The 55516-nt window shown below is 71.6% G+C and carries 53 protein-coding genes (2 of these 53 only partly in view); 30 read left to right on the plus strand and 23 right to left on the minus strand.

Annotated features, from left to right (window positions below; translation table 11 throughout):
• Positions 1–463, plus strand: partial view of a hypothetical protein gene (locus tag ACFVXE_RS12940; protein WP_389671202.1) — the 3' portion only. The gene continues 443 nt to the left of window position 1, outside the view; only the last 463 of its 906 coding nucleotides appear in the window; the start codon falls outside the window, past its left edge; the stop codon is at positions 461–463.
• A 204-nt stretch (positions 464–667) separates the two neighbouring features.
• Here the strand turns inward: ACFVXE_RS12940 and ACFVXE_RS12945 are convergent, their stop codons facing one another.
• Positions 668–1348, minus strand: coding sequence for a phosphotransferase (locus ACFVXE_RS12945; protein ID WP_389671203.1), 681 nt, complete (start codon positions 1346–1348; stop codon positions 668–670).
• Between the two features lie 317 nt (positions 1349–1665).
• On the opposite strand from ACFVXE_RS12945, the gene ACFVXE_RS12950 reads away from it, so the two are divergent.
• Positions 1666–1911, plus strand: coding sequence for a hypothetical protein (locus tag ACFVXE_RS12950; RefSeq protein WP_389671204.1), 246 nt, complete (start codon positions 1666–1668; stop codon positions 1909–1911).
• Between the two features lie 6 nt (positions 1912–1917).
• On the opposite strand, the gene ACFVXE_RS12955 is transcribed toward ACFVXE_RS12950, so the two are convergent.
• The 3 genes from ACFVXE_RS12955 to ACFVXE_RS12965 all read right to left on the minus strand — a co-directional run bounded on the left by ACFVXE_RS12955 (position 1918) and on the right by ACFVXE_RS12965 (position 6714).
• Positions 1918–3612: a bifunctional 3'-5' exonuclease/DNA polymerase gene (locus ACFVXE_RS12955; protein WP_389671205.1), complete on the minus strand. Its 1695-nt coding sequence runs from the start codon at positions 3610–3612 to the stop codon at positions 1918–1920.
• A 145-nt stretch (positions 3613–3757) separates the two neighbouring features.
• Positions 3758–5953, minus strand: coding sequence for an ABC transporter permease (locus ACFVXE_RS12960; RefSeq protein ID WP_389671206.1), 2196 nt, complete (start codon positions 5951–5953; stop codon positions 3758–3760).
• Positions 5947–6714, minus strand: a complete 768-nt coding sequence (locus ACFVXE_RS12965; protein WP_389671207.1) for an ABC transporter ATP-binding protein — start codon at positions 6712–6714, stop codon at positions 5947–5949. The genes ACFVXE_RS12960 and ACFVXE_RS12965 overlap by 7 nt, the downstream gene beginning before the upstream one ends.
• A gap of 106 nt (positions 6715–6820) precedes the next feature.
• Between ACFVXE_RS12965 and ACFVXE_RS12970 the strand changes: the two genes are divergently transcribed.
• On the plus strand, positions 6821–7981 hold the full coding sequence (locus ACFVXE_RS12970; protein ID WP_389671208.1) for a DUF2786 domain-containing protein: 1161 nt from the start codon (positions 6821–6823) through the stop codon (positions 7979–7981).
• Positions 7982–8097: 116 nt separating this feature from the next.
• Complete coding sequence (locus tag ACFVXE_RS12975) at positions 8098–10233, plus strand: FUSC family protein (RefSeq protein WP_389671209.1); 2136 nt, start codon at positions 8098–8100, stop codon at positions 10231–10233.
• Between the two features lie 20 nt (positions 10234–10253).
• Here the strand turns inward: ACFVXE_RS12975 and ACFVXE_RS12980 are convergent, their stop codons facing one another.
• On the minus strand, positions 10254–10736 hold the full coding sequence (locus ACFVXE_RS12980) for a hypothetical protein (RefSeq protein ID WP_389671210.1): 483 nt from the start codon (positions 10734–10736) through the stop codon (positions 10254–10256).
• Between the two features lie 265 nt (positions 10737–11001).
• Between ACFVXE_RS12980 and ACFVXE_RS12985 the strand changes: the two genes are divergently transcribed.
• Entirely contained in the window at positions 11002–11244 is a 243-nt protein-coding gene (locus tag ACFVXE_RS12985) for a DUF397 domain-containing protein (RefSeq protein ID WP_389671211.1), read from the plus strand.
• 52 nt (positions 11245–11296) lie between these two features.
• Here the strand turns inward: ACFVXE_RS12985 and ACFVXE_RS12990 are convergent, their stop codons facing one another.
• Positions 11297–11821: an ATP-binding protein gene (locus ACFVXE_RS12990; protein ID WP_389671212.1), complete on the minus strand. Its 525-nt coding sequence runs from the start codon at positions 11819–11821 to the stop codon at positions 11297–11299.
• A gap of 315 nt (positions 11822–12136) precedes the next feature.
• On the opposite strand from ACFVXE_RS12990, the gene ACFVXE_RS12995 reads away from it, so the two are divergent.
• The 4 genes from ACFVXE_RS12995 (at position 12137) to ACFVXE_RS13010 (ending at position 15824) form a co-directional block, all read left to right on the plus strand.
• Complete coding sequence (locus tag ACFVXE_RS12995) at positions 12137–13000, plus strand: helix-turn-helix domain-containing protein (RefSeq protein ID WP_389671213.1); 864 nt, start codon at positions 12137–12139, stop codon at positions 12998–13000.
• A gap of 54 nt (positions 13001–13054) precedes the next feature.
• Positions 13055–14512, plus strand: coding sequence for an aldehyde dehydrogenase family protein (locus ACFVXE_RS13000; protein ID WP_389671214.1), 1458 nt, complete (start codon positions 13055–13057; stop codon positions 14510–14512).
• Between the two features lie 102 nt (positions 14513–14614).
• Positions 14615–15166, plus strand: a complete 552-nt coding sequence (locus tag ACFVXE_RS13005) for a DinB family protein (RefSeq protein ID WP_389671215.1) — start codon at positions 14615–14617, stop codon at positions 15164–15166.
• A 16-nt stretch (positions 15167–15182) separates the two neighbouring features.
• On the plus strand, positions 15183–15824 hold the full coding sequence (locus ACFVXE_RS13010) for a PadR family transcriptional regulator (protein ID WP_389671216.1): 642 nt from the start codon (positions 15183–15185) through the stop codon (positions 15822–15824).
• 40 nt (positions 15825–15864) lie between these two features.
• Here ACFVXE_RS13010 and ACFVXE_RS13015 read toward each other — a convergent pair whose 3' ends face one another.
• The 3 genes from ACFVXE_RS13015 to ACFVXE_RS13025 all read right to left on the minus strand — a co-directional run bounded on the left by ACFVXE_RS13015 (position 15865) and on the right by ACFVXE_RS13025 (position 19324).
• A complete protein-coding gene (locus ACFVXE_RS13015) occupies positions 15865–17289 on the minus strand; it encodes a glutamate decarboxylase (RefSeq protein ID WP_389671217.1) in 1425 nt (474 codons plus the stop codon).
• A gap of 33 nt (positions 17290–17322) precedes the next feature.
• Positions 17323–17946, minus strand: coding sequence for an NAD(P)H:quinone oxidoreductase (gene wrbA / locus ACFVXE_RS13020; RefSeq protein ID WP_389671218.1), 624 nt, complete (start codon positions 17944–17946; stop codon positions 17323–17325).
• 103 nt (positions 17947–18049) lie between these two features.
• Entirely contained in the window at positions 18050–19324 is a 1275-nt protein-coding gene (locus ACFVXE_RS13025; RefSeq protein WP_389671219.1) for an ion channel protein, read from the minus strand.
• Positions 19325–19480: 156 nt separating this feature from the next.
• Here ACFVXE_RS13025 and ACFVXE_RS13030 point away from each other — a divergent pair, with 156 nt between their 5' ends.
• Positions 19481–20239: a MerR family transcriptional regulator gene (locus tag ACFVXE_RS13030; RefSeq protein ID WP_389671220.1), complete on the plus strand. Its 759-nt coding sequence runs from the start codon at positions 19481–19483 to the stop codon at positions 20237–20239.
• A 51-nt stretch (positions 20240–20290) separates the two neighbouring features.
• On the opposite strand, the gene ACFVXE_RS13035 is transcribed toward ACFVXE_RS13030, so the two are convergent.
• Positions 20291–20659, minus strand: coding sequence for a YbjQ family protein (locus ACFVXE_RS13035; RefSeq protein ID WP_389671221.1), 369 nt, complete (start codon positions 20657–20659; stop codon positions 20291–20293).
• Positions 20660–20804: 145 nt separating this feature from the next.
• On the opposite strand from ACFVXE_RS13035, the gene ACFVXE_RS13040 reads away from it, so the two are divergent.
• Complete coding sequence (locus ACFVXE_RS13040) at positions 20805–21518, plus strand: DedA family protein (RefSeq protein WP_389671222.1); 714 nt, start codon at positions 20805–20807, stop codon at positions 21516–21518.
• Positions 21519–21543: 25 nt separating this feature from the next.
• Here ACFVXE_RS13040 and ACFVXE_RS13045 read toward each other — a convergent pair whose 3' ends face one another.
• Positions 21544–23253 (minus strand): threonine/serine exporter ThrE family protein, encoded by a 1710-nt coding sequence (locus ACFVXE_RS13045; RefSeq protein WP_389671223.1) that lies wholly within the window; start codon positions 23251–23253, stop codon positions 21544–21546.
• A gap of 196 nt (positions 23254–23449) precedes the next feature.
• Positions 23450–23944: an inorganic diphosphatase gene (locus tag ACFVXE_RS13050; RefSeq protein WP_003968257.1), complete on the minus strand. Its 495-nt coding sequence runs from the start codon at positions 23942–23944 to the stop codon at positions 23450–23452.
• Positions 23945–24030: 86 nt separating this feature from the next.
• Between ACFVXE_RS13050 and dacB the strand changes: the two genes are divergently transcribed.
• From dacB to folE, 6 genes are all read left to right on the plus strand, one after another.
• Positions 24031–25533 carry a D-alanyl-D-alanine carboxypeptidase/D-alanyl-D-alanine-endopeptidase gene (dacB, locus tag ACFVXE_RS13055; RefSeq protein ID WP_389671224.1) on the plus strand — a complete coding sequence of 501 codons (1503 nt, stop codon included), beginning with the start codon at positions 24031–24033 and terminating at the stop codon, positions 25531–25533.
• 49 nt (positions 25534–25582) lie between these two features.
• Positions 25583–26716 carry a zinc-dependent metalloprotease gene (locus tag ACFVXE_RS13060; protein ID WP_389671225.1) on the plus strand — a complete coding sequence of 378 codons (1134 nt, stop codon included), beginning with the start codon at positions 25583–25585 and terminating at the stop codon, positions 26714–26716.
• A gap of 200 nt (positions 26717–26916) precedes the next feature.
• Entirely contained in the window at positions 26917–27981 is a 1065-nt protein-coding gene (gene tilS, locus ACFVXE_RS13065; RefSeq protein ID WP_389671226.1) for a tRNA lysidine(34) synthetase TilS, read from the plus strand.
• A gap of 99 nt (positions 27982–28080) precedes the next feature.
• Positions 28081–28620, plus strand: coding sequence for a hypoxanthine phosphoribosyltransferase (gene hpt, locus ACFVXE_RS13070; protein WP_389671285.1), 540 nt, complete (start codon positions 28081–28083; stop codon positions 28618–28620).
• Between the two features lie 217 nt (positions 28621–28837).
• The gene (ftsH, locus tag ACFVXE_RS13075; RefSeq protein ID WP_389671227.1) at positions 28838–30865 is read left to right on the plus strand and encodes an ATP-dependent zinc metalloprotease FtsH; all 2028 of its coding nucleotides are present in this window, start codon (positions 28838–28840) and stop codon (positions 30863–30865) included.
• Between the two features lie 146 nt (positions 30866–31011).
• Positions 31012–31617, plus strand: a complete 606-nt coding sequence (gene folE, locus ACFVXE_RS13080; protein ID WP_389671228.1) for a GTP cyclohydrolase I FolE — start codon at positions 31012–31014, stop codon at positions 31615–31617.
• A 73-nt stretch (positions 31618–31690) separates the two neighbouring features.
• Here folE and ACFVXE_RS13085 read toward each other — a convergent pair whose 3' ends face one another.
• The 6 genes from ACFVXE_RS13085 to ACFVXE_RS13110 form a co-directional block, all read right to left on the minus strand.
• Positions 31691–32173: a DUF3180 domain-containing protein gene (locus ACFVXE_RS13085; protein ID WP_389671229.1), complete on the minus strand. Its 483-nt coding sequence runs from the start codon at positions 32171–32173 to the stop codon at positions 31691–31693.
• Positions 32174–32253: 80 nt separating this feature from the next.
• A complete protein-coding gene (folK, locus tag ACFVXE_RS13090; RefSeq protein ID WP_389671230.1) occupies positions 32254–32865 on the minus strand; it encodes a 2-amino-4-hydroxy-6-hydroxymethyldihydropteridine diphosphokinase in 612 nt (203 codons plus the stop codon).
• Positions 32862–33221, minus strand: coding sequence for a dihydroneopterin aldolase (folB, locus tag ACFVXE_RS13095; protein WP_389671231.1), 360 nt, complete (start codon positions 33219–33221; stop codon positions 32862–32864). Before folB ends, folK begins: the two co-directional genes overlap by 4 nt.
• 262 nt (positions 33222–33483) lie before the next feature.
• Positions 33484–33957 (minus strand): nuclear transport factor 2 family protein, encoded by a 474-nt coding sequence (locus tag ACFVXE_RS13100; protein WP_389671232.1) that lies wholly within the window; start codon positions 33955–33957, stop codon positions 33484–33486.
• Complete coding sequence (gene folP / locus ACFVXE_RS13105) at positions 33954–34751, minus strand: dihydropteroate synthase (RefSeq protein ID WP_389671286.1); 798 nt, start codon at positions 34749–34751, stop codon at positions 33954–33956. The genes ACFVXE_RS13100 and folP overlap by 4 nt, the downstream gene beginning before the upstream one ends.
• 93 nt (positions 34752–34844) lie before the next feature.
• On the minus strand, positions 34845–36686 hold the full coding sequence (locus ACFVXE_RS13110; protein WP_389671233.1) for a phosphatidylglycerol lysyltransferase domain-containing protein: 1842 nt from the start codon (positions 36684–36686) through the stop codon (positions 34845–34847).
• Between the two features lie 141 nt (positions 36687–36827).
• Between ACFVXE_RS13110 and ACFVXE_RS13115 the strand changes: the two genes are divergently transcribed.
• Positions 36828–37949 carry an alpha/beta hydrolase gene (locus ACFVXE_RS13115; RefSeq protein ID WP_389671234.1) on the plus strand — a complete coding sequence of 374 codons (1122 nt, stop codon included), beginning with the start codon at positions 36828–36830 and terminating at the stop codon, positions 37947–37949.
• Positions 37950–38015: 66 nt separating this feature from the next.
• Here ACFVXE_RS13115 and ACFVXE_RS13120 read toward each other — a convergent pair whose 3' ends face one another.
• Entirely contained in the window at positions 38016–39197 is a 1182-nt protein-coding gene (locus ACFVXE_RS13120) for a betaine/proline/choline family ABC transporter ATP-binding protein (RefSeq protein WP_389671235.1), read from the minus strand.
• A gap of 127 nt (positions 39198–39324) precedes the next feature.
• Between ACFVXE_RS13120 and ACFVXE_RS13125 the strand changes: the two genes are divergently transcribed.
• From ACFVXE_RS13125 to ACFVXE_RS13140, 4 genes are all read left to right on the plus strand, one after another.
• A complete protein-coding gene (locus ACFVXE_RS13125; protein ID WP_389671236.1) occupies positions 39325–40038 on the plus strand; it encodes an ABC transporter permease in 714 nt (237 codons plus the stop codon).
• 3 nt (positions 40039–40041) lie between these two features.
• Positions 40042–40716 (plus strand): ABC transporter permease, encoded by a 675-nt coding sequence (locus ACFVXE_RS13130; protein WP_389671237.1) that lies wholly within the window; start codon positions 40042–40044, stop codon positions 40714–40716.
• Between the two features lie 57 nt (positions 40717–40773).
• The gene (locus tag ACFVXE_RS13135; RefSeq protein WP_389671238.1) at positions 40774–41748 is read left to right on the plus strand and encodes an ABC transporter substrate-binding protein; all 975 of its coding nucleotides are present in this window, start codon (positions 40774–40776) and stop codon (positions 41746–41748) included.
• Positions 41749–41853: 105 nt separating this feature from the next.
• Positions 41854–42858, plus strand: coding sequence for a hypothetical protein (locus tag ACFVXE_RS13140; RefSeq protein ID WP_389671239.1), 1005 nt, complete (start codon positions 41854–41856; stop codon positions 42856–42858).
• 65 nt (positions 42859–42923) lie between these two features.
• Here ACFVXE_RS13140 and ACFVXE_RS13145 read toward each other — a convergent pair whose 3' ends face one another.
• A complete protein-coding gene (locus ACFVXE_RS13145) occupies positions 42924–44066 on the minus strand; it encodes an NADH-quinone oxidoreductase subunit D (RefSeq protein WP_389671240.1) in 1143 nt (380 codons plus the stop codon).
• Positions 44067–44167: 101 nt separating this feature from the next.
• Complete coding sequence (locus tag ACFVXE_RS13150; protein WP_389671241.1) at positions 44168–45175, minus strand: SAM-dependent methyltransferase; 1008 nt, start codon at positions 45173–45175, stop codon at positions 44168–44170.
• A 96-nt stretch (positions 45176–45271) separates the two neighbouring features.
• Here ACFVXE_RS13150 and ACFVXE_RS13155 point away from each other — a divergent pair, with 96 nt between their 5' ends.
• Together ACFVXE_RS13155 and ACFVXE_RS13160 are read left to right on the plus strand one after the other, a co-directional pair.
• Positions 45272–46471, plus strand: coding sequence for a sensor histidine kinase (locus tag ACFVXE_RS13155; RefSeq protein ID WP_389671242.1), 1200 nt, complete (start codon positions 45272–45274; stop codon positions 46469–46471).
• A 65-nt stretch (positions 46472–46536) separates the two neighbouring features.
• On the plus strand, positions 46537–47214 hold the full coding sequence (locus ACFVXE_RS13160; protein WP_389671243.1) for a response regulator: 678 nt from the start codon (positions 46537–46539) through the stop codon (positions 47212–47214).
• A 70-nt stretch (positions 47215–47284) separates the two neighbouring features.
• Here ACFVXE_RS13160 and ACFVXE_RS13165 read toward each other — a convergent pair whose 3' ends face one another.
• Complete coding sequence (locus ACFVXE_RS13165; RefSeq protein ID WP_389671287.1) at positions 47285–48397, minus strand: DUF5937 family protein; 1113 nt, start codon at positions 48395–48397, stop codon at positions 47285–47287.
• Positions 48398–48501: 104 nt separating this feature from the next.
• On the opposite strand from ACFVXE_RS13165, the gene ACFVXE_RS13170 reads away from it, so the two are divergent.
• A complete protein-coding gene (locus ACFVXE_RS13170) occupies positions 48502–48738 on the plus strand; it encodes a hypothetical protein (RefSeq protein WP_389671244.1) in 237 nt (78 codons plus the stop codon).
• Positions 48739–48778: 40 nt separating this feature from the next.
• On the opposite strand, the gene ACFVXE_RS13175 is transcribed toward ACFVXE_RS13170, so the two are convergent.
• Positions 48779–50020 (minus strand): threonine aldolase family protein, encoded by a 1242-nt coding sequence (locus tag ACFVXE_RS13175; protein WP_389671245.1) that lies wholly within the window; start codon positions 50018–50020, stop codon positions 48779–48781.
• Positions 50021–50201: 181 nt separating this feature from the next.
• Between ACFVXE_RS13175 and ACFVXE_RS13180 the strand changes: the two genes are divergently transcribed.
• The 5 genes in view from ACFVXE_RS13180 to ACFVXE_RS13200 are tightly spaced (at most 2 nt apart) and all read left to right on the plus strand, a layout consistent with a single transcriptional unit that may run on beyond the window.
• A complete protein-coding gene (locus tag ACFVXE_RS13180) occupies positions 50202–51161 on the plus strand; it encodes a Rossmann-like and DUF2520 domain-containing protein (RefSeq protein WP_389671246.1) in 960 nt (319 codons plus the stop codon).
• Positions 51158–52171 carry a pantoate--beta-alanine ligase gene (panC, locus tag ACFVXE_RS13185; protein ID WP_389671247.1) on the plus strand — a complete coding sequence of 338 codons (1014 nt, stop codon included), beginning with the start codon at positions 51158–51160 and terminating at the stop codon, positions 52169–52171. Before ACFVXE_RS13180 ends, panC begins: the two co-directional genes overlap by 4 nt.
• The gene (locus tag ACFVXE_RS13190) at positions 52168–53913 is read left to right on the plus strand and encodes an L-aspartate oxidase (RefSeq protein ID WP_389671248.1); all 1746 of its coding nucleotides are present in this window, start codon (positions 52168–52170) and stop codon (positions 53911–53913) included. The genes panC and ACFVXE_RS13190 overlap by 4 nt, the downstream gene beginning before the upstream one ends.
• A 2-nt stretch (positions 53914–53915) precedes the next feature.
• The gene (gene nadC / locus ACFVXE_RS13195) at positions 53916–54959 is read left to right on the plus strand and encodes a carboxylating nicotinate-nucleotide diphosphorylase (RefSeq protein WP_389671249.1); all 1044 of its coding nucleotides are present in this window, start codon (positions 53916–53918) and stop codon (positions 54957–54959) included.
• A protein-coding gene (locus ACFVXE_RS13200; RefSeq protein ID WP_389671250.1) for a type III pantothenate kinase crosses the window boundary here: on the plus strand, positions 54959–55516 show its 5' portion. Its footprint extends 240 nt past the window's final position; only the first 558 of its 798 coding nucleotides appear in the window; the start codon lies at positions 54959–54961; its stop codon lies off the right edge, out of view. The genes nadC and ACFVXE_RS13200 overlap by 1 nt, the downstream gene beginning before the upstream one ends.

Below are 55516 nucleotides of genomic sequence, written 5' to 3' on the forward strand. Positions count from 1 at the left end.
GGTGGTGCTGTACCAGGTCAGTGCCGCTCACGCCGTCCGGCTCGACCTGCTCGTCCACGGCTGGAGCGTCCAGGCCGCGTACTTCAGCATCGGCCCGGTCACCCTCGCGTACGTCCTGCTGGGTGTCGCGGCCGGTGCGCTCACCGGCACCCGGCTGCGCCGCACGTTGCCGACCGTGATCGCCGCACCCGTACTGACCTGGCTGTCGGCCGCGCTGCTGGTGCGCTCGCGGGCGGTGCTGCTGCTCGACTTCCCCCTCTTCCCCAAGGTGGACGGTTTCCACCCGGGCGGGTTGCTGGGCCTCCAGTTCTACGACGCCCTGCCCCAGGACGTGTACCTCGTCAACTCCCTCGGCACCGGCGACTACTGGGGCTACCAGATCGCCTCCAGTGTGCTCGTGCTGGCACTCGCCGCGGTGTTCGCCCTGGCGGCCTTCCGTGTCCTGCGCCGCCGCACCGCGTAGACGACGGCGTGAGTGACGTGCCCGCCTTCCCGTCCCTGACGGGCATACCCGGTACGGATCGGGACCGGCGGTCCCGCCGCTGAACCGTCGTCGGTGCTTCCCCCGGCCGCCACGCGCCCGCGGCGGTCCGATGCTCCGGCGGTGCCGGTCCGAGCTGCCTCGGATCCACCCGAGCCGGACCGCTCGGTCTCCGGTCCGAGCGGCCTATCCGGCCAGTTCACCGATCAGTTCCACCGCGTCGGCGATGAGTTCGCGTTCGTCCGGCGTCAGGTTGGGGTCCGCCGCGCGGCGGACCCCGGCCTCGGTGAGTACGGCGTCCGGGATGCCGCCCTGGGCGGCGAGGTGGGGAAGCAGGGCGGCGAGCAGGGAGCGGGCGCCCGTCGCCGCCGGGGACGCGGGGTCGACCGCGACCTGAGCCAGGATCAACGACGACATGGCCCGGTCCAGGGCGGGCGGCCCCTCCGCGGCGGTCCGCCAGTCGATCACCACCGGGCCGGCGGGCGTCAGCATCACGTTGTCCGGGTGCAGGTCCAGGTGGAGGATGCGGTCTTCGGGGTCCGTGGAGAGCCGGGCGGGGATCGTGTGCAGGTCGCCGAGGAGGCTGGCGAGCATGGCGCCGCCCTCGTGCTCGGTGAGGGCGCCGCAGAGCAGCGACTCCAGCATCGTCCGGCCGCTCAGGCGTTGCAGAACCAGGTCGGAGGGGGTGGCGGCGGCCGGGCTGGGTCCGATGCGGGGTACCGGGTAGCCGAAGGCCGAGAGGTAGGACATCACGGCCAGCTCCGGTCTGGCGTCGCTGCTGTCGCGGTACCGGCGCAGGACCCACGCCTCGTCGATCGCGTACACATCGGCAGATCGTCCGGTGCCCAGCAGGTGGCCTATTCGCATGAGGGGAACCTACTGGTGAGTGGGGGTGTCGGGGGAGATCACCGACGCCTGTGACCTTCCCCCGGTACCGGGGACGCGGCAGGGCGGTCGCGGCGACGGTCACGGCACCGCGGCAACGGCCGGACGCGGCGCCGTTACGGGCGCGGCCCGGGGCGGCGACGTGCGGAACGGCGGGGGCAGCTGTGACCGGACCGGTCCTGGCGTTCACGGAGTAGCCTGAAAAGGCCGAGAATATTCCGTATGCCGGTTTCTCGATCGGTGTCGGTCCCGGCGATTTTGTTCTTCCGGGCCTGTGCATGCGAAGGGGGCCGCCGCTCATGGACATCCTGATAACCGTGGTGGTCGTCCTGGGGATGATCGCGGTGACGGCGTACGTCATCCATCTGCTCAACGGCCGCCACCGGCATCAGCACCTGCGTGCGGTGCACTACGACCACGGGCTGGCCGGCTTCGGCGGGGTCCGCGCCGGACGCGGTGCCGGAGTGGGGCGTGCGGTTCCGCCCGCGCAGACGGTTCAGGAGGGGGAGCCCGCGCCGGGTGCGGCCGAGAACCGTGGTGAGTGACCTCGCCTATTTGGCGTCGGAGTAGCGTTCCACGACCGCCGCCGTGAAGGGGAAGCACACCGGCGTCTCGCCGAAGACGGTCCGCCCCGCCAGGTCACCGGCCGCCCGGACGGCCCGGACGACGTCCTCCGCCTCCTCCTGGGGGCAGTGCACCATCACTTCGTCGTGCTGGAAGAAGACCAGTTCGGCCCGGAGCCCCGCGTCGGTCAGCGACTGGCGCAGCGCGGCGAGGAACAGCAGCGCCCAGTCGGCGGCGCTGCCCTGCACCACGAAGTTACGGGTGAAGCGGCCGCGCGCCCGGGAGTTCGATGAGGCGTAGCCAGGGGTGAACTCGGCGTCGCCGGACGGCTGCTCCTCGCTCTCCTGCGGAATGCCGGCCTCGTCCGCGTCCACCGCCCCGGCGGCCGGCGGGCTGGTCCTGCCCAGCCAGGTCCGTACGAGGCGGCCCTCCTCGCCGGCCTTCGCCGCGTCGTCGACATAGGCGATGGCGAGCGGGAAACGCCGTCGCAGCGCCGCCAGGTTCTTCAGGCCGTCGCCGGACGTCTGGCCGTAGATCGCGCCCAGCAGCGCGATCTTGGCGTGGTCGCGGTCCCCTTGGAACGCGCGGTCCGACAGGGCGGTGTAGAGGTCCCCGTCGTGGCCCGCGACCTCCATCAGGCCGCGGTCGCGGGAGATCGCGGCCAGGACCCTGGGTTCCATCTGGTCGGCGTCCGCGACGACCAGCCGCCAGCCCTCGTCGGCGATTACCGCCTGCCGTATCACCTTGGGGATCTGCAGCGCCCCGCCGCCGTTGGTCGTCCAGCGGCCGCTGACCGTGCCGCCCGGCTGGTACTCGGGCCGGAACCGGCCGTCGCGCACCCAGTCCTGGAGCCAGCTCCAGCCGTGTGCCGTCCAGATCCGGTACAGCTTCTTGTACTCGATCAGCGGCTCCACGGCCGGATGGTCGATCTCCTGAAGCTCCCAGCGGCGGGTCGACTTCACCTTGATCCCGGCCTGCGCGAAGGCCTTGACCACGTCGGCGGGCAGGTCCGGGCGGACCCGGCGGCCGAACGCGGCGGACACCGCGTCCGCCAGCTCGGCCAGTCTGCGGGGTTCGCCGCCGCCGGCGTACCGCTCGCCCAGCAGGTCGTGCAGGAGGTCCCGGTGGACATCGGCCCGCCAGGGCAGGCCCGACCGGTGCATCTCGGCGGCGATCAGCATGCCCGCCGATTCGGATGCCGTCAGCAGGCGCATCCTGTCGGGATGAAGGGCGGCGTCGTGGCGGCGGAGCTGCTCCCCGTACACCTGGAGAAGCGCCTCGAAAGGGATGTCCGTACCGGACCGCGGCTCGAAGAGGGACGACTGCGAGCCGGGCTCCGCGGCACGGGACGGGGGATCGGGGGGTACGGGAGCGTGGTGCAGACGGGCGTGGGCGGCCGCGGCGGAGCGGGGTTCGCCGAGCCGGCCCTCGTGCGCGAGGAGGAGGGACTCGGCCACCTCGATGTCGTAGCAGCGAGCGACCCGCAGGCCCGCGGCGAGCAGCCGGGGGTAGATCTCGGCGGTCGACCGCCAGACCCAGCGGGTGACGTCCGGGCGGGAGCGGACGGCCTCCACCAGGTCGGGTTCGCTCAGGACCGGGGCGGCGGGGAGACCGGCCGGGGTCAGCGGGGTGAGGCGGGCGCCGCCGGTCTCTGTGGCGGCCAGAGCCCAGCGTTCGGTCATGCGTTTGAGTCTGGCAGGTGGGACTGACAGCGGGGGCAGGCCACGCGGGCCTGCCCCCGCCGGGCCACGCGGGCCTGCCTCTGCCTTCCGGCGGTCTTTCACCCGCCCCCGAGCCCGCGCACGCTCATCGGGATGCCCATGGTGTTCAGCGGAAGCGGAAGCGGAAGCGGAAGCGGCTCGCGGGGAGTGGCGATCCATTCCGCCGTTGACCCTGCCGGACGGCTCGGGGCGTCAGCGCCGCCGCGACCGCGACCACCGCGCACACCCCGGTCGCGCCCACCACCACCGGCCACTCCACCGACACCGTCACCGGCGCGGACAACGCGGCCAGAGCGGCGCCGAGCCCGGCCAGGTTCACCGCGGTGACGCCCATGCCGAGCCCCGCACCCAGGGCCACCGCGAACAGCGCCTCCCCGGCGACCACCCCGAGCACCTGTGGACCGGTGGCGCCGGCCGCCCGCAGCGCCGCGAGTTCCGCGGACCGTACCGACCCGGCCATCAGCAAGGTGTTGGCGAGCGCGATCGCCGCGTAGACCAGGGCGATGCCCAGCACCACCATCAGACCGAACCGTGTCTGCGGGCTCGTGCGCGGGTGGGTGGCGGCCAGCCACTGCTGCGTCGACCGCACCGTGCCGCCGCTGTGGCGCAGTGCGGCGGCGACCGCCGTGCGGTCCGCGCCGGGAGCGAGGCGTACGTCGATCCGGTCCACCGGCGCCACCGGCACGTTCGCCGCCGTGACGTAGGCCCCGTTGTTCCCCGTTCCGACGGCCAGGACCGCCGCGATCCGCAGGGACACCGGGCGCCCGTCGCCGAGCCACACCCGTACCGTCGTGCCCACCGTGTGCTGCTCCCACTCCTCGTTCACGACGATCGAACGGTCGTCGAGATCACGGATGTCGCCGGCCACCACCGGCAGCCGCTCCACGGCCGCCAGCGCCGTCGCGTCGTCCACCGCCCGCGCCTGCGCCCTGATGAGAGCGGTGCCCTCCTCCCGTACGAAGACGGCGGTCGACGCGGACGCGGACAGCGTCGCCCCGGGCACCGGCCGCACCGTCAGGTCCTCGCCCGTCACGACCAGATCGGCCCGGGTGTGCTCGCGCGCCTCGGCCGCCCGCGCCTGCGACACCGTCCGCGCGGAGCCCGCCACCGAACCGGCCAACGCCACGACGATCAGTACGGGCGCGGCCACTGCGGCCGTGCGGCGCAGGGACGCCGCCGCGTTGGCCCGTACGAGCATTCCGGTCGCCCCGGGGAACCGGAGCCATCGGGTCGACGAACGCACCAGCAACGGCGCGAGCAGGGCCACGCCGGTGATCAGCGCCATCGGCTGCGTGATGTACGTCTTCCGCTTCAGCAGCCCGGACGGGTCTGTGACCAGCGACTTCGTCATCAGGAACATCGAGCCTGCAAGCAGCGCGAATCCCAGGGCCCGGCGTACGGGCGGCAGCACGCCCGCGTCGACGTCGGCCTCGCGCAGCGCCTCGGCCGGACCCGTCCTGCCTGCACGGCGGGAGGCCGCCCACACACCCGCGAGCGCCACGGCCGGGCCGGTCCAGAAGGCGGCGTACAGCGGCCAGGCCGCGGGACGGATGGCGAACCAGGGCGGGGCGACTTCGCCGTCGACCAGCAAACGGGCGAGATGCGGCGCCCCCCAGCCGCCCAGCGCGCACCCGGTCGCCGAGGCGAGCACGGCGACCACGGACGCCTCCGCCAGCAGCAGCCGTCGCAGCTGGCCGGGGGTGGCACCCGCCGTGCGCAGCAGGCCGAACTCCCTCCGGCGCAGCGCCACCGCGAAGGCGAACGTCGACGCGACGACGAGGACGGAGACGAACGCGGTGACGGCGCCCGCCGTGCCGAGCAGGGCGTTCACGCCCGTCAGCGCCTCGGTGTCCCGCTCGGTGGCGGGGTCGGCGCGGCGGCGTTCGTCGCCGGTGAGGACCTGGGCGCGGCCACCGACGACCCGGCGGACCTCGTCGGCGGGCGCGTCCACGCCCACGGCGTCCCCCGGGTCCGCTCCGGCTGCCGGTCTGCCGCGGGTCACCGGACCGAGCGCCTTCAGGTCGTGCAGGAGTTCGATATCCACAGGGTGTGGATGAGCGAGCGGCTCGGTGATCCGCACGGTGGACGGTCCGCGCCGCACCCGCACGGTCAGCGTGTCGTCGCCCATCACCACCACCGGTGAGGCGGCGAACCGCTGCGGTGCACGGTCCGGGGCGTCGAAGGTCGAGGCGAGGCCGAGCCCTGTCGCCGCGATCAGCCCCACGCCGAGCGCGAGCGCGACGAACATGCCGACGAGGGCGGTCCAGCGGGTCCGCAGTGCGGCGAGCGTGATGGTCAGCACGATGCCGCCCCCGCGTGCGCCGCGGACCCGGTACCCGTTCGCGCGGCGGTCATCCAGGCCGCGATCCGTTCCGCGGAGGGCCCGGTCAGGTCGTCCGCGATCCTCCCGTCGACCAGGAAGACCACCCGGTCCGCGCAGGCCGCCGCCACCGGATCGTGGGTGACCATCACCGTCGTCCGCCCTTCCCGGTCCACGAGTTCCCGCATCGTCCCCAGCACCTGCCGGCCGGTCGCGGTGTCCAGCGCACCGGTCGGTTCGTCGGCGAAGAGCACCGCGGGCCGGGTGATCAGTGCCCGTGCAAGGGCGACCCGTTGCTGCTGGCCACCGGAGAGTTCGGCGGGCCGGTGCTCCGCCCGGCCGGCCAGCCCGACCCGGGCGAGCGAAGCGTGTACCGCGGAACGGGACGGGCGGCGGCCCGCGAGCCGCAGCGGCAGCGCCACGTTCTGGGCGGCGGTCAGCGACGGAACGAGGTTGAACGACTGGAAGACGAAGCCGATCCGGTCCCGGCGCAGCAGGGTCAGCCGGCGCTCGCTCAGCCCGGTCAGCGCCACCCCGCCCACTTCGACCGTGCCGGAGGTCGGCCTGTCGAGCCCGGCCGCGCAGTGCAGGAGTGTCGATTTCCCGGAACCGGAGGGGCCCATCACGGCGGTGAAGGTGCCGGGACGGACGGTGAGGTCGACGCCGCCGAGGGCGTCCGTGTCACCGTACGAGCGCCGCACGGCACGCAGCCGCACGGCGTCGGTGTCAGGGGTCGGAGTCATGTCGTCGATCGAACCGCGCCGGGGTCCGCCGGGCACGACCACCAGAACCCGTCTCCGGGGTAGGGCCAGGCATACCCGGCCGTGCCGCTCTGCCTACCCTGACGTCATGGAACCGGTGATCGACCAGGCATTCGCGGCGGCCCTCTACTCGGACGGCGACGCCGGTCTCGATGCCGGTGCCTCCCTCCTCGCCGCCGATCCGGGCACCGACGCGGAACTGTTCCGGCGTGGCGAGGAATTCGTCCGCCGTGCCTGGGAACGCGGCTGGCAGCCCGCCGACGTCGTGCGCATCGTCCGCCGCGAGCTCGGCGAGAGCGCGGCCGGACTCGCCGCCGACCTGATCATTCCGGAGACCGGAAGGTACGAGCAGCTGCCGCCCCGCTGGCGGTCCCAGCTCGACGAGCTTCCCGCGCCGCCGCCCCGGAACCGTCCCGACCGCTTCTTGTACGCCTCGGCTCTCCTCGGTCTCTACCGGCTGCTGCTGCGGCTGCCCGCCATCGAACCGGTCGGCCCGCCGCCCGGCGCCGGCCACCGGCTCCACCTGCCGCCCGCGCACGACGAACCCCGGATGCTGACCCGGATCCGCGCCCTCCTCGCGAAGGCGGAGGCGACCGGGTTTCCGGAGGAGGCGGAGGCGCTCACCACCAAGGCGCAGGAGCTGATGGCCCGGCACTCCATCGACGAGGCCCTGCTCGCCGCCCGTACGCACAGCAAGGCGGCGCCGGGCGCCTGCCGGATCGGGGTCGATGCCCCGTACGAGACGGCGAAGGCGATCCTGCTCGACGCCGTCGCCTCCGCGAACCGCTGCCGCGCCGTGTGGAACAGCGACCTCGGCTTCTCGACGGTCGTCGGCTTCGAACCCGACCTGGAGGCCGTGGAGCTGCTCTACACCTCGCTGCTGGTCCAGGGCACGGCCGCGATGGCGAAGGCCGAGGCCGGCCAGCGGGCCGGCGGACGCAAGCGGACCAAGACGTTCCGTCAGTCCTTCCTGATGGCGTACGTCCATCGGCTGGGTGCGCGCCTGGCGTCCGACACCGCCCGGGTGACCGCGGCCTCGGCCTCGGACGGGGCGGCCGACAGCGATCTGCTCCCGGTCCTCGCGGCACGGGACGTGGCGGTGACGGACGCAGCGGACCGGATGTTCCCGGAGACCACCAGTACCCGGGTGCGCGGAGTGACGGACGGCGAGGGCTGGGCGCACGGCACGGCCGCCGCCGACCGGGCCCGGATGGGCGAGCGGCGGCCCGGCATCGACGGAAGCCGGTAGCCGGGCGCGGGACGGCGGCATGCCGGTGTGCGGGCGGCAGACGGGTGCGGACCGTCCCGTTCCGGGGCAATGTTCTGATACCTCCCCATGACGGGTATTCCGGTTAGGCTCCCACCATGAGCTGGCTCCGGGCGCTGAAGGAGACCGCCCGCTCGGGGCTGAAGATCGAGCGACGGCGCCTCGAACCTCTCATCGCGATCCGCGCCGCGGCCGGACTCGCCCTGGTCATCGGGGTGGCTCTCAGCGCGTTCGGGCCCGTGGTCGCCGCCAGCTCCGCGTTCGGCGCGTTCCAGGCCGCCATCGCCACCTTTCAGCGCAGCTGGCGTCCGCGGCCGGTCCTCGCCCTCGTCTCCGGCGCGAGCCTGGGGGTGTCGACGTTCCTCGGTTATCTCACCGGGACCGATCTCCCGCTGTTCCTGGCTCTGCTGGCGCTCTGGACGTTCCTGGCCGGCCTCGCCTGGGCGGCCGGGCCGACGGGCGGCATCATCGCGGCGTCCAACGTGGCGATCATGCTGGTCACGATCACCCTCCCCACCTCCGTCGCCCAGGCCGCCCTGCACGCCGCGATGATCGCGTTCGGCGGGGTGGTCCAGGCGGCACTGATCGTCCTCTTCCCGGTACGCAGATGGGGTGCCCAGCGCGACGCGCTCGCCGACGCGCTGGCCGCCGAGGCCGACTACGCGCGCAGGCTGCGCCACGACCCGGCCGCCGAGTTCGACCCGCTCCCGCTGATGACCGCCCGCAGCGCCGCCGCCGTCACTCCGCGTCAGGCCCGCCACCGCCCGGCCGAGCTCCACGGCTCCCGGGGCGTCGCCGAACGGATCAGACCGGTGCTCGCCCTGCTCGCGGACCCGGCGATGGGTGTCCCCGCCGAGGGCAAAGCGCGCGACCGGGTCCGCGAACTCCTCGCCGCGGCCGGATCCGTACTGGATGCGGCGGCCCGCGCGATCCGGCACGGCGACCCGGTGCGCCTCCCCCCTCCCGCCGTCGCGGCCCTGCGGACCCCCGACACCGGCGCGATCCTCACCGGGCCGCCGCGCCGGGCCGCGGACCGCCTCGCCGCGCTGCTCGCCGATGTCATCGAGGCGGCCGAGGGCGACGGGACGAAGGCGGACCGTGCCGAGGCCGACGACGCGGCCGACGCCATCGCCCCGCTGCGACGCCGTCCCACGCTGCTGCGACTGGTCCCCGTCGTCATCCGGTCGATGCGCGCCGAACTGCGCCCCGGCTCGCCGATCCTGCGCCACGCCGTCCGGGTCGCCGTGGTGGTGACCGTCGGCTACCTCATCGGCGGCGTCCTGCCGCTCGGCCACGGCTACTGGGCGCCGATGGCCGCCGTGATGGTGATGCGGCCAGAGTTCTCCCAGACCTACTCCCGCGCCGCGGGCCGGCTCGGGGGCACCATCGTCGGGGTCTTCCTCGCCACCGCCATCGTCCGGACCGTCCACCCCGGGGTCGGCGTCGCCGCCGCGCTCTCCGTCGGGTGCGCCCTGCTGATGTATCTGCTGATGCGCACCGGTTACGCGGTCGGCCAGGCCTGTGTCTCCGCGTACGTCGTCTTCCTGCTCGGCATGGCGGGCGACGACTGGTCGCAGACCGTGCCCGAACGCGTCGTCCTGACCCTCGTCGGCGGCCTCCTCGCGATGGTCTCGTACGCCGTCTACCCGGCGTGGGAGACCCCTCGGCTGCACCACCGGCTCGCCGACTGGCTCGCCGCCGCCGGACGGTACGCCGCCTCCGTCGTCGACCAGTACGCGAACCCCGCGGAACGCACGGACGACGACGTCCGCGCCGCGCTGCTCGCCGTCCGGAAGGCGCGCGTCGACTGGCAGGAGGCGGTGGCGACCGCCCAGCACGAACCCGTGCGTCACCGGGGGCTCTCCCGCGCCGCAGCCGAGGACACCCGGCACGCGCTCGGCCGGCTCGGCCGGGCCGCGATGCTGATGGAGGCACATCTGCCGGGGGGTGCCGGGGCGGTCCGGATCCCTGCCGCCGCGCAGCTCACCGACGCCCTGCGCCGGGCCACCGAGCAGGGCGCGAAGGACGTGCGGGAGCGCCGCGTACCGCACTGGGACGCGGTCCGTGAGGCGCTGGACCGCTGGGACGAGGACGACCGCCTGCTCGGGCGGGCCTCCGACCTGATCGCCCGGAACGGGGCGGGCCTGCTGCTGGAGAGCCTGGAGGAGTTCTCCCGGGGCCTGGACGGAGGTACGGACGGCCGGTCCGGGGCCGGTGGTGCCGGGCGGAGCTGAACGCGCGGCACCACTCCCCGTCAGGGTGTGGGCAGTCCCGGCAGTTCCGTCGGCAGCGCGCCCGGGTCCGTCTTGGCCAGGGTGTCCTCGGCGCCGCCGTTCCACGACACGACGAGTTTCCGGCCGTCGTTGGAGGCGATGGCGCCCATCGTGCGGGCGGTGTCTCCGTCGGTGCACTTCAGCGCCAGCATGACCTTGCCCATGTCCTTCACCTCGCCCGAGCAGACGTGGGCGTCGGCGACGAGCGCGGCCCTTCCGGAGGAGACGGACAGGGCGACCGCCTTGCCGTCGCTCACCCCGGCCCACGTCCCCTCCAGCGCCGCGGCGTCGCCCGCGGAACCGCTGTCGCCGCTGTCGCCGCCGTCGGCGGGCGCCGACGTGTGCGCGTCCGCGGTGTCCGGGTCCGAGTCGCTCTTCGCGCCGTCGCTGCCGCAGCCGGTCAGTGCGACCGCGGCGGCCAGCCCCGCGACCACGACGGCGCCGCTGCGTACGAGATGGTGCACCTGGAATTCCCCCTTGCAGTCGAAAGACCGCGCCAAGTTACCAGGGCGCGGCGAACGATTCGGAAGTCGCTCGGGAGCAACTCCCGGAAGCGGGAGCCAAATAGACGCTTCGTTCGTCTATCTCCGTGGGGACGGGGATACGAAGGTAAAGCTGTAACCAAGAGAACACCCCGCGTGCACGTGCATCTGCTCATGCATCGGCATATGAACACAGCTATGATCCGAACCAGTTGACATTTGCACCTTGCAACTCGGGGAGCGTCCTGTGCACCACGTGTACAACGGCATGGCGGCCACAGAGCTTCGCGGGGTCGCCTGGCAGAAGAGCAGACACAGCAACTCCCAAGGATCCTGCGTGGAGTTCGCCAAGCTGCCCGGTGGCGATGTGGCGATGCGGAATTCACGCCACCCCGACGGGCCCGCCCTGGTCTATACGCCGGCCGAGATAGCGGCGATGATCCTCGGCGTGAAGGACGGAGAGTTCGATCATCTGATAGCAGGTGCCTGACCGCGGTGGTCCTGCGGAAAATGCCCGGGAAAACACGGGCACCGCGCGTGGGTCAGACGCTGTCGGAGAGCCGGAACAGCGCCCAGACGACCTTGCCGCGCACCGCTTGTGCCCCGGCGGAAGGATTCTCCGGGCCCGTCGCCTGTGACGGGTGCCAGCCCCAGCCGTCGCTGAACGATTCCACCAGGAACAGCCCTCGGCCCGACTCGGCCGAATCGGGCGCTTCGGACGCCACGGGCGTCGCCCGGCTGGGATCGCGGACCGCGCAGACCAGTCGTGAGGACCAGCGCATCAGGTGCAGCCGCACCGGACAGTCCTGCGGGACCCTCGGGGCTTCGTCGGGCAGCGCGTGCCGCAGCGCGTTGGTGACGAGCTCGGAGACGACCAGGGCGACGTCGTCGAAGCGGTCGCTCAGATCCCAGCGGGCCAGCGTCGCCTTGGTGAACTGCCTGGCTCCGCCGACGGCTTCGTAGCGGGGCGGCAGGGTGCAGACCGCCGATCCGGAAACGGCTGAGTGGTCGATGGGTGGAAGCCCCTGCCGTAACGGCCCGAGCATCGTCGATCCATTCGTCCCCATGCGAGGCACTCCCGGGATTCGCGGCTGTAGCGGTACTGCGGCACAACACGGACGAGCACGCAGGTGCGCGGGGCCCATGGTTCCGAATGCGCAGAGCAGATGCAAGGGCAGATGCACGTGCACGCGCCTGACCTGTCCGACCCCGTGCCGGTTCTTGCTCATTTCTTCCCGTGGACAGTTCTCCGGGTTTCCGGAAGTCTTCCCGTCTCCGTAATCGAATGAGTACGGGCTGAAGCGTTTTGATGGCAGAATCCGGCTCTTGGGGTTCAGGGGGAGCCCCGATGTCCGGGAAGCGGCGATGGGAGGGTTGGACCAGTGGCGGCAGGCGAGTCGAGCGGGTCTGTGGTGCGGCGCATCCTGCTGGGCTCTCAGCTCAGACGGCTGCGCGACTCGCGCGGCATCACGCGCGAGGCGGCCGGCTACTCCATCCGCGCTTCCGAATCGAAGATCAGCCGCATGGAGTTGGGACGGGTGAGCTTCAAGGCCAGGGACGTAGAGGACCTGCTCACGCTCTACGGAGTCACGGACGAGGCGGAGCGCGATTCCCTGCTCGGCCTGGCCCGCGAGGCCAACGTGGCGGGCTGGTGGCACAGTTACGGAGACGTGCTGCCCGGCTGGTTCCAGACGTACATCGGTCTGGAGGGAGCGGCCTCGCTCATCCGTATCTATGAAGTCCAGTTCGTGCACGGCCTGTTGCAGACCGAGGACTATGCCCACGCCGTCGTCTCGCGCGGCATGCGCGGCGCCCCCACCGCCGAGATCGACCGCCGGGTCGCGCTCCGGCTCGAACGGCAGAAGGCCCTTGTCTCCGAACGTGCTCCGCGCTTCCATGCCGTTCTGGACGAAGCGGCGCTGCGCCGCCCCTACGGCGAACGCGAAGTGATGCGTGCGCAATTGAGGCACCTGATCGACATGTCGGAGCGGCCGAACATCACGCTTCAGGTGATGCCTTTCAGTTTTGGCGGGCATGCCGGAGAGAGCGGCTCTTTCACGATGCTCCGATTCCCGGAATCCGATCTGTCGGACATTGTCTATTTGGAGCAGCTGACAAGTGCGCTCTATCTGGACAAGGCGGAGGAAGTCGCCCAGTACGAAAAGGCGATGGTGCGGCTCCACCAGGACAGCCCCGGCCCGGAGGAGAGCCGTGATCTGCTCCGCGGTCTGCTCCAACTGACCTGATAAATCAGTACGATGACGCCTCAACGGGAGTCTGCACCTGCAGTAAGGGATCGCATGTCCTTCTTCAACGAGCTGGCCAACCAGTACATCGACGGCGAGTGGCGGACCGGTAACGGCTCGTGGGACATCATCGATTTCAATCCCTACAACGGGGAAAAGCTCGCGGCCATCACCGTCGCCACCGCGCAGGAGGTCGATGAGGCCTATCGTGCCGCCGAGCGGGCCCAGCGGGTCTGGGCCGCCACCAACCCGTACGAACGCCGTCTCGTCCTCGAACGCGCCGTGCGCATCACCGAGGAACGCACCGAGGACATCATCGGCGCGATCATCGACGAACTGGGCGGCACCCGGCTCAAGGCGGAGTTCGAGGTCGGCTGCGCCAAGGACTTCCTGCGCGAGGCGATCCAGCAGGCGGTGCGCCCCGAGGGCCGCATTCTGCCGTCCCCGGTGGACGGCAAGGAGAACCGCGTCTACCGGATGCCCGTCGGCGTCATCGGCGTGATCAGCCCCTTCAACTTCCCCTTCCTGGTGACGATGAAATCGGTCGCGCCGGCCCTGGCGCTCGGCAACGCGGTCGTCGTCAAGCCCAACCAGAATGCCCCCGTGGTCGGCGGCGGACTGATCGCCAAGATCTTCGAGGAGGCCGGGCTGCCCGCCGGGCTGCTCAACGTCCTGGTCACGGACATCGCCGAGATCGGCGACGCGCTGATAGCGCACCCCGTCCCCAAGGTGATCTCGTTCGCCGGATCGGACCGGGTCGGCCGCCATGTCGGCGCGATCGCCGGCGGGCTCTTCAAGCGGGCCGTCCTCGAACTCAGCGGCAACAGCGCCCTGGTGGTGCTGGACGACGCGGACGTCGACTACGCGGTCGACGCCGCCGTCTTCAGCCGCTTCGTCTACCAGGGGCAGGTCTGCATGGCGGCCAACCGCATCCTGGTGGACCGTTCCGTGGCCGCCGAGTTCACCGAGAAGTTCACCGCCAAGGTGGCCGCACTGAGGACCGGCGACCCGCGCGACCCCGCCACCCAGATCGGTCCGGTCATCAACACCTTCCAGGCCGATGCCCTGACCGGGCTCGTGGACCAGGCGATCGCGGACGGGGCCACGGCGCTCGTACGGGGCCGTACGCGCGGCAACCTCGTCGAGCCGACGGTGCTCACCGGGCTGCCGGACGACTCGCCGCTGCTGACCCAGGAGATCTTCGGGCCGGTGGCGCTGCTGATGACCTTCGACGGCGAGGAGGAGGCCGTACGGATCGCCAACGACTCCCCGTACGGGCTGAGCGGCGCCGTGCACACGGCGAACGCCGAACGCGGGGTGCGGTTCGCCCAGCGCATCGTCACCGGGATGTTCCACGTCAACGACTCCACCATCCAGGACGACCCGCTGGTGGCGTTCGGCGGCGAGAAGTTCTCCGGGGCCGGGCGGCTGAACGGCGATGCGACCGTGGAGGCGTTCACCACCCAGAAGTGGATCTCGATCCAGCACGGCCGGAGCGAATTCCCCCTCTGACCCCGCCTGTTGAGGACCGAAGTTGTCCGCAATGACCCGTAGCTTGATCGGTGTCAGGAAGGCACCGGGCGCAGGCCCGGACGGTCCCGAAGGGCGGACATCATGGTCACTCACGTTCCCGCAGAGGCACACGGCGACGAGCGCGGCGCGCTCCTCTCCTTCGTCGAGGCCCAGCGCGGCGCGATCCGGCGCTCGCTGATCGGACTCACCGAGGAACAGGCGGCGAGCCGGCCCAGCGCCAGCGAACTCTCCCTCTCCGGGCTGCTGAAGCATGTCGCCGAGGTCGAGCTGAACTGGCTGCGCATGGCGCAGCAGCGCCCCAACGAGAAGGTCCGCACCCAGGAGACCTGGGCGGAGGGCTTCCGGCTGGCCGGGGACGAGACCGTCCCGCAGATGCTGGAGTTCTGGGCGAAGGTCGCGGCGGAGACCGAGGCGTTCATCCACTCGGTGGAGAGCATGAACGACACCTTCCCGCTGCCGGAGGCCCCCTGGTTCCCGAAGGACGAGCGGTGCTCGATGCGCTGGCTGCTGGTCCATCTCGTCGAGGAGACCGCCCGGCATGCCGGGCACGCGGACATCATCCGGGAGTCCCTGGACGGCCGGACCGCGTTCGAGCTGGTCGCCGAGGAGGCGGGCTACCCTAGTCAAAGTTGAATAGGAAGGTGGGTGGATGTCCGCGATCCGGCTGCTGGTGCTCGGCGCGGTGCGGCAGCACGGCCGGGCACACGGCTATCAGGTCCGCAACGACCTGGAGTACTGGGGCGCCCACGAGTGGTCCAGCGCCAAGCCGGGCTCGGTCTACCACGCCCTGAAGCAGATGGCGAAGCAAGGGCTGCTGGTGGCCCACGAGACCGCCCCGAGCACCGCGGGCGGCCCGCCCCGCACCGAGTACGAGATCACCGGACGGGGCACCGAGGAGTACTTCGCGCTGCTGCGCGCAGCGCTGACCTCGTACGACCAGAAGACGGACATGCTGTCGGCGGGCATCGGTTTCATCGTCGACCTGGAACGGTCCGAGGCGGTGGCGCTGCTCCGGGAGCGGGTGGCGCGGCTGGCGGCGTGGCGGGCCTCGGTCACCGAGTACTACACGCCGCAGGAGGGGCCCGAATCGCTGGGCCACATCGGCGAGATCATGAACATGTGGGTCCACTCGGCGGACGCGGGGGCCGAGTGGACACGGGGGCTGATCGCGCGGATCGAGGGCGGCGCGTACACCTTCGCGGGAGAGGGTGAGCCGTTCGTCGGCGTGCTCGCCGAGGGGGAGGAGAACCCGTACGCGACGGGCGCCCCGGACCCCCGGGACCACGGCTGACCCGGGGTGACGGCCCCTTTCCGCCGCCGGCGGGCGGGATTCAGTGGTGGAAGGCCGTCGCGGCGCCCCTGTCATTGCTCAACGGGTGTGACTGGCCACGCAGTTCGGGCAGCAGCGAGCGCAGATCCTCCAGCAGCAGCTCGCCGAGGTCCGAGGAGAAACCGTTGCGGCAGACCACGCGCAGCACCGAGAGGTCCTGCCGGTTGGCGGGGAAGGTGTACGCGGGCACCAGCCAGCCGCGCTCGCGCAGCCGCCGCGACACGTCGAAGACGTCGTACGTCCGCACGTCGTCGGCGGTCGTCAGGGCGAAGACCGGCAACTCGTCGCCCCGGGTGAGGAGCTGGAAGTCGCCGAGATCCTCGATCTGGACGGCCAGCCTGCTCGCCACATCGCGGGACGCCTGCTGGACGGCCCGGTAGCCCTCCCGGCCCAGCCGCAGGAAGGTGTAGTACTGCGCGACCACCTGGGCGCCGGGCCGGGAGAAGTTCAGTGCGAAGGTCGGCATGTCGCCGCCCAGGTAATTGACGCGGAAGACCAGTTCCTCGGGGAGTTCGGTGCCGGAGCGCCACAGCGCCCAGCCGACTCCTGGGTAGACCAGGCCGTACTTGTGCCCGGAGGTGTTGATCGACGACACCCGGGGCAGCCGGAAGTCCCACACCAGGTCCTCGTCCAGGAACGGTGCCACCATCCCGCCGGACGCCCCGTCGACATGGACGGGGATGTCCAGGCCGGTGCGTTCCTGCAGGGCGTCCAGCGCGGCGCAGAGTTCGGCGATCGGCTCGTAGGAACCGTCGAAGGTGGAGCCGAGGATGCCGACGACGCCGATGGTGTTCTCGTCGCACAGCTCGGCGGCGGCCTGCGGGTCGAGATGGAAGCGGCCGCCCTCCATGGGTACCTGCCGGGGCTCGATCTCCCAGAAGTTGCAGAACTTCTCCCAGCAGACCTGGACGTTGATGCCCATGACCAGATTGGGGCGGGCGGTCGACGGATAGCGGTCGGCGTTCCGCGCCGTCCAGCGGCGCTTGAGCGCCATGCCGGCGAGCATGCAGGCCTCGCTGGAACCGGTGGTCGAACAGCCCACCACGGCCGAGGGGTCGGGGGCGTTCCACAGGTCGGCGAGCATCGCCACGCACCGCCGTTCGAGTTCGGCGGTGCGGGGGTACTCGTCCTTGTCGATCATGTTCTTGTCCCGGCACTCGCCCATCAGCACCCCGGCCTCGGGCTCCATCCAGGTGGTGACGAAGGTGGCGAGATTGAGCCGGGAGTTGCCGTCCAGCATCAGCTCGTCGTGGACGAGGCCGTACGCGGTGGAGGGGGGCAGCGGGCCGTCGGGCAGCCGGTGCCTGGGCGGCGCGGACGTCATGCCCGCCGTGGGGTCCGCCTCCCCGAAGAAGGGGTTGAGGGCGAGTCTGCGCCGCTCCTCGGACGGTTCCTGGACATGGTTCGAACCCTTGTGGAGCGGCATCGGTGGGCAGCCCTTCTCAGCTCTCTGGGGTGGTCAGTTCTCGGCGGCGAGGCCGGCCTTGAGGGCCCGGGCGAACTTCACGACCCGTTCGGCCTGTACCCGGGCGGCGGTCAGGGTCTGCTCCCCGACCGGGAGTTCGCCCTGCCCCGCGACGTGCGAGGTGCCGTACGGGTTGCCGTCGACGAACTTCGACGGGTCCGTGTAGCCGGGGGCGACGAGGATGCCGCCGAAGTGGTGGATCGTGTTGTAGAGGGCGAGCAGCGTCGACTCCTGGCCACCGTGCGCGGTGCTGGTGGAGGTGAAGCCGCTGTAGACCTTGTCCGCGAGACGGCCCGCCTGCCAGAGGCGGCCCAGGGTGTCCAGGAACTGCTTGAGCTGGGCGGCGACATTGCCGAACCGGGTCGGCGAACCGAAGATCACGGCGTCCGCCCAGACCAGGTCGTCCGGTGTGGCCGTGCCGATGCCGGCGGTCGCCTTCGCGTTGGCGGCCCAGGCCGGTTTGGCGTCGATGGCCGCCTGCGGGGCGAGTTCGGTGACCTTGCGCAGCCGTACCTCCGCGCCCGCCTGCTTGGCGTCCTCCGCGATCGCCGCGGCGATGGTGGCGATGGTGCCGGTGGCGGAGTAGTAGATGACGGCGACGTTGACGGGCGTGGGCATTGCGGGAACCTCCGCAGGACGAATCTGTGCATAGCTGTATGAAAGTGACGATACGGATAAGTGGCGCAAGCGGCGCGCCTGACGGGGCGGGGCGGGGTCCGGTTCACCGCAGCGGTGTGCCGTCCGGGCGGAGCTGCATCTGCGGCCGTCCCGTCACCAGCAGCCAGGCGGGCAGCGAGGCGACGCAGAGCAGCGGCAGCACGGATACGCCGCTGACCAGCACCGCCGCGGTGAACAGGCTCAGCCAGCCCTGCCGGGTGACGGCGAGCAGCATCCCCAGCACCGCGCTCGGCACCGCGAGCGCCGGCGGGACCGAGTCGACCAGGGCGTGCGCGCACAGTCCCAGCGCGACGCCCACGAAGATGGCCGGGAAGATCCGTCCGCCCCGGAAACCGCAGGTCGCGGCGGTCACCAGCGCGGCTGCCTTCACCACGGCCATGACGGCGAACTGCCCCGCCGACCACCCATCGGGGTGCGCGGTGAGTTCCTTCACCTCGTCCAGCCCCTTGAACAGGGTGAGATGGCCGCCGAGCGTGCCGAGCAGCCCGAGTGCCAGGCCGCCCGCGGTCAGCATCGGGACGGGATGCCGCAGGGTGCGGAAGGCGCGGTGCGCGTAGGGGAACGCGTACACCGCCGCGAGGCCGAGCAGCGCCGCCGCCGAGGCGATCGCGGCCGAGGAGAGCAGGTCGCCCCAGTGCGGGCCCGGGTAGGGCGGCAACGACAGGTCGAAGCTGGGATGGGCCAGCAGCGACATGGTGAGCGCGCCTGCGGCGCCCGCCGCGAGCGGGGCGAAGAGCCGGTCCCAGAGCGGGCCTGGCGCACCGGCGGCGGCGAGCGATTCGGAGAGGATCAGCGCGGCGGCGACCGGGGTACCGAACAGCGCCCCGATGGTTCCGGCCGAGGCGAGCAGGGTCCAGAGCTCGGCCGAGGAGTCCGGGGCCGCCCGGCGGCCCAGCCAGAAGGCGAGCGCGATGTTGGTGGCGGTGATCGGGTTCTCGGGACCGAGGCTGACCCCGCCCGCCAGCGCCAGGACGGTCACGGCCAGCAGCCCGGGCAGGACGCCCGGGGGCATGGGCGGGTCGACCAGCCCGGTGGTGGCCGGATCGGGGCCGGCGTGTCCGGGCACCGAGCGGACGACCAGGCCGATCGCGAGGCCGGTCGCGGTCAGCATCACGATCATCCACAGCGAGGAGTACCTGCCGACCGAGAACGCGTCGGGAAGGGTCTTCCAGAGCACGTCCTGGAGCCGCTCCGCGAGCAGGCTGACACCGAGCAGGACGAGTGCCGAGGCCACCCCGACGACCAGTGCGGGCACGACGAGGAGGAGCAGCCGGTGCAGGGGGCCGGGCTCGGCGGGAGCCGGGGAGTCGGGGGCCATCGGCTCACCATAGTCAGGCAAAAGGCGCATAACCCTCCTATGGCTGTGGGGATGCGGGAGGATTCGGGCTTGCACCTCACGTGACGTCAGGAGCCAGGCTCGGACCCGTACCGACGAAGCGGGGGTACGGAGCGGGGCGAGGGAGGAGGGGGAGTCATGGACCATTCCGTCGGTCAGGTCGCCGGTTTCACCGGAGTCACGGTGCGCACGCTGCACCACTACGACGGCATCGGGCTGCTCTCTCCCGGTGGACGCAGCCGGGCGGGCCACCGGCGGTACAGCGACGCCGACCTGGACCGGTTGCAGCAGATCCTGTTCTACCGGGAACTCGGCTTCCCGCTCGAAGAGATCGCGGTGCTGCTCGACGACCCGGACGCGGATCCGCAGGACCACCTGCGCCGCCAGCACGCCTTGCTGTCCGACCGGATCGCCGGGCTCCGGAAGATGGCCGCCGCCGTCGAAACAGCCATGGAGGCACGGAAGATGGGTATCGACCTCACACCCGAGGAGAAGTTCGAGGTCTTCGGGGCCAAGGACCCGGAGGAGCACGCCGAGGAGGCGGAGCGCCGCTGGGGCGGCACCGCCACGTACGCCGAGTCGCAGCGCCGGGTGGCCCGGTACACCAAGGACGACTGGAAGCGGATACAGGCCGAGGTCGCCGCATGGGGCGAGGCCTACACCGCGGTCATGGAAGCGGGCGACGAGGCCGGCTCGGAGGCCGCGACGGAGCTGGCCGAGGCGCACCGGCTCCACATCTCCAGGTGGTTCTACGAGTGCACCTACGAGATCCACCGCGGACTCGGCGCCATGTACGTGTCCGACCCGCAGTTCCGCGCGTACTACGAGTCGATCAGGCCCGGCCTGGCCGAGCACCTGCGGGACGCGATCGAGGCCAACGCGGAGCGCCGGGCCTGACCGGCGGCGGGGCCGGGCTCGCCCCCGGCCCCGTGGGTGCCCGGCCGGCGGTCAGGCGATCCTGTCGATCACGGCCGCCGTGCCGTAGGCGCAGACCTCCGTACCCACGTCGGCCGCCTCGGTCACGTCGAAGCGCATCATCAGCACCGCGTTGGCGCCGCGTGCCTTCGCCTGCTCGACGAGCCGCTCCATGGCCTGGTTGCGGGTCTCGACGAGGGTCTTGGTCAGGCCCTTCAGCTCGCCGCCGATCATCGACTTCAGCCCGGCCCCGATCTGGCTGCCGAGGTGGCGGGAGCGCACGGTCAGACCGAACACCTCACCGATCACCTGGGTCACCCGGTAGCCGGGGACATCGTTGGTGGTGACCACCAGAACCTCGGAATGTGCGGTCTGGCCGCCGCCGTAATCGTCAATGCCCATGGGTGGCACCTCCTGGGGACAGCTTTGTCCCGGTTCACCCCGTGTGCATCCTCACGTGGGCCACTGGAACCGGGGGGTGTGGCGCGGCGTTGATACTTTGGGCGGCCACGCAGCCGTCATCGACCACATCCTGGAGCCCGGACCCTTGAATACGCTTGCGCTCGGACCGAGCTGGCTGGACCCGGACCACCTCATCGGACAGTTCGGACTGCTCGGCGTGCTGGTCGTCGTCTTCGCCGAGTCCGGGCTGCTGATCGGCTTCTTCCTGCCCGGTGACTCCCTGCTGTTCACCACGGGTCTGCTGGTGACGGCGGGCAAGCTGCACACCCCGTTGTGGCTGGTCTGCGTTCTGGTGGCACTGGCGGCCGTCCTCGGCGACCAGGTGGGCTATCTCTTCGGCCGCAAGGTCGGGCCCGCGCTCTTCAGCCGCCCGGATTCCCGCCTCTTCAAGCAGGAGAACGTCGAGAAGGCCCACGAGTTCTTCGATAAGTACGGTCCGAAGTCCCTGATCCTGGCCCGTTTCGTGCCCATCGTGCGGACGTTCACGCCGATCATCGCCGGTGTCAGCCGGATGAACTACCGCTCGTTCATCACGTTCAACATCATCGGCGGCGTGCTCTGGGGCGTCGGGGTCACGCTGCTCGGCGCGGCCCTCGGCAACATCGCGTTCGTGCACGAGAACATCGAGGCGATGCTCGTCCTGATCGTGCTGATCTCGGTCGTGCCGATCGCCATCGAGTTCCTGCGGGCCCGCAGCAAGGCGAAGAAGGAAGCGGCCAGGGGCGGCGACGGGCAGGGTCCGGTCGCCGGCGGCGGCAACCCGCCCACGGGCCAGCGCGGCCGCCACGCCAGGCGCTGACCCGCTCCGGTCCCGGCGACGACCGTCAGAAGCCGCGCGTCCGCTTGGCCGCGCGGCGGTTCGCCCCGCCGACCGCCCCCGGCACCCGCATGAACAGCCGGGAGATCTCGCTTCCCAGGTTCACCCCGATTGCGATGGCGAGCGCCGTCGCCACGGCGGCGGACAGGGAGGCGAGCCCCTGGTCCAGACGGTTCTGCGCGACGCCGAGCAGGCCGAAGTAGGTGGCCGAACCCGGCAGCAGCGGACCGATCGCCGCCGTGATGAACGGCAGCGACGAGGTGTACCGGTACCGCGAGAGCAACTGCCCGAACAGGCCCACCAGACCCGCCGCCACCGCCGTGGCCGCCACCGGTGAGATGCCCGCGGTCCGTGCCATCGCCCCGTAGATCACCCAGGCCACCCCGCCGTTGAGGGTCACCGCGAGCACGGTGGACCGCTCCTGCTGCAGCAGGATGGCGAAGGCGAAGCAGAGCGCCATCGACGCCAGGATCTGCACCACCGGCCGGTCGTGGATCACGAACCGGGCCTCCGGATTCAGCTGGCCGCCCAGCTGCAGCCCCAGATACAGGACCAGCAGGACCCCGGTGACGATGCCGATGAAGAAGTACATGACTTCGAGGAGCCGGGCCGCCGCGGTGATGTAGTAGCCGGTCAGGCCGTCCTGGACGCCCGCCACCAGGGCTCGCCCCGGCAGCAGCGCGAACAGTCCACCGGTGATGACGGCGGAGGGCCGCACGGCCGTCGAGTGGGTCAGGGTCAGCGCGACCCCCAGCGCCGCCGGGGGCATCGCGGCCACCACGAACTGGTAGAACTCCGGGAGCCCGCGCCCGGCGCAGAGCCAGGCCAGCCGGTCGCCGAGCATGGCGCCGACCGCCGCCACCACGAAGACCAGTGCGTTGCCGCCCACCAGCACCGACGCCGCGCCGGCCAGCCCGCCGCCGGCCAGGGTCAGCACCCAGCCCGGGTACGGGTGCCGGTTGCGGCGGATCTCGGCGAGCCGCCGGTACGCCTCCTCCAGGGAGACCTCGACGTCCTCGTGGGTGATGTCGTCGATGAGCCGGAAGACTGCCGCCAGCCGGGTGTAGTCGGTGCCGCGGCGGCGTACGGTGCGGCTCGCCGTCACCGGGTCGTCGACCAGCGAGGGCTGGTGCGAGATCGACAGCAGGGTGAACGTGACCGTGGGCTCGCAACGGTCCAGGCCGTACGAGCGGGTCACCGCGAACATCGCGGCCTCGACGTCCTCCGCGCCCTCGCCGCCCGCGAGCAGCAACTCCCCGATACGCAGTGTCAGGTCGAGCACACGCGGCACCGCGGGCCCCACGTCGTCGTGCTTCTGCACCGGCTCGGGCGCCGGCCGCTCGGCGACCGGCATCCGCAGCATCGTGCGCATCCGGTCCTGCCAGGGAGCCTCCTTGGTCAGCCGGACCATCGGAATGCCGTGTGCGGGGGTGAACGCGGGCGGTGACTCCCTGGCGCTGTACGTACGCGGCGGCGCGAAGGCCGAACCGATCGTGTCCGAGCCCGATCCGGAACCCGAAGCGGAACCTGAACCAGGGCCGGATCCGGACCCCTGCGGCTCGGTGGGCAGACCGGCCGGGAGGGCGAACTCCGAGGTGGGGTGGTCTTCCTCCGGCGGGCCTGCGGTGCGCCCTACCCCGGCCGGTGGGACGAAGGCGCTCCGCGCCTCGTCGGACTGGGGCTTCTGGTCCTCGGGACCGCCCGGTTCCGCCACCACTCGACCTCGCTCATTCTTGGCTGCGCGTCTTCGGTTGCGCTCCTGCCCAGTATGGGCGCGGACATGGCCATGGACACGGAACGGGCGGCACACCAGGACATAAGGTGTGCCGCCCGTTCCTCGCGCGGAACCATAAACGGAATCGCGAGAAAGACCGCGGTCAAGCCTGTGGGCCGACTACCGGCACCCGCAGGTGTCAGTGCGCGCCGCCCTGCGCCTCAAGGCGCTTGTAGGAAGCCTCGATCTCGGCCTCGGCCTCGGCGCGGCCGACCCAGTCGGCGCCCTCGACGGACTTGCCGGGCTCCAGGTCCTTGTAGACCTCGAAGAAGTGCTGGATCTCCAGGCGGTCGAACTCCGACACGTGGTGGATGTCGCGCAGGTGCTCCACCCGGGGGTCGGAGGCCGGGACGCACAGCAGCTTGTCGTCGCCGCCGGCCTCGTCCGTCATGCGGAACATGCCGATGGCGCGGCACTTGATGAGGCAGCCGGGGAAGGTCGGCTCGTCCAGGATGACCAGCGCGTCCAGCGGGTCGCCGTCCTCGCCGAGAGTGTTCTCGACGAAACCGTAGTCCGCCGGGTAGCTGGTCGAGGTGAAGAGTCGACGGTCCAGGCGGATCCGACCGGTCTCGTGGTCCACCTCGTACTTGTTCCGCGAACCCTTCGGGATCTCGATGGTGACGTCGAACTCCACGGGTGGCTCCTCCATGATCAACACATACGACTGGTGATTAAGTGTCCCCCACGGAGATGCGTGCTCGCGAAAGGGGCTGGTCAACGGTGACCGAGCCGGTGAAAAGACCGTCGATCAACCCGTTGAACGCATTGCGCGGGCCGGCCGTGGCGGGCTGCCTGAACAAGGTGTACGGATCGAGCAACTGGCAGTTCACGGCAGGCTCCGCCGTCCTCGGCCTGGCGCTCGCAGCCGGCGCCGTCCTCGCCGCCGGTCCCTGGGACTCGGGTCAGCGTAAGGCCGAGCAGCAGTGGGCCGCCGCCCGGGACCGCACAGGTGGCGCACATCACCAGCCCGCCGCGCCGGCCGCGGCCGCGCCGGCCCCCGCCCCGAGTGCCCCGGCCGTCCTCGCCGCGCTCGGCACCGCGGAGGGACAGACCGCCGCGGACGCTCCGGACGGCGCGACGGCCGCGCTCCGCGACCGTCTCACCGGGCTGCTGGACTCCCCCGCGCTCGGCACCGTACGCACCGCCGTCGTCATCGACACCGCGACCGGCAGGCGGCTGTACGGGAAGGGCGCCGGCACCGCGATGACGCCCGCCTCCACCGTCAAGATCGCCACCACGGTGGCCGCGCTCTCCGCCCTCGGCCCCGACCACCGCATCGCCACGACCGTCCGGGCCTCCCCGGACTCCCGCACCCTCACCCTGGTCGGCGGCGGCGACCCGACCCTCGACCGGGCGGCGCTGCGCTCACTGGCCGCCGACACCGTGCGCGCGCTGCGGGACCGCGGTGTCGGCACCGTCCGGCTCGCGTACGACACCTCCCGGTACTCCGGACCCGCGCTGCACCCGATCGGCCCCAACGAGAATCTCGCCCCGGTCAGCGCCCTGATGATGGACGAGGGCCGGCTCGACCGCACGGACTCCGGACCCGCCCCGCGCAGCGGCGACCCGGCCGGCGACGCCGCCCGCACCTTCGCCGGACTGCTGAACGACGCCGGCGTCGGCACCGGGCCGGGACCCGCGCGGGGCAGGGCGGCCGCGAATTCCCGGCCGGTCGCCAAGCATCTCTCCGCCCCGCTGTCCGGCCTGGTCGAGCGGGCCCTGACCAACAGCGACAACGACATCGCCGAGGCACTGGCCCGGCAGACCGCCCTGGCCGCGGGCGAACCGGCCGACTTCAAGGGCGCCCGACGGGCCGTCACGGCGCAGCTGAAGAAGCTGCACCTGCCGCTGACCGGAGCGAACTTCGCCGACGGCAGCGGGCTGAATCGTCAGGACAAGGTCACCGCGGGACTGCTGGCGGGGCTGCTGGCCCGCGCCGCCGACCCGGACCGCCCCGAACTGCGCCCCGTGCTCACCGGCTTGCCGGTGGCCGGCTTCAGCGGCACCCTCCGCGACCGGTACACCGTGAAATCGCCCGGCACCGGCCTGATCCGGGCCAAGACCGGCACCCTCACCGGGGTGAACACCCTCGCCGGAACGGTCGTCGACGCGCAGGGGCGGCTGCTCGCGTTCGCCTTCCTGTCCTCCGGCACGACCTCGCCGTCCGAGGCCCAGTCCGCCCTCGACGCCCTCGCCACGAGCCTCACGTCCCACCCCCGATGAGCCGGTCGACAGCACACCGCGAACGGACCCGAGCACGTACGGTTGACGCATGACGAGCATCGGTGGTGCCGAGATGGTCGACTGGAATCTGGCGGTCGCGACCGCGACCCGGCTTGTGCGGCCGGGCCCCGACATCAGCCGCGAGGAGGCCCGCGAGGTCGTCGCGGAGCTGCGCCGGCATGCCAAGGCCGCGGAGGAGCACGTCCGTTCCTTCACCCGGATGATCCCGGAGGGGACCGAGCCGGAGGACACCCCGGTCCTGGTCGTCGACCGGACCGGCTGGATCAAGGCGAACGTCGCGGGCTTCCGCGAACTGCTGCGCCCGCTCCTGGAGAAGATGCAGGACCGGCGCCCGAACGGACCCGGCGGCGCCGTGCTCGGCGCGGTCGGCTCCAAGGTGACCGGCGTCGAGCTGGGCATGCTGCTGTCGTTCCTGGCCTCCCGGGTCCTCGGACAGTACGAGACGTTCGCCCCGTCGGGCCGTGAACTCCCGGCCGCGGTCGACGGCGGCGGGCGGCTGCTGCTCGTCGCGCCGAACATCGTCCACGTCGAGCGGGAACTCGACGTGGACCCGCACGACTTCCGGCTCTGGGTCGCGCTCCACGAGGAGACCCACCGCACCCAGTTCACCGGCGTGCCCTGGCTCCGGGACCACCTCCAGGGCGAGATCCAGGCGTTCCTCGACGAGACCGACGTCGACCCGATGACCGTGCTGGAGCGGCTCCGCGAGGCCGCCCAGTCGCTGGCGGGCAGCACCCCCGAGGGCGAGGAGGGTGAGGACGGCGGCCGCAGCCTCGTCGAGCTCGTCCAGACCCCCGCCCAGCGCGAGATCCTGGGCCGGCTCACCGCCGTGATGTCGCTGCTCGAAGGCCACGCCGACTACGTGATGGACGGTGTGGGGCCGGAGGTCGTGTCCTCCGTCGGGGAGATCCGGGAGAAGTTCCAGCAACGCCGCGCGCGCGGCGCGAGCCATCTCGACCAGGCACTGCGCAAGCTCCTCGGCCTCGACGCCAAACTGCGCCAGTACCGGGACGGCGAGCGGTTCGTGCGCGCCGTGGTCGACGAGGTGGGCATGGACGGCTTCAACCGGGTCTGGACCTCCCCGAACACGCTCCCCACCAAGGCCGAGATCGCCAGGCCTGCGGAGTGGATCGCGAGGGTGCACCGTAGGGCAGAGCCGTGATCATGAGGCGGCCGACGGCGGAAGCCCGAAGAAGTACGCCCCGGTAATCACCCATCCGAGGGACCGTGGAGGCATGGAAAGGCGTGCAATGCTCGATGGACGGCCTGGCTCTGTCACCATCGACGCACTCTGAGTGACGGCACTCCTGTTCCGTCGCTCCGAGACGCCCCCCAAAAAAACCTTCACGAAGGGCACCGGACATGGGTCCCCATCCTGCGGTCGCGGCGATACGCCTGGCGGTCCGCCGCGTACTCCACGACGTACTGAACGAATTCGCCGATCGCGTCCAGCGCCCCGAGCTCGCCGAAGCCGGCAGCTGCGGTCGGCGCCGCGCGCTTCCCGAGCGCCCCGACACGCCGCTCGTACTGGTGGCCTGCTCGGGCGGCGCCGACTCCATGGCGCTCGCCTCCGCGCTGGCCTTCGAGGCCCGCAAACTCGCCGTCCGGGCCGGCGGCATCACCGTCGACCACAACCTCCAGGACGGGTCCGACACCCGCGCCGCCGAGGTCGTCGCCCGCCTCGCCGCCATGGAGCTCGACCCGGTCGAGGCCGTCGCCGTCCACGTCGGCCGTGACGGCGGACCCGAGGCTGCCGCCCGCGACGCCCGCTACGCGGCCCTGGACGCCGCGGCGGAGCGCCACGGCGCCACTGCCGTCCTGCTCGGCCACACCCGCGACGACCAGGCGGAGACGGTCCTGCTCGGCCTCGCCCGCGGCTCCGGCATCCGCTCGCTCTCCGGCATGGCCGCCGCGTCCGGCCCGGCCGGCCGCTACCGCCGCCCCTTCCTGCAGCTCGACCGGCAGACCGCCCGCAAGGCGTGCCTCGTCCAGTCGCTGCCCGTCTGGGACGACCCGCACAACGTCGACCCCGCCTACACCCGCTCGCGGCTGCGTCACGAAGGCCTGCCCGCTCTGGAGAAGGCCCTCGGCAAGGGGGTCGTCGAGGCCCTCGCCCGCACCGCCCAGCTCTCCCGCGACGACGCCGACGCCCTGGACACCTGGGCGGCCGAGGCCGACAGCGCCGTACGGGACGACACCGGGGAGCTGGAATGCGCCAAGCTGTACGCGCTGCCGCCCGCGGTACGCCGGCGGGTGCTGCGCAGGGCAGCCGTGGAGGCGGGTGCTCCGGCCGGTTCGCTCTTCGCCCGGCACATCGAGGAAGTCGACCGGCTGATCACCGGCTGGCGGGGCCAGCAGGCCATCAACCTCCCCGGCCGAGTCGAAGCCCTGCGCCAGGGTGGCAGACTGGTGATTCGGCAGAGCTGAAGCACAAGCGGCTGACATGCAGGCGAGCGGCCGCGCACGGCCGGGGCACCACCCCGGACCGGGCAGGCAAAGAAAGAGACGCGGGTGAACGAGAAGGACATGGGCAACGACCTTCAGTCGGTGCTCCTCACCAAGGAAGAGATCGACGCCAAGCTCGTCGAGCTGGCCGCGAAGATCGACGCGGAGTACGCGGGCAAGGACCTGCTCATCGTCGGTGTCCTCAAGGGCGCCGTGATGGTGATGGCGGACCTGGCGCGCGCGCTGTCCACCCCCGTCACGATGGACTGGATGGCCGTCTCGTCGTACGGCGCGGGCACCCAGTCCTCCGGTGTCGTCCGGATCCTCAAGGACCTGGACACCGACATCAAGGGCAAGCACGTCCTGATCGTCGAGGACATCATCGACTCGGGCCTGACCCTGTCCTGGCTGATGTCGAACCTCGGTTCGCGCGAGCCCGCCAGCCTGGAGATCTGCACCCTGCTGCGCAAGCCGGACGCGGCGAAGGTCGCGCTCGACTGCAAGTGGGTCGGGTTCGACATCCCCAACGAGTTCGTCGTCGGCTACGGGCTGGACTACGCGGAGAAGTACCGCAACCTGCCGTTCGTCGGCACGCTCGCGCCGCACGTCTACGGCGGCTGACACCGCCGCGGGCCTTTCCCCGGCCCGTCCCAGGGCCGGGTGCGCTCTCCGGGGAACCCCTGACGGTTTCCCGCCGTTGAAGCCTTCGAAGGCCGGTTTGACAGACGTCCCAGGCAGTCGCAGGTGACAATGCTGGGGTACCGTCCGAAGAACAGTCTTTTCTCACAGCAGCATTTACCTACGGGCAGGAGGGACGGGGCGACTTCGCTCCGTATGGATGGACGTGAAGCGATACTTCCGTGGGCCGGTCATGTGGATCGTGCTGGCCGTCCTCGCCGTGGTCGTGTTGATGCAGGTCGTCGGCTCGTCGGGCGGCTACAAGACGGTGGACACCGGCAAGGTGATCCAGGCGATCAGCAAGGACCAGGTGGAGCAGGCCAAGCTGACCACCGGTGACGAACAGATCCTCAAGATTGAGCTGAAGAACGGCCAGAAGCTCTCGGGCGAGTCCGGCAGCAAGTTCCAGGCGAGCTACATCGGCGACCAGGGTGTCCAGCTGGCCGACACGCTGCAGAAGAAGTTCGAGAGCGGTGACATCGAGAAGGGTTACACCGTCTCGCCGTCGAAGCAGTCCCCGTTCGTCTCGATCCTCCTCTCGCTGCTGCCCTTCGTCCTGATCGTGGTCGTCTTCCTGTTCCTGATGAATCAGATGCAGGGTGGCGGCTCCAAGGTCATGCAGTTCGGCAAGTCCAAGGCCAAGCTGATCACCAAGGACACCCCGAAGACGACCTTCGCCGATGTGGCGGGGTCCGACGAGGCCGTCGAGGAGCTCCACGAGATCAAGGAGTTCCTCCAGGAGCCGGCGAAGTTCCAGGCCGTCGGCGCCAAGATCCCCAAGGGTGTCCTGCTGTACGGGCCTCCCGGTACGGGCAAGACGCTGCTCGCACGCGCCGTCGCGGGCGAGGCGGGCGTTCCCTTCTACTCGATCTCCGGTTCCGACTTCGTCGAGATGTTCGTCGGTGTCGGTGCCTCCCGGGTCCGTGACCTCTTCGAGCAGGCCAAGGCGAACGCCCCGGCGATCGTCTTCGTCGACGAGATCGACGCCGTCGGCCGGCACCGCGGTGCGGGCCTCGGCGGCGGTCACGACGAGCGCGAGCAGACCCTGAACCAGCTGCTCGTCGAGATGGACGGCTTCGACGTGAAGGGCGGCGTCATCCTGATCGCCGCCACGAACCGGCCGGACATCCTCGACCCGGCGCTGCTGCGTCCGGGCCGCTTCGACCGGCAGATCGCGGTCGACCGGCCGGACATGCAGGGCCGTCTCGAGATCCTCAAGGTGCACCAGAAGGGCAAGCCGGTCGCCCCGGACGTCGATCTCGGCGCCGTGGCCCGTCGTACGCCCGGCTTCACCGGTGCCGACCTGTCGAACGTGCTGAACGAAGCGGCGCTCCTGACGGCGCGCAGCAACCGGAAGCTCATCGACAACGAGATGCTGGACGAGGCGATCGACCGCGTCGTGGCGGGCCCGCAGAAGCGGACCCGGATCATGTCCGACAAGGAGAAGAAGATCACCGCGTACCACGAGGGCGGACACGCCCTGGTCGCGGCGGCTTCCCCCAACTCGGACCCGGTGCACAAGATCACGATCCTCTCCCGCGGCCGTGCCCTCGGTTACACGATGGTGCTGCCGGAGGAGGACAAGTACTCCACGACGCGCAACGAGATGCTCGACCAGCTGGCATACATGCTGGGCGGGCGCGCGGCCGAGGAGCTGGTCTTCCACGACCCGACCACCGGCGCTGCGAACGACATCGAGAAGGCCAGTGCCACGGCCCGCGCGATGGTCACGCAGTACGGCATGACGGAGCGGCTCGGCGCCATCAAGTTCGGCGGCGACAACACCGAGCCCTTCCTGGGCCGGGAGATGGGCCACCAGCGCGACTACTCGGAAGAGGTCGCGGCGCTCGTCGACGAAGAGGTCAAGAAGCTCATCGAGACCGCGCACAACGAGGCCTGGGAGATCCTCGTCGAGAACCGCGACGTTCTCGACAACCTGGTCCTCCAGCTGCTGGAGAAGGAGACCCTCGGCAAGGAGCAGATCGCCGAGATCTTCGCCGGAATCGTGAAGCGTCCGGCCCGCCCGGCGTGGACCGGCTCCGCACGGCGCACGCCGTCGACACGGCCTCCGGTGCTCTCGCCGAAGGAGCTCGCGTTGACCAACGGCGTCACCACAGCGAACGGTTCGTCGCCGACGGACACCGCTCCGGCGACCGAGGCGGTCCCGGAGGACCGCCCCGAGAGCTAGTACCGGCCCCGGTGTGGTCCCCGTCACGGGGATACCACCGGTACCGGAATGGATGCCGTGCCCCCCAGGTTTTAGCCTGTGGGGGCGCGGCATTTTCGTATGCCTGCGCGAATATGCGCAGGTGACAGTTGAGGAACGAGGAACAGATGACCGACCCGGTGACGCTGGACGGCCAGGGTTCGATCGGTGAGTTCGACGAGAAGCGGGCCGAGGCCGCGGTACGCGAGCTTCTGATCGCCGTCGGCGAGGACCCGGACCGTGAGGGGCTGCGTGAGACGCCGGGGCGGGTGGCGAGGGCGTACAAGGAGATATTCGCGGGCCTGCACCAGCAGCCCGAGGACGTCCTGACGACGACGTTCGACCTCGGCCACGACGAGATGGTGCTGGTCAAGGACATCGAGGTGTTCTCGACCTGTGAGCACCACCTGGTGCCGTTCCGCGGGGTCGCGCATGTCGGGTACATCCCGGCGACCAGCGGAAAGATCACCGGTCTGTCGAAGCTGGCCCGGCTGGTCGACGTCTACGCCCGGCGCCCGCAGGTCCAGGAGCGGCTCACCACGCAGATCGCCGACTCGCTGATGAGGATCCTGGAGCCGCGCGGCGCCATCGTCGTCGTCGAGTGCGAGCACATGTGCATGTCGATGCGCGGGATCCGCAAGCCCGGGGCGAAGACGCTGACCTCGGCGGTACGCGGGCAGCTCCGTGACCCCGCGACGCGCGCCGAGGCGATGAGCCTGATCATGGCGCGCTGAGTGCGCTGAGCGCCGTGGCGGTCCTCCCGGGCCCGGGAGGACCGGCGTCCGCCGGAAGCGTCGGACGCGCCGCTCAGGCGGAGGCGGCGCCCTTGTCGTCGTCCTTGTCCTCCGGGAGCTTGCAGACGCGCTCCAGGAACAGGGCGGCGGCGATCACCCCGATGCCGGCCAGCACCGCGAGACCGGCGTAGATCGCCTGGTCGCGGCGGGCGGGGATGTCGAGCGAGCCGAGCAGGAAGACCCCTGTGCCGCCGTACAGGCCGGCGACCAGCGACACGACCAGGGCGCTGGCCTGGCCGAAGACCACGGCGCGGGCGGCCATCATCGGCTCGACGCCCTTCGCGCCCGGGCGGCGCTCCCGCTGGGCGCGGAGCCGGGAGCGGATGGAGAGCGCCGTCGCGAGCAGGATGACGGCGATCACCGCGAGCACGATGGGCGCGGCGATGGGCACGCTGGGCAGCGTGGCGAGCGAATCCCAGAGGCGGGCGCCACCCCAGGACAGGACGCCTGCCGCGGCGAAGAGACCGGCCAGTACCCCGAGCCGTAGTTGCTTCACCGAGAGAGCCGCCCTTCGCCGCCGGTCGACCGGACCGTCTGTCCGGCTGTGTCCTTGCTGATCCGTCCTGAGCCTAACGACTACTCGGGCAGGCGGAGTTCCAGATCGGTTCGTGGTTGCACCCCGTCGCGTCCGACGGCGCCGAGCAGATCGGCGACCGGGCCGTGCCCGGGCAGCTGGGCCGTCGGGTCGACGTCGTGCCACGGGGCGAGGACGAAGGCCCGCTCGTGGGCGCGCGGGTGGGGCAGGACGAGCGCCGGGTCGTCGGAGACCACGTCCGCGTACGCCACGATGTCCACGTCGATGGTGCGGGGGCCCCACCGCTCCTCACGGACCCGGTCGAAGGCCTCCTCGATGGCCTGGCCGCGCTCCAGGAGGGAGGACGGCGGAAGCGTCGTCCTCACGACGATCACCGCGTTGAAGTACGACGGCTGGGAACCGGGAGCGACGCCCCACGGCTCCGTCTCGTACACCGGGGAGATCGCCTTGACCCGCAGGCCGGGGGTGTCCTCCAGGGCGTCGATGGCGCCCTGCAGGGTCTCCATGCGGTTGCCGAGGTTGGAGCCGAGCGAGATCACGGCCGATTTGGGGTTGGAAAGGGTGATGTCCGCGGCGTCCACCTGCTCGACCACGGATGCGGGAACCGGCTGTACGGTCGGGTCGCTCTGCCCCTCGGTAGAAAATGCAGTCATGCTCGGCTCCGGGTGATGGTGATGGTCACATCGTCGAACGGGACGGTGATCGGCGCGTCCGGCTTGTGCACGACGACCTCCACCTCCTCGACGCCTTCGTGTCCCAGGCACTTCTGGGCGATGCGTTCCGCGAGCGTCTCGATCAGATCGACCGGCTCTCCCTGCACGATGCCGACGACTTCCTCGGCGACCACGCCGTAATGCACGGTCTTGGCCAGGTCGTCGGCGGCTGCCGCGGGGCGGGTGTCGAGGCCGAGAACCAGGTCCACGATGAACGTCTGACCCTCTTCCCGCTCCCGGGGAAAGACGCCATGGTTCCCACGGGCCTTGAGGCCGCGCAGCGCGACACGATCCACGCGAATCACTCCTGCTGTTGTTGGTCCTTCGGGCACCGGGCCGGGTGCGGGCGGCGAGGTGCCCTCTTTTGAATCTACCTGCGAGCACCGACAGTGCTCGCCCGCGGGGCTGTGGACGGGGCCGCGCGGGCCGGTAGCCGCCTCGCCTACCCCGCGGCCCGGAGTCCAATCCCCTCCAGGGCCCACCTCCTCGTCGGGCCGTCCCGGGAGTACGGGTCCGATGAGGACACCACCGGGAGGGCGCCCTCAGCCGGAGGACGGCTCAGGAGGGCGACTCGTCCTCGTCCTCGTCGTCCGAATCGGCCAGTACCGGCGACCCGTGGTGCGACCAGAGCTTCCAGCCGTCCGGGGTCCGGCGGAAGACATTGGTGGCGACGACGAGTTGGCCGACCAGCGGTCCGAGCTCGCTGCCGTCCTCGGCCGGGCCGCCGCTGAGGATGTTCTCGGTGCACGTCACCAGCGCCGTGTCACCGGTCATCGAGACCCCGACATCGGTCAGGAAGAACTGGATGTACTCGGTGTTCGCCATGATCAGCGCGTAGCTGCGCAGTACCTCACCGCGCCCGGTGAGCACCGGCCAGCCGGGGTGGACACAGGAGATCGTGAGGTCCTCGCCCGGCAGCCAGAGTCCGGAGAGTCCGTCGAAGTCACCGCGTTCCATCGCCTCGTAGAACGAGGTGTTCGCCCGTTCGACCGCCTCGATGTCGGCGGCCACCTGCTCCTGGTCGTCGCTCACGCGGCTCCCTCGACGGCGCGGGCGACCCGTACGGCGTCGGCGGTCGCCCGGACCTCGTGGACCCGGACCGCCCACGCACCCGCCTGGGCGGAGATCGCGGAGATCGCTGCGGTGGCCGCGTCGCGTTCGCGGGCCGGCGGCGGGGCGGAGCCCTCACCGGCCAGCACATGGCCGAGGAACCGTTTGCGGGAGGCCGCGACGAGCAGCGGGCGGCCCAGGGCACGCAGCTCGTCGAGGTGGGCGACGAGCGAGAGGTCGTGGCCGGCGTCCTTGGCGAAGCCGAGTCCGGGGTCGATCACGATCCGTTCGGGGGCGACGCCGCCCGCGACCACCGCGTCCATCCGCTCCCGGAGCTCCGCGGCGACCTCGGCGACGACGTCCTCGTACACCGCCCGGCTGTTCATGGACTCGCTGAAGCCGCGCCAGTGCATGACCACGAACGGGGCTCCGGCCGCGGCGACGACCGGGATCATGTCCGGGTCGGCGAGGCCGCCGCTCACATCGTTGACCAGGGCCGCACCGGCGGCGACCGACTGCTCGGCGACGCGGGCCCGCATGGTGTCCACGGAGACTGTGACGCCCTCCCGGGCCAGCCCCCGGACGACCGGGATCACGCGCCGCAGCTCCTCGGACTCGTCCACCCTGCTGGCACCCGGGCGGGTCGACTCGCCGCCGACGTCGACCAGGTCGGCGCCCGCGGCGACCAGATCGAGGCCGTGCTTGATGGCAGCCGTGGTGTCGAACCAGCGACCCCCGTCGGAGAAGGAGTCGGGGGTCACATTGACGACACCCATGACCGCGCAGCGGTCCCACTCCGGCAGGCCCTGGACCGTGCCTCGTCCACGCAACGTACTCATGCGACCAGCGTAGGCCCGTACGGGGCGGTGTTACGCCGCTCGGGCACCGCGTCCGTGGCCGGGGCCCGGTGTGTGGGCGCAGGGGCGCGGCCGGGCGGCCGGGAAGCGCCGGGCGAACGGGCGGGGCAGACCGATGTTGACGAAGCCCTCGGCCTGCATCGCCGCGAACGAGATGCGGGGCAGGTCGCGGCCGGTGCGGTAGACCACGAAGCGGGGCTCCCAGCGAGGCCCGAACTTGGCGTTGAACTTGTACAGCGACTCGATCTGGAACCAGCGCGACAGGAAGATCAACAGGGCGCGCCAGCCCCGCAGCACCGGCCCCGCGCCCAGTCTCTCGCCCCGGGCGAGCGCCGAGCGGAACATCGCGAAGTTCAGCGAGACGCGCTCGATACCCAGTCGTGGCGCGTCCAGGAGGGAAGCGACGATCAGCAGCTCGTTCATGCCGGGGTCCGCGGCCCGGTCGCGGCGCATGAGCTCCAGCGACATGCCGTCGGTGCCCCACGGGACGAAGTGCAGCACCGCCTTCAGATCGCCGTACGGGGTGTCGGCGATGTGCTCGTCGGCCTTGTGGGCGGTGGCGATGACGCAGTCGCCGTCGGCCGGGTCGCCGATCCGGCCGAGCGCCATGGAGAAGCCGCGCTCGGTGTCGGTGCCCCGCCACTCCGCCGCGGCCCGCCGGATGCGGTTCAGCTCGGTCTCGCCGATGTCGCGGACGCGCCGGACGCGGGTCTCGTAACCGTTGCGCTCAATGCGCTTGACCATCTGGCGCACGTTGCGCATCGCGCGTCCGGCGAGTGAGAAATCCGCGACATCCACCACCGCCTCGTCGCCGAGCTCCAGGGCGTCGAGCCCGGTCTCGCGGGTCCAGACCTCGCCGCCGGTCTCGCTGCAGCCCATCACCGCGGGCGTCCAGGAGTGCGCCCTGGCCTCGTCCATGAACCGTTCGATGGCTCCCGGCCAGGCCTCCACGTCGCCGATCGGGTCGCCGCTCGCCAGCATCACCCCGGACACGACGCGATAGCAGACGGCGGCCTTGCCGCTGGGGGAGAAGACGACGGCCTTGTCACGGCGGAGCGCGAAGTGGCCGAGCGAGTCACGGCCTCCGTGCCGGTCGAGGAGGGCACGCAGCCGGTCCTCGTCCTCCCCGGTGAGCCGGGCGGCCGGATGTTCGGGGCGGAAGGCCAGGTAGATGGTGGTGACGGCGGTCAGCAGACCGAGCGCGCCGAGCGAGTACGCCACGGTCCGGGAGGTCACCCCGGCGTACTCGACGGGACCCTCGAAGCCGAACAGCCCGTACAGGACGTGCTGGAGCCGGTCCGCGATGCTGGGGTTCCCGACGACCCGGCCTGGATGGACGGAGACGATGACCAGCCCCAGGCCGAGCGAACCCGCCCCGAGCAGGATGAAGTTGGCCAGTGCCCGCCAGCGGCTGCGCGGGTCGGGGAGGGCGGCGAATTCACTCCGGTGGCGGACCAGCAGGCAGCACAGCGTGAGTGAGACGAGGGTGCCGACGACCGAGTGCCGGTAGACGAACTGCGCCGCCGCGCCGGCCGGGAGCAGGACCACGGCGGCGCGCCAGGCCCGCCGTTTGTGCCGTCGCAGGCCGTGGGCGAGGAGCAGCAGCAGGACGCCGGCGCTCAGCGAGAGCGCGGCGGCGAAGGGGCCGAGCGCTCCGGGGAGGACCTCGGCGAGGGTGTGCATCCGGCTGTGCCTGAAACGCGGGAACACCCCGGCGGCGACGTCGATGAGGCCGACGACGGCGCAGGAGGTGGCGACGAGCGCCGGTACGGTCTCGGGACGAGGGCCGCGTACGAACCTTCGCACCCCATTCGGAACCGAACCTGATTTATCCCCATCTAGCCTGATAGACATCGCTTCCCGTGGCTCCGCGAGAGATTCTTTGAGTCCGTCGGCCGAAGCGTTCCGGACGTTGTGCGACCTCTAGGACGAGGCTTCCGGGCGGTGGGTTCACCCACATCCCGGAAATTTCCCGACAAGAAAGCTCACCCGACTATGGGGCTCACCAGTAAGACAGTTCTGGTCCTGGCCATCGGTCTGGCCGTCGTTCTGTTCGCTGCCACGGTCCTCATCTGGCCGAGGCTGGCCCGCCGCAGTGCGGCGGCGGTGTTCGGCCGGGTCGGCCTGCTGCTGGTGACCCAGGTGACGGTCTTCGCCTCGGTCGGGCTGCTGGCCAACAACTCGTTCCTGTTCTACGGCTCCTGGTCCGATCTCCTCGGCAGGCAGCAGGAACCGGGCATCGTCCTGGACCGGACGACCGGGGCCGCCGCCTCGCGGAACATCCTCCGGGTCGGGATGGAGCGGCCGGACGTCCCGGGCGGCTCCCGGCCCACGGCGGGCGGCCGGATCGACAAGGTCGTCGTCGCGGGGCGGCGCTCGGGGATCGAGAGTCCGGCGTACGTCTATCTGCCGCCGGAGTACTTCCAGTCGGACTACGCGCACCGGAACTTCCCCGCGGTCATCGTCCTCACCGGCTATCCGGGCACCTCGGAGAATCTGCTGAAGGGCCTGCAGTACCCGCGCACAGCACTCGATCGGGTGAAAGCGGGACGGGCGCAGCCGATGATCCTGGTGATGCTGAGGCCGACGGTCGCGCCACCGCGGGACACCGAGTGCGTGGACATAGCGGGCGGGCCGAAGACCGAGACGTTCTTCGCGAAGGATCTGCCCCAGGCGGTCTCGGACGCGTACCGGGTCGGGCGGCGGGCCCGTAACTGGGGCATCATCGGCAACTCGACCGGCGGCTACTGCGCGCTGAAGATCGGTCTGCACCACCCGAACCGGTTCGTGGCGAGCGCCGGCCTGTCCGCGTACTACCGGGCGGCCGAGGATCCGACGACCGGCGACCTCTTCCACGGGGACCGTTCGGAGCGCGAACGTGCCGATCTGCTGTGGAGCCTGGACCATCTGCCCCAGCCCGACTCGTCGTTCCTGGTCACCACGTCGCGGCAGGGTGAGGGGAACTACAGGAGCACCCGGCTGTTCCTGGCGAAGGTGAGGGCGCCCGCCCAGGTGTCGTCGATCGTGCTGAACAGCGGCGGGCACAACTTCAACACCTGGCGCCGGGAGATTCCTTCGGCACTGGAGTGGATGAGCAGCCGGCTCAGCGAGGACTGACCGGGGCGCGGCCGTTCCACCCCGCGGCGGCCCGGAGTGTCCCCGCCCCGGCCGGCGCGCCCCCGGTCAGAGCGCCCCGGCCGTCCCGGCCACCGTCTCCACGGCCACCTCGGCGCGCGGCAGGTCCTGCGCGTCGGCGTCGATCGACCGGCGCAGCGCCTCATGGAGGCGGGCCGGGGTGAGCACGCCGAGGAACCGGCCGGTGCTCTCCGCGTCGACGACCGCGACCCAGCCCGCGTCGTGCTGCAGCATGGTGGCGAACGCCTGCTTGAGCGGGGCGCCGAGGGGGAGCCACGCCTCCATGCGGCGGGCATGTTCGCGGACCGTTCCCTCCGCCCCGGCGAGCGCGGTGCCGGCCGGGATCCAGCCGTGCAGCCTGTCGCCGGCGTCCAGCACGACGGCCCAGCGCGCGCCCTCGGCACGGAGCCGCTCGGCCGCCCGGGGGAGCGGGTCGTCCAGGTGGACCACGGGCGGCTGGTCGAGGTCGCTCTCCTCGACGGGGGTCACGGAGAGCCGCTTGAGGCCGCGGTCGGCGCCGACGAAGTCCGCGACGTACGGCGTGGCGGGTGCGCCGAGCACGGTCGCCGGGGAGTCGAACTGCTCGATGGAGCCCTGCCCGTAGACGGCGATACGGTCGCCGAGCCGGACCGCCTCCTCGATGTCGTGCGTGACGAACAGCACGGTTTTGCGCACCTGCGCCTGAAGTTTGAGGAATTCGTTCTGAAGCCGTTCGCGGACCACCGGGTCCACCGCGCCGAATGGTTCGTCCATCAGCAGCACAGGCGGGTCAGCGGCCAGCGCCCTTGCCACTCCGACGCGTTGACGCTGGCCGCCGGAGAGCTGGTCCGGATAGCGGTCACCATAAACGGAAGGATCGAGTCCGACGAGGTCGAGGAGTTCGGCGGCGCGGGCGCGGCCCTTTTCCCGCTTCCAGCCCAGGAGATGGGGAACGGTCGCGGTGTTTTCCAGCACCGTTCTGTGCGGGAACAGCCCGACCTGCTGGATCACATAGCCGATACGGCGGCGGAGCCGGACGGGGTCGATGGTGGATATGTCGTCCCCGTCGAGGAATATCCGCCCCTCGGTCGGTTCGATCAGCCGGTTCACCATCTTCATGGTGGTCGTCTTGCCGCAGCCGGACGGCCCTACGAGTGTGACCAGTTCGCCCTCGGCCACTTCGAAGGAAAGGCCTTCGACGGCGGTCGTGCCGTCGGCGTACCGCTTGGTGACGTGCTCGAAACGGATCATGGTTCCCCATTGTGGCGGGTGTTCTGTGAAGGACATGTTGCTGGAATACAACGGCCTCGGCGATTGTCAGTGGTCGGGGATAGGGTCGCCAGACATCGGTACGAAGCGGCGACGGGGGGGAAGACGGATGGCCGGACAGAACTGCCTGGTGGCGAACGACTGGATCTGCGGTGAGTATCTCCGCACCCGGGGCCAGGAGTTGACGGACGCCACCGTTCAGCACATCTGGATCACGGCGGTCTCGGTGGCGATCGGACTCGCGGTCGCTTTTCCGCTGGCGCTGCTCGCGCGCCGCAGCCGGCGGTTCGCCGGACCGGTGCTCGGGCTGACGACAGTGCTCTACACGGTGCCGTCACTGGCGATGTTCTCGCTGCTGCTGCCGCTTTTCGGGCTCTCCGCCGCACTGGTCGTCACCGGCCTGGTGCTGTATTCGCTCACCGTTCTCGTACGGAACATCCTGGCCGGGCTCGAAGCGGTGCCACAAGAGGCGAAGGACGCTGCGAGGGGCATGGGATACGGTCCCGGGCGGCTGCTGTGGGAGGTCGAACTCCCTCTCGCGCTGCCCGCGTTGATGGCCGGTGTCCGGATCGCCACGGTCTCCACGATCGCGTTGACCACGGTCGGGTCGATCGTCGGCAGAGGCGGTCTCGGCAACCTCATCGAGGACGCCCTGCCGAGCTTCTTCAAGGCACAGGTGCTCGCCGCATCGGTGCTCTGCGTGCTGCTCGCGGTGGTCGCGGATCTGCTGCTGCTGGGGGTGCAGTGGCTGTTGACGCCCTGGACCCGGATACGGACGGTCCGCGAGACCGCGGGCGCGGTCGCCGAAGTGAAGGCGGTCTGATCCATGGGGGTTCTCGGCGAGGCGTGGACCTGGCTGACCACCGGAGCCAACTGGTCGGGGGAGAGCGGGGCGGCGCACCGGCTGGTCGAGCATCTGTACGTCAGCGGGGTGTCGCTCGCCCTGGCCTGCGCTATCGCGCTGCCGGTCGCCCTGTACCTGGGGCACATCGGGAAGGGGGGTGCGCTGGCCGTCAACCTCTCCAACGCCGGCCGGGCGATCCCCGTCTTCGCGGTGCTGGCCCTGTTCATGGTGTCGCCGCTGCGCAACGCCGGATATCTGCCGACGATCATCGCGCTGGTGCTGTTCGCCGTGCCGCCGCTGCTGACCAACGCCTATGTGGGGATGACGGAGGTGGACCGGTCGGTGGCCGAGGCGGCGCGCGGCATGGGGATGTCCGGCGGTCAGCTCTTCGTGCGGGTCGAACTCCCCCTCGCCTATCCGCTGATCATGACCGGTCTGCGGTCGGCGGCCGTACAGGTGGTCGCCACCGCGACGATCGCCGCCATGGCCGGCCAGGGCGGTCTCGGCCGCATCATCACCGCCGGGTTCAACACGTACGACACACCCCAGGTGGTGGCGGGCGCGCTGCTCGTGGCCGGGCTCGCCCTGCTGGTGGAGGCGGCGCTGGTGGGGCTGGACCGGGCGCTGTCGCCGCTCCGCCGCCGCCGGACCGCCTGACCCGCCCCATTCCCCTACTTCTCGCAATTAGCCCTGTTGCTGTGGACGGAGAACAACATGAGCAAGACCTCGCGCATAGCGGGTGCGGTCATCGGCATGGTCGCGCTGGCCGGCTCGCTCGCCGCCTGCGGCGGTGACAGCCTGGAGAAGGACAAGGGCTCCGGCGCGTCCGGCGAGTCCGGGAAGAAGGGCCGGCTCGTCATCGGCGCCGCGTCCTTCACCGAGTCCAAGGTGCTCGCCGAGCTGTACGCGCAGATCCTCGGCGACGCCGGATACGGGACCTCGGTCACCACGGTGCAGAACCGGGAACTGTACGAACCGTCCCTGGAGAAGGGCGAGATCGACATCGTTCCGGAATACGCCGCGACGATCGCCGAATTCCTCAACGCCAAGGTGAACGGTGCGAAGGCGGCCGAGAAGGCCCCGGTCGCCTCCGGTGACGTGACGGCCACGGTCGCCGCGCTGGAGAAGCTCGCCACCCCGCGCGGACTGAAGGTGCTCCGGGCCGGTGAAGCGGTCGACCAGAACGCCTTCGCGGTGACCAAGGAATTCGCCGACAAGAACAAGCTCAGGACGCTTTCGGATCTGGGCGCGTCCAAGCTGAAGGTGAAGATCGCCGCGGGCGACGAGTGCGAGGTGAGGCCCTTCTGCGCACCGGGTCTGAAGAAGACGTACGGCATCGACGTCACCGGAATCGACCCCAAGGGAGTCGGTACGCCGCAGTCCAAGCAGGCCGTCAAGGACGGTAAGGACCAGCTGGTCCTGTCGACCACCACGGACGCGGTGCTCGACAGCTACGGCCTGGTGTTCCTGGAGGACGACAAGAAGCTGCAGAACGCGGACAACGTCGTTCCGGTTCTCAATGCCAAGGACGCCGGGGCGCAGGACATTGCCTATGCGCTCGGCAAGCTCACCAAGGCGCTCACCACCGGGGACCTCGCGGAACTGAACCGCAAGGTCGACGCGGAGCGTGCCAGGCCGGCCGATGTGGCCAAGGACTATCTGCAGTCGAAAGGCCTGATCAAGAAGTAGGAAGTGACCACTGAGGGGGCCGCCGGTATGCCGTCAGGTAACCGGCGGGGAACAGATTGCCGGGCGGCCTCCCCAGTGACTCGTACGCACGGTAAATTTCAGGCCATGCCACGTGGACGTCATCGCCATTCGCCACCTCTGCACAGAATCCTTCCGCCTTCGGCCGTCGCCGGGGCGTCGGCCGTCTGTGCGGCGGGTGCCTGGCTGCTCGCCGAACCCCTGGTCCTGCGCGGCCTGGTGGCCGCCGCGGCCGCCGCCGCCGTCACCGGCGCGTATCTGATGCGCAGCTGGGACCGGGAGGCGGGCCGCCGCGTCGCGGAGCTGACCCGCGCCCGCGCCAGCGACGAGTGGAAGACCGAGGAGCGCCTGGCGGAGCTCGAGGCCGACCTGGAGGAGTCGCGGGCGCTGCGCGTCCGGCTGGAGACGAAGCTGCGCCGCAAGCGCGCCGAGCTCGCCGGCCTGCGCGGCGAGCACGCCGCACTGCTGCGCCGCTACGCCAACGCCGAGACCGAGCGGGCCAGCGCGCTCGAGGGCCGCAGGCAGCTCGCGCTCGAAGCGGCCGCCCCGCCCCGGGAGCTGCCCACGGCCCGCTCCACACCCACCCCGGCCGCGTATCTGCGTGCCGCCCAGGCGTTGCAGGACCTCACCCGGAACGCCGCACTCCAGGAGGCCCGCCGCACCGCCGAGCAGGCCAGGGAGCGCGATCTCGCGGAGCGCGCCCGGGAGGCGGACGAGCCGAAGGGGAAGCACGCGGCGTCCGGCGCGGAGCAGCACCGCCGCCCGTCGGCCGCCCTGCCCCCGGCCCGCCCGTCCACCGCGCTCCCGGCGCCGCGCTCCGTGCCGGCCGCCAGCGCGGTCGTTCCGTACGCCCCCTCCCGCCGCCATCTGGTGCCGCAGGGCAGCTTCGACTTCTTCGGTACGCAGAAGGCGAACGCCGCGATCGAGTCCGTGCAGAACGAGGACCTCGCGGACGTGGTGGGCGAGGAGGTGCTGGCCGCGCACCGCACGGGCGCGGCCGAGAACCGGACCGTCGGCAAGGTCATCGACCTGACCGCGCACGACGAGACGGAGCAGCTGGACGTCGCCGAGCTGCGCAGCGCGATCTCCTGACGGCCTCCGGTGGCCTCGCGCCGGACTGTGCGTGAGGCCACCGGGGCGCGTCCCGTCGGCGACGGTTACTTGTCGATGTCGCCGACGACGAAGAACAGCGAGCCCAGAATGGCCACCATGTCGGCGACCAGAGTCCCCGGCAGCAGCACGGTGAGTGCCTGGATGTTGTTGAACGAGGCGGAACGGAGCTTCAGCCGGTACGGGGTCTTCTCGCCCTTGGACACCAGGTAGTAGCCGTTGACGCCGAGCGGGTTCTCGGTCCAGGCGTAGGTGTGGCCCTCGGGGGCCTTCAGCACCTTGGGCAGCCGCTGGTTGATCGGTCCGGGCGCCAGCTCGGCCATCCGGTCCAGGCAGGCGTCCGCCAGGTCCAGGGCGTTGTGGGTCTGTTCCAGCAGGCACTCGAACCGGGCCAGGCAGTCGCCCTCGGTGCGGGTGACGACCTTGAGGGTGTCCCGTAGCTCCCCGTACGCGAGATAGGGCTCGTCGCGCCGGAGATCGAAGTCGACCCCGGAGGCGCGGGCGATCGGCCCGGACACCCCGAACGCGTGCACCGCCTCGGCGGACAGCACGCCGACACCGCGGGTCCGGCCCCGGAAGATCTCGTTTCCGAGCACCAGCCGGTCGTACACGTCCATGCGCGAGCGGACCGAGGCGACGGCGTCCCGGGCGCGGCCCAGCCATCCCGCCGGAAGGTCCTCCTTGAGACCGCCGACCCGGTTGAACATGTAGTGCATCCGGCCGCCGGAGACCTCCTCCATCACCGCCTGGAGCTCCTCGCGCTCCCGGAAGGCGTGGAACACCGGGGTGATGCCGCCCAGTTCGAGCGGGTACGAGCCGAGGAACATCAGATGGTTCAGCACTCGGTTCAGCTCGGCGAGCAGGGTCCGGGTCCACACCGCGCGCTCCGGGACCTCCATGCCGAGCATCCGCTCGACCGCCATCACGACGCCCAGCTCGTTGGAGAACGCCGACAGCCAGTCGTGGCGGTTGGCGAGCATCACGATCTGCCGGTAGTCACGGGCTTCGAAGAGCTTCTCCGCGCCGCGGTGCATGTAGCCGATGACCGGCTCGGCGTGCTGGATCCGCTCGCCGTCGAGAACGATCCGCAGACGGAGCACGCCATGGGTGGAGGGGTGCTGCGGCCCGATGTTGAGCACCATGTCGGTGCTCTCCGCCGCTCCGCCGATGCCGACTGTCGTCTCCGTCATACGGCCAGTATTCCCTGCGCGCCGCACGGTCCGCTCCGGGCCCCGGGCTTTCGTGTCCACCCGCCGGCACCCCGGCCGCGTCCCCGCCGGGCCCCTGCCGTTCAGTCGCCGGAGGAGTCCGGGACGATCGGCGCCACCCGCTGCATCAGCCACCGGAAGTCGCCGAGCCCGCCCCGTGCGGTCAGTTCCGCCGCCTCACCGGCCGCCGCGAGCGCCCGCACGTATCCGGCCGGATCGGTCGACGCCAGCGCGAGCGGCGGCCGCTCCCCGCCGATCCCCAGCACCCGCAGGGCCGTCCGCTGATCGACCACCTCGGGCGCCGCACCGCCCTCCGCGCCCGCCGCCGCGCACGCGTCCAGCGCCACGTGCGAGGTGAGGTCGCAGCTGCCGTCCGGCACCGGCCGCACCTCGCGTCCCGCCCGGAAGCCGGCCAGTGTGCCGTACGGCGGCCGCGCCTCACGTACGTGGGCGTAGTCGACGGCCGCCGCGAGCCCTGCGGACAGGGTGGCGACCGCCCGGCCCCACGCCTCGTCGCGCGGTCGGCCGATCTCCGCACGGCTGCCGGGCCCGGCCGAGGGCCACCAGCGGCGCAGCCACTCGGCGTCCGCTCCGGTGACCGGTGCCCCCAGCCGTTCCGCACCGTCCGCCGTCCGGACGAGGACGTACCGGTCGACGCCGTCCTCGTCGGTCTCCGCTACCGGGACCGGCACGTTGTCCAGCCACTCGTTGGCGAACAGCAGCCCCCGCACCCCCTGCGGCGGCTCGGCGCACCACGTGATCCGGGGATCCAGACCGGGCGGCCGGGCGGCGATCTCCACGGCGTACGCCCGTACCGGGAGCCCGGCCGGCGCGATGTCCGGCAGCGCCGCCAGCACCCCCGTCAGCAGTTCGCCGCGCCCGGCGCCCAGGTCCACCAGATCGACCGCGCCGCCCCCCAGTTCCTGCGCCGTCCTGACCAGCAGCCGGGCCACGGCGGTGGCGAACAGCCCGGACGCGTGCACGGAGGTGCGGAAGTGCCCGGCCGGACCCTCGGGGCTCCGGTAGAACCCCCCGTCCCCGTACAAAGCGGTCTCGGCCGCCTCCTGCCATCCACGCCACTCATCCGTCACGGAGCCAAGTCTCCACCTTGGGGAGTACGGTCCCAGGACCTGGATCGGCCCTTCGGCTGACCCGTCCGGCCATCGCCTCTGCCTACGCTGGGTCACGTGCAGCGCCTCTACGACTTCATCCGCAGACACCCGACGGGCGTCGACACCTTCTGGGCTGTCGTGCTCCTCGGTCTCTCCGGCGTGTCCGTCGTGGCCGACCCGAGCCGGGGGGCGGAACGGCTCCCCGCCGTGCCGATCGTCCTCGGACTCTGCCTGGTCGTCGCGCTGCGCCGCAGGGCACCGGAGAAGATGCTGCTGCTCGCCGTCGCCGCGGGCGTCGCACAACTGGTGACCGGGGTCAGGCCGAGCGTCGCGAACTTCGCCATGCTGGTGATCACCTTCACGGTGGCCACGGTCGGGGAACGCTGGGCGTCCCGGCTCGCGCTGGTCTGCAGTCTGTGCGCGGCCGGGCTCTCGCAGCTGCGCTGGCCGAACGAGACGCACGGCAGCTGGGTGCAGGAGGTCTTCGTCGTCGTCGTCATGACGGTTCCCTTCGTGCTCGCCTGGGTGCTCGGCGACTCGATGCGGACCCGGCGGGCGTACTTCGACCAGCTGGAGGAGCGCGCCGCGAGGCTGGAGCGGGAGCGCGAGGCGCAGTCGAAGGTCGCGGTGGCCGCCGAGCGGGCCCGTATCGCCCGCGAACTGCACGATGTCGTCGCGCACAACGTCTCCGTGATGGTGGTGCAGGCCGACGGCGCGGCCTATGTGATGGACGCCGCGCCCGACCAGGCACGGCAGGCGCTGGAGACCATCTCCAGCACCGGCAGGCAGGCTCTCGCCGAGATGCGCCGGCTGCTCGGCGTACTGCGGACCGGTGACGCCCGGGAGAGCCGGGAGTACGTCCCGCAGCCCGACGTCGAGCAGATCGAGGACCTGATCGAGCAGGTGAGGCGGACGGGCCTGGCAGTGGACTTCAAGATCGAGGGCACCGCGCGCCCGCTGCCCAGCGGCGTCGAGCTGACCGCGTACCGGATCGTGCAGGAAGCCCTGACCAACACCCGTAAGCACGGTGGTCCGGACGCCGGTGCGAGCGTGCGGCTGGTCTACTTCGACGACGGGCTCGGCCTGCTGGTCGAGGACGACGGCCGGGGCGCGGCGCACGAGCTGTACGAGGACGGCGGGGCGGACGGCGCGGGCCACGGGATGATCGGCATGCGGGAGCGGGTCGGCATGGTCGGCGGCACGCTGGACGCCGGGCCGCGCCCCGGCGGCGGATTCCGGATCAGCGCACTGCTGCCGCTCAAACCCGCCGACTGACCCACTTCCGGGGAGCCCGTTCCGGGGCAGCCCACTCGGGCAGGACAGGAGACAAGGACTTCATAATGGCGATCCGCGTGATGCTCGTCGACGACCAGATGCTGCTGCGCACCGGATTCCGGATGGTGCTCGCGGCGCAGCCGGACATGGAGGTCGTCGCCGAGGCCGGCGACGGCGTGGAGGCGATCGAGAACCTCCGCTCCACCGCCGTCGACGTGGTGCTGATGGACGTACGCATGCCGAGGCTGGACGGCGTCGAGGCGACCCGGCGGATCTGTGGCCGGCCCGATGCCCCGAAGGTGCTCATCCTCACCACGTTCGACCTGGACGAGTACGCCTTCACCGGGCTGAAGGCGGGGGCCAGCGGTTTCATGCTCAAGGACGTGCCGCCGGGAGAGCTGCTCGCCGCGATCCGGTCGGTGCACAGCGGTGACGCGGTCGTCGCCCCGTCCACCACCCGGCGGCTGCTCGACCGCTTCTCGTCGATGCTGCCGAGCAGTGGCGACGAACCGCAGCACAAGGACGTCGGCAAGCTCACCGACCGGGAACGCGAGGTGATGCTGCTGGTGGCGCAGGGCCTGTCGAACGGCGAGATCGCCGCGCGCCTGGTGCTGTCCGAGGCGACGGTGAAGACGCACGTCGGCCGCATCCTCACCAAGCTGAACCTGCGCGACCGGGTGCAGGTCGTCGTCCTCGCGTACGAGACCGGACTGGTGCGCGCCGGCCGCGGCGGGACGGGCTGACCGGCCGCCCCGCTCCCGCGGACCGAAGGTCCACCGCGGCGCGCCCCGGTGGACCTTCGGTCCGCCGGCGTCACCGCAGCAACCCTTCCAGGAAGTCGCTGCCGAGCCGGGTCACCACCGTCAGGTCCAGTTGGTGCAGTACGTACCGGCCGCGGCGCCGGGTGGTGACCAGGCCGGCCTTCTTCAGCACCGAGAGGTGCCGGGAGACCTCGGGCGCGGTGATGCTGTGCGAGTCGGCGAGTTCACCGGTGGTGTACGGCGAGCGGGCGAGGTTCCGGCACAGACGCATCCGCATCGGATGGGCCAGCGCCTCCATCCGCAGTTGCAGGATCTCCACCGAGGCGGGGGAGGGCAGCTCGGGCCGGTGCACCGGATAGTGGATCACCGGGCGCCAGCCGGGTGCGTGCAGGACCATCAGATGCGGCCAGCCGAAGCTCGACGGGATGAGTGTCAGCCCGGAGCCGACGGCCGGGTCCGTCGCGGTGGTCGCGCCCTCGGTCATCTTGTCGGCGCTGATCCGGGTGCCGCTCACGTCGAGCGAGAGCGCGGCGGAGACCGCGCCCAGCGCCTCCGCTGCGCCCTTGTGGCGCAGCAGATCCGTCTTGTGCCGGGCGTCGGCGACCAGTTGGACCCGCACCCGGCGCCAGGTGTCCGCGAAGAAGGCCTGGTCGCAGTCCTCGAACAGGCGGCGGACCCAGCGGCGCACGGGGGCGGGATCGGCCAGCAGCTGCCGGGTGAACTCCACCTGCCGCGGACCGCGCGCCGCAGCCATGTCCAGTGCGCGGGCGCGCATTCCGGGGTCGCTGAGCGGGGACGGGGCGCCGATCCCGTACAGGCTGGCGCAGGTGAACTCGAGGGCGGAGGCGACGAACCGCTCGTCGTCCAGACGGTCGAGGATGTCCAGGTCCTCGGCGAGGGTCGCCCCGGACCTGCCGTCTCCGCCACGGACCCCGGCGAACGGCATGAAGACGTCGGAGAACGTGTTCCGCCACAGGAAGTCGGCCTCGTGCAGCCGGTCGGCCAGGTCGGGCTCCAGCGAGCTGCTGGTCGCGGTCGCCCAGCCGTGCAGCCCCGGATGGTGCCCCGGCTCGGAGAGCGCATGCAGAGCCAGCCCCAGCTCGGCGAGGGGCGAGGTCTCGAAGACGATGCGGTCGGGAGCCAGTCCCGCGATGTCGATGGTCACGCTCACCCCTCCATAGTGCGGGGTGCGGGCGGCGCGGCATGCGCCGGTTGACGACGGCCGTCAATCGACGCGCGGGCTCCGCCGTACCGGCTCACGCTGGAGTCATGGACGCCTTTCAGCAGCACATGATCGACAGCTACCGTGCGGTCCGGCTGGGGGAAGCGCCGCCGCCGCTGCCCGGACGGTACGACCTGGCGGTGATCCGGGACCTCCGCGAGCGCCGCAGGTTCGACGCGGTGATCGCGGGCCGTCCGGCCCGCCGCCGCTGGCGGACGGCGCTGCGTGGGCTCCTGCACCGGCCGCGGCGCTCCGGTCCGCCGCCCGGCCCGTCCGGCGCCTGAGGGCGGACCGGACAGGAGGCCACGGCGGCCGGCCGGAGGTCTAGGCGAGCCGCGCCACGAAGTCCCGCACCGCCGACCGAACCTCCCGCTCGGTCCACTCCAGCCCCGCCTCGGCCACCGTGACCTCGGTGAGTGCCATGCCGGGCGGGCCGGCGGCGGCCGGGCGCCAGTTGCGGAAGAGCGCCACGCCCGTCTCCTCCGCCTGCCGTACGCCCGCCTCGGTCAGGACGTCCGCCGGGTACGGCAGCCACACCTGGAACTGGTGTGTGTGCGGCGGTTCGGGATGTACGCGGAACCACGGCACGGCGGATTCCGCGAGCCCTTCGGCCAGTGCTCCGGCCACCACCTTCGCCTGTGCCACGTACGACTCCAGCTTCGGCAGCTCCCGCTCCAGGCCGATCAGCGCGGCGAGCGCCGCCGGGAACTGCTGGAAGAGCTGGCCGCCGTACCGGTGGCGCCAGGTCCGCGCGTCCTCGATCAGGGACTCGGGACCGGCGAGCGCGGCCCCGGAGATTCCGCCCAGGGTCTTGTAGAACGACACGTACACGCTGTCCGCGAGCGCCGCGATCTCCGGCAGCCCGCGCCCGAAACGGGGGGCGCACTCCCACAGTCGCGCGCCGTCGAAGTGCACCACTGCATCACGTTCGCGTGCGGCCTCCACCACGTCGCGGAGCTCGTCCCACTCCGGCAGGACGAATCCGGCGTCGCGGAGCGGCAGTTCCAGCATCAGCGTGCCGAACGGCTCCGCGAAGTCGCGGATCTCCTCCGCGGTGGGCAGCCGAGGCTCGGACGTCGGGTGGACGGTACGCAGCCCGCTCACCGCCCCGAGCGCACCGCGCTCGTGCACCTCGGGGTGGGCGAGCGGGTGCAGTGCCACGGTCGGGTTTCCGGTACGCGCCGCCCAGCAGCGCAGCGCGACCTGCTGCGCCATCGTGCCGGTCGGGAAGAACGCCGCGGCCTCCATGCCGAGCAGGCCGGCGATCCGCCGCTCCAGGTCGGCGACGACACCGTTGCCGTAGACGTCCCCTGGCTGGTCCAGATCGGCGACGGAGGCGGCGTACGCGGACAGATCGGCCAGCTGCTCGCCGAGAGTCCGGTCCGCGGGCGGCCGGGCCAGGATCCGCTCGGCCCGGCGCCAGGCGCCGACCCGGCGGAGACGCTCCGCCTGCTCGCTGCCCGGGTCGGCCTCCCGGTCCTGCCCGCTGCCCGGTGAACCCTCCCGCGTCCCGTTCCGTACCTCGTCCCGCACCTGCGGCCGCGCCTGATCGTCCCTGTCTGCCATGGGACGATCATCGCCCAGGGCGAGGCCCCCGCCCACACCGGTGCGCGATCCCTGCCCCGGCGGCGCCCCACACGTTCGTCCACAGCCTGTGGACGGCCGGGAGCCGGTACGAAACGCTGGCGTAGCATGCAGAGAAATCGTCCGGTACCCCCCGCGGACTGGAACGGAAGGCCATCGCCGCGTGAACACATCAGCACCCAGGGAACCCCTCGACGCGAGGGACCGCCCCGCCCGTCTCACGGTGGGGGTCGTCGGCGCGGGCCGCGTCGGCCCCGCCCTCGCCGCGTCCCTGCAGCTCGCTGGGCACCGCCCGGTCGCCGTATCGGGCGTCTCCGACGCGTCCGTGCGCCGTGCGGCCGCCCTGCTGCCCGACGTACCCCTCGTGCCGCCCGCCGAGGTCCTCGCACGCGCCGAACTGGTCCTGCTGACCGTCCCGGACGACACACTGCCCGGACTGGTCGAGGGCCTCGCCGAGACGGGTGCGGTCCGGCCGGGACAGCTGATCGTGCACACGTCGGGGCGGTACGGGACACGTGTCCTGGACCCCGCCCTGCGGGCCGGCGCCCTGCCGCTGGCCCTGCACCCGGCGATGACGTTCACCGGCACCGGTGTCGACGTGCAGCGGCTCGCCGGCTGCTCCTTCGGCGTCACCGCCCCCGATGAGCTGCGGCTGGCGGCGGAGGCGCTCGTCATCGAGATGGGCGGCGAACCCGAATGGATCGCGGAGGAGTCGCGTCCGCTCTACCACGCGGCGCTCGCCCTCGGTGCGAACCACCTGGTCACCCTGGTCGCCCAGTCGATGGAGCTGCTGCGGACGGCCGGCGTCACGGCGCCCGACCGGATGCTCGGCCCCCTGCTGGGCGCCGCGCTCGACAACGCCCTGCGCTCCGGTGACGGCGCGCTGACCGGCCCGGTCGCACGGGGCGACGCGGGCACGGTCGCCGCGCACATCGGCGAGCTGCGCAGGCACGCCCCGCAGACCGTGGCCGGGTATCTCGCGATGGCCCGCGCCACCGCCGACCGGGCGCTCGCCCACGGCCTGCTCAAGCCCGAACTGGCGGAGGAACTGCTCGACGTCCTGGCCGACGGGACCGGCGGCACGGATGCGACGGGCACCACCGGACCGGGAGGGACCCGATGAACTCGACCGCAGCCACCACCCTGCTGCGTACGGCCGCCGAACTCGACACGTTCGGCGCCCACAGGGGGAGGCGCGCCGTCGTCATGACGATGGGCGCGCTGCACGAGGGCCACGCCACCCTGATCCGCGCCGCCCGCGCAGCCGCGGGCCCGGACGGCCAGGTCGTCGTCACCGTCTTCGTCAACCCTCTCCAGTTCGGCGAGGCCGCGGACCTCGACCGCTACCCCCGTACCCTCGACGCCGATCTGGCCGTCGCGGGCGCTGCCGGTGCCGACGCGGTCTTCGCCCCGTCCGTCGACGAGGTCTACCCCGGTGGCGAACCGCAGGTCAGGATCAGCGCGGGGCCGATGGGCGAGCGGCTGGAAGGGGCGTTCCGCCCCGGCCACTTCGACGGGATGCTCACCGTCGTCGCCAAGCTCCTCCACCTCACCCGCCCCGATGTCGCCCTCTTCGGGCAGAAGGACGCCCAGCAACTGGCGCTGATCCGCCGCATGGTGCGTGACCTGAACTTCCCGGTGGAGATCGCCGGAGTCGGGACGGCCCGTGAACCGGACGGCCTCGCGCTCTCCAGCCGCAACCGTTTCCTCGACGCCGAGGAGCGCCGCACCGCCCTCGCCCTGTCCCGGGCCCTGTTCGCGGCCCGGGACCGGCTCGCCGCCCAGCAGGCGCTGCACGCCCGCGCGCAGAGCACCGCGGCGAGCACGGACCGGGCCGCCGCGCTCACCCGGCTCGGCGAGGCCCGCGCGGCCGCCGACACCCAGGCGGTGGCGTGGGCCAGGCCGGACGGCGGCCCCGCGGCGGTACGCGCTGCCGCGCACACCGTGCTCGACGACGCGGCAGCCGCACAGCCGCCGCTCGCACTCGACTATCTGGCGCTCGTGGACCCGGTGGACTTCACCGAGATCCCCGACGACCGGACCACCGGTGACGCGATCCTCGCCGTCGCCGCGCGGGTGGGAGCCACCCGCCTCATCGACAACATCCCGCTGACCTTCGGAGCCGAGACGTGACCGGAATACGGCTGACCGCCCCCGCCCCCGGCTGGGCCATCGACGCGGACGTCGTGGTGGTCGGCTCCGGCGTCGCAGGTCTCACCACCGCGTTGCGCTGCGCCGCCGCGGGACTCGCCACCGTCGTCGTCACCAAGGCACGCCTCGACGACGGCTCCACCCGCTGGGCGCAGGGCGGCATCGCGGCGGCACTCGGTGAGGGCGACACCCCGGAACAGCACCTGGCCGACACCCTGGTCGCGGGCGCGGGCCTGTGCGACGAGTCGGCGGTACGGACCCTGGTCACGGAGGGCCCCGACGCCGTGCGCCGGCTCATCGAGACCGGCGCGCACTTCGACACCACCGACACCGGCGACATCGCGCTCACCCGCGAGGGCGGCCACCACCGTCGCCGGATCGCCCATGCGGGCGGGGACGCGACGGGCGCCGAGATCTCCCGCGCCCTGGTCGAGGCGGTCCGTTCCGCCGCCCTCCACACGGTGGAGAACGCCCTGGTACTGGATCTGCTGACGGACGCCGACGGCCGTACCGCGGGCGTCACCCTGCACGTCATGGGCGAGGGCCAGCACGACGGTGTCGGCGCGGTCCACGCCCCCGCGGTGGTCCTCGCCACCGGCGGGATGGGCCAGGTCTTCTCCGCCACCACCAACCCGCCGGTCTCGACCGGCGACGGGGTCGCCCTCGCCCTGCGGGCCGGCGCGGAGGTCTCCGACCTCGAATTCGTCCAGTTCCACCCGACCGTCCTCTTCCTCGGCGCCGGCTCGGAGGGCCAGCAGCCCCTCGTGTCGGAAGCGGTACGGGGCGAGGGCGCCCACCTCGTCGACGCGAGCGGCACGCGGTTCATGACCGGGCAGCACGAACTGGCCGAACTGGCACCCCGCGACATCGTCGCCAAGGCGATCACCCGTCAGATGCAGTTGCACGGCACCGAGCACATGTATCTCGACGCCCGCCACTTCGGCGCCGGGATGTGGGAGCAGCGCTTCCCCACGATCCTCGCGGCCTGCCGCGCCCACGGCATCGACCCGGTCACCGAACCGATCCCGGTCGCGCCCGCGGCGCACTACGCCTCCGGCGGGATCCGCACCGATCTGCGCGGCCGGACGACGGTTCCGGGGCTGTACGCGTGCGGCGAGGTCGCCTGCACCGGCGTGCACGGTGCGAACCGGCTGGCGTCCAACTCGCTCCTGGAGGGGCTGGTCTTCGCCGAGCGCATCGCGGCGGACATCGTCGGAAGCGGTCCGCGCACGGCACCTGCTCCGGCTGCGGCCGCGTCGGAGGCCCCCGCCCCGTCCCCGCTGCTCGCGCCCGAGATGGGGTCGGCGATCCAGCGGATCATGACGCGGGGCGCCGGAGTTCTGCGTTCCGCCGCCAGCCTCGCCACCGCCGCCGACGAACTGGAGGCCCTGCACGACAGCGCGGCGGCCGACGCCGGGGCGCCCGAACCCAAGGTCGCGGTGCCCGGCGTCGAGGCGTGGGAGGCCACCAACCTGCTTCTCGTCTCGCGCGTCCTGGTCGCCGCCGCCCGGCAGCGCGAGGAGACCCGCGGCTGCCACTGGCGTGAGGACCGGCCCGAGCGGGACGACGAGAACTGGCGCCGCCACCTCGTCGTCCGGCTCACCCCGGACCGCCGGCTGGTCCTCAGCCGTACGGAGACCGAGGCATTCCCGCCCGTCGGCGCGTCCTGGGCACCAGACTGCGCAGCAGCACCCACGAACCACCCCACCCCCGAGGAGCCGTAACCGTGAGCACGCCCGAAGAGAATCCGCGCCCCACTCCCGTGGACGTACCGCTGATCCAGATCGGCGCGCCCGCACCGTCCGCGGGCGGCTGCGGCGACGCCTGCGGCTGCGGCGGGGAGGACGGCTACGAGCTGGACCCCCTGGAGTGCGGCCTCGACCCCGACCTGGCCCAGCTCCTCGCCGACGCCGGCCTCGACCCGGTCCAGGTCGAGGACGTCGCGCACGTCGCCATCGAGGAGGACCTCGACAACGGCGTGGACGTCACGACCGTCGCCACGGTCTCCGAGGAAGCCATGGCCGTCGGTGACTTCACCGCCCGTGAGGCCGGTGTCGTCGCCGGTCTGCGCGTCGCCGAGGCCGTCCTGTCCATCGTCTGCACGGCCGAGTTCGAGGTCGAGCGCCATGTCGAGGACGGCGACCGCGTCGCCCCCGGACAGAAGCTGCTGACCGTCACCACCCGCACCCGCGACCTGCTCACCGGCGAGCGCAGCGCTCTCAACCTGCTCTGCCGGCTCTCCGGCATCGCGACCGCGACCCGCGCCTGGGCCGATGTCCTCGAAGGCACGAAGACCAAGGTCCGCGACACCCGCAAGACCACGCCGGGCCTGCGCGCCCTGGAGAAGTACGCGGTGCGCTGCGGTGGCGGCGTCAACCACCGGATGTCGCTCTCCGACGCCGCGCTCGTCAAGGACAACCACGTCGTCGCCGCGGGCGGGGTCGCCGAGGCGTTCAGGCGCGTGCGGGACGAGTTCCCCGACCTGGCGATCGAGGTCGAGGTCGACACCCTCGACCAGGTCCGCGAGGTGCTGGAGGCCGGCGCCGATCTGATCCTGCTGGACAACTTCACGCCGTCCGAGACGGAGAAGGCGGTCGCGCTCGTGGGCGGCCGTGCGGTCCTGGAGTCGTCCGGCCGGCTCACCCTGGACACCGCCCACGCCTACGCCGCCGCGGGCGTCGACTACCTGGCCGTCGGCGCGCTCACCCACTCCTCGCCGATCCTCGACATCGGCCTGGACTTCCGCGACACCGACGGGGCCGGCGTCTGATGCTGCTCACCATCGACGTCGGCAACACCCACACCGTCCTCGGCCTGTTCGACGGTGAGGAGATCGTCGAGCACTGGCGGATCTCCACCGACGCCCGCCGCACGGCCGACGAGCTCGCGGTCCTGCTCAACGGGCTGATGGGAATGCACCCGCTGCTCGGCGAGGAACTGGGCGACGGCATCGAGGGCATCGCGATCTGCTCCACGGTCCCGGCCGTCCTGCACGAACTGCGCGAGGTCACCCGCCGCTACTACGGCGACGTGCCCGCCGTGCTCGTCGAGCCGGGCATCAAGACGGGCGTGCCGATCCTGGTGGACCACCCGAAGGAGGTCGGCGCGGACCGCATCATCAACTCGGTCGCCGCCGTCGACCTCTACGGAGGTCCGGCGATCGTGGTCGACTTCGGCACGGCCACCACCTTCGACGCGGTGTCCGCCCGGGGGGAGTACGCGGGCGGGGTCATCGCCCCCGGCATCGAGATCTCGGTGGAGGCGCTCGGCGTCAGGGGCGCGCAGCTCCGCAAGATCGAGCTGGCCCGGCCGCGCAGCGTGATCGGC

Origin of the sequence: Streptomyces sp. NPDC058231, from assembly GCF_042882275.1 — a bacterium.
Taxonomy (GTDB): domain Bacteria; phylum Actinomycetota; class Actinomycetes; order Streptomycetales; family Streptomycetaceae; genus Streptomyces.

What these genes read in the sequence shown, in the direction of transcription:
- ACFVXE_RS12945 (WP_389671203.1), bottom strand. Translation starts at nt 1,348, where the DNA reads ATGCGAATAGGCCACCTGCTGGGCACCGGACGATCTGCCGATGTGTAC.
- ACFVXE_RS12950 (WP_389671204.1), top strand. Translation starts at nt 1,666, where the DNA reads ATGGACATCCTGATAACCGTGGTGGTCGTCCTGGGGATGATCGCGGTG.
- ACFVXE_RS12955 (WP_389671205.1), bottom strand. Translation starts at nt 3,612, where the DNA reads ATGACCGAACGCTGGGCTCTGGCCGCCACAGAGACCGGCGGCGCCCGC.
- ACFVXE_RS12965 (WP_389671207.1), bottom strand. Translation starts at nt 6,714, where the DNA reads ATGACTCCGACCCCTGACACCGACGCCGTGCGGCTGCGTGCCGTGCGG.
- ACFVXE_RS12970 (WP_389671208.1), top strand. Translation starts at nt 6,821, where the DNA reads ATGGAACCGGTGATCGACCAGGCATTCGCGGCGGCCCTCTACTCGGAC.
- ACFVXE_RS12975 (WP_389671209.1), top strand. Translation starts at nt 8,098, where the DNA reads ATGAGCTGGCTCCGGGCGCTGAAGGAGACCGCCCGCTCGGGGCTGAAG.
- ACFVXE_RS12990 (WP_389671212.1), bottom strand. Translation starts at nt 11,821, where the DNA reads ATGGGGACGAATGGATCGACGATGCTCGGGCCGTTACGGCAGGGGCTT.
- ACFVXE_RS13000 (WP_389671214.1), top strand. Translation starts at nt 13,055, where the DNA reads ATGTCCTTCTTCAACGAGCTGGCCAACCAGTACATCGACGGCGAGTGG.
- ACFVXE_RS13005 (WP_389671215.1), top strand. Translation starts at nt 14,615, where the DNA reads ATGGTCACTCACGTTCCCGCAGAGGCACACGGCGACGAGCGCGGCGCG.
- ACFVXE_RS13010 (WP_389671216.1), top strand. Translation starts at nt 15,183, where the DNA reads ATGTCCGCGATCCGGCTGCTGGTGCTCGGCGCGGTGCGGCAGCACGGC.
- ACFVXE_RS13015 (WP_389671217.1), bottom strand. Translation starts at nt 17,289, where the DNA reads ATGCCGCTCCACAAGGGTTCGAACCATGTCCAGGAACCGTCCGAGGAG.
- wrbA (WP_389671218.1), bottom strand. Translation starts at nt 17,946, where the DNA reads ATGCCCACGCCCGTCAACGTCGCCGTCATCTACTACTCCGCCACCGGC.
- ACFVXE_RS13025 (WP_389671219.1), bottom strand. Translation starts at nt 19,324, where the DNA reads ATGGCCCCCGACTCCCCGGCTCCCGCCGAGCCCGGCCCCCTGCACCGG.
- ACFVXE_RS13030 (WP_389671220.1), top strand. Translation starts at nt 19,481, where the DNA reads ATGGACCATTCCGTCGGTCAGGTCGCCGGTTTCACCGGAGTCACGGTG.
- ACFVXE_RS13035 (WP_389671221.1), bottom strand. Translation starts at nt 20,659, where the DNA reads ATGGGCATTGACGATTACGGCGGCGGCCAGACCGCACATTCCGAGGTT.
- ACFVXE_RS13060 (WP_389671225.1), top strand. Translation starts at nt 25,583, where the DNA reads ATGACGAGCATCGGTGGTGCCGAGATGGTCGACTGGAATCTGGCGGTC.
- tilS (WP_389671226.1), top strand. Translation starts at nt 26,917, where the DNA reads ATGGGTCCCCATCCTGCGGTCGCGGCGATACGCCTGGCGGTCCGCCGC.
- hpt (WP_389671285.1), top strand. Translation starts at nt 28,081, where the DNA reads ATGGGCAACGACCTTCAGTCGGTGCTCCTCACCAAGGAAGAGATCGAC.
- ftsH (WP_389671227.1), top strand. Translation starts at nt 28,838, where the DNA reads ATGGACGTGAAGCGATACTTCCGTGGGCCGGTCATGTGGATCGTGCTG.
- folE (WP_389671228.1), top strand. Translation starts at nt 31,012, where the DNA reads ATGACCGACCCGGTGACGCTGGACGGCCAGGGTTCGATCGGTGAGTTC.
- folK (WP_389671230.1), bottom strand. Translation starts at nt 32,865, where the DNA reads ATGACTGCATTTTCTACCGAGGGGCAGAGCGACCCGACCGTACAGCCG.
- folP (WP_389671286.1), bottom strand. Translation starts at nt 34,751, where the DNA reads ATGGGTGTCGTCAATGTGACCCCCGACTCCTTCTCCGACGGGGGTCGC.
- ACFVXE_RS13110 (WP_389671233.1), bottom strand. Translation starts at nt 36,686, where the DNA reads ATGTCTATCAGGCTAGATGGGGATAAATCAGGTTCGGTTCCGAATGGG.
- ACFVXE_RS13115 (WP_389671234.1), top strand. Translation starts at nt 36,828, where the DNA reads ATGGGGCTCACCAGTAAGACAGTTCTGGTCCTGGCCATCGGTCTGGCC.
- ACFVXE_RS13120 (WP_389671235.1), bottom strand. Translation starts at nt 39,197, where the DNA reads ATGATCCGTTTCGAGCACGTCACCAAGCGGTACGCCGACGGCACGACC.
- ACFVXE_RS13125 (WP_389671236.1), top strand. Translation starts at nt 39,325, where the DNA reads ATGGCCGGACAGAACTGCCTGGTGGCGAACGACTGGATCTGCGGTGAG.
- ACFVXE_RS13130 (WP_389671237.1), top strand. Translation starts at nt 40,042, where the DNA reads ATGGGGGTTCTCGGCGAGGCGTGGACCTGGCTGACCACCGGAGCCAAC.
- ACFVXE_RS13135 (WP_389671238.1), top strand. Translation starts at nt 40,774, where the DNA reads ATGAGCAAGACCTCGCGCATAGCGGGTGCGGTCATCGGCATGGTCGCG.
- ACFVXE_RS13140 (WP_389671239.1), top strand. Translation starts at nt 41,854, where the DNA reads ATGCCACGTGGACGTCATCGCCATTCGCCACCTCTGCACAGAATCCTT.
- ACFVXE_RS13145 (WP_389671240.1), bottom strand. Translation starts at nt 44,066, where the DNA reads ATGACGGAGACGACAGTCGGCATCGGCGGAGCGGCGGAGAGCACCGAC.
- ACFVXE_RS13160 (WP_389671243.1), top strand. Translation starts at nt 46,537, where the DNA reads ATGGCGATCCGCGTGATGCTCGTCGACGACCAGATGCTGCTGCGCACC.
- ACFVXE_RS13170 (WP_389671244.1), top strand. Translation starts at nt 48,502, where the DNA reads ATGGACGCCTTTCAGCAGCACATGATCGACAGCTACCGTGCGGTCCGG.
- ACFVXE_RS13175 (WP_389671245.1), bottom strand. Translation starts at nt 50,020, where the DNA reads ATGGCAGACAGGGACGATCAGGCGCGGCCGCAGGTGCGGGACGAGGTA.
- panC (WP_389671247.1), top strand. Translation starts at nt 51,158, where the DNA reads ATGAACTCGACCGCAGCCACCACCCTGCTGCGTACGGCCGCCGAACTC.